The 45,113-nt window shown below is 65.2% G+C and carries 43 protein-coding genes; 26 read left to right on the top strand and 17 right to left on the bottom strand.

Annotated elements, in window-relative coordinates:
* Window positions 1-174: 174 nt before the first annotated feature.
* From paaX to SE92_RS13655, 10 genes are all read left to right on the top strand, one after another.
* A complete protein-coding gene (paaX, locus tag SE92_RS13700; protein WP_063196226.1) occupies window positions 175-1,041 on the top strand; it encodes a phenylacetic acid degradation operon negative regulatory protein PaaX in 867 nt (288 codons plus the stop codon).
* 77 nt (window positions 1,042-1,118) lie between these two features.
* A complete protein-coding gene (paaA, locus tag SE92_RS13695) occupies window positions 1,119-2,111 on the top strand; it encodes a 1,2-phenylacetyl-CoA epoxidase subunit PaaA (protein WP_063196224.1) in 993 nt (330 codons plus the stop codon).
* 9 nt (window positions 2,112-2,120) lie between these two features.
* Entirely contained in the window at window positions 2,121-2,408 is a 288-nt protein-coding gene (paaB, locus tag SE92_RS13690; RefSeq protein WP_063196222.1) for a 1,2-phenylacetyl-CoA epoxidase subunit PaaB, read from the top strand.
* Window positions 2,408-3,184 (top strand): 1,2-phenylacetyl-CoA epoxidase subunit PaaC, encoded by a 777-nt coding sequence (paaC, locus tag SE92_RS13685; RefSeq protein WP_063196220.1) that lies wholly within the window; start codon window positions 2,408-2,410, stop codon window positions 3,182-3,184. Before paaB ends, paaC begins: the two co-directional genes overlap by 1 nt.
* Entirely contained in the window at window positions 3,178-3,681 is a 504-nt protein-coding gene (paaD, locus tag SE92_RS13680; protein WP_063196218.1) for a 1,2-phenylacetyl-CoA epoxidase subunit PaaD, read from the top strand. The genes paaC and paaD overlap by 7 nt, the downstream gene beginning before the upstream one ends.
* A gap of 2 nt (window positions 3,682-3,683) precedes the next feature.
* A complete protein-coding gene (paaE, locus tag SE92_RS13675) occupies window positions 3,684-4,766 on the top strand; it encodes a 1,2-phenylacetyl-CoA epoxidase subunit PaaE (protein WP_063196216.1) in 1,083 nt (360 codons plus the stop codon).
* Between the two features lie 101 nt (window positions 4,767-4,867).
* The gene (gene paaI / locus SE92_RS13670; protein ID WP_063196214.1) at window positions 4,868-5,317 is read left to right on the top strand and encodes a hydroxyphenylacetyl-CoA thioesterase PaaI; all 450 of its coding nucleotides are present in this window, start codon (window positions 4,868-4,870) and stop codon (window positions 5,315-5,317) included.
* A 42-nt stretch (window positions 5,318-5,359) separates the two neighbouring features.
* Window positions 5,360-6,688 carry a phenylacetate--CoA ligase PaaK gene (gene paaK, locus SE92_RS13665; protein WP_063196212.1) on the top strand — a complete coding sequence of 443 codons (1,329 nt, stop codon included), beginning with the start codon at window positions 5,360-5,362 and terminating at the stop codon, window positions 6,686-6,688.
* A gap of 64 nt (window positions 6,689-6,752) precedes the next feature.
* Window positions 6,753-7,757, top strand: coding sequence for a quinone oxidoreductase family protein (locus SE92_RS13660; protein ID WP_063196210.1), 1,005 nt, complete (start codon window positions 6,753-6,755; stop codon window positions 7,755-7,757).
* Between the two features lie 2 nt (window positions 7,758-7,759).
* Window positions 7,760-8,818, top strand: a complete 1,059-nt coding sequence (locus SE92_RS13655) for a YeeE/YedE family protein (protein WP_063196208.1) — start codon at window positions 7,760-7,762, stop codon at window positions 8,816-8,818.
* On the opposite strand, the gene SE92_RS13650 is transcribed toward SE92_RS13655, so the two are convergent.
* The gene (locus SE92_RS13650) at window positions 8,797-9,711 is read right to left on the bottom strand and encodes a DMT family transporter (protein WP_063196206.1); all 915 of its coding nucleotides are present in this window, start codon (window positions 9,709-9,711) and stop codon (window positions 8,797-8,799) included. The two genes, SE92_RS13655 and SE92_RS13650, sit on opposite strands and share 22 nt — an antisense overlap.
* A gap of 101 nt (window positions 9,712-9,812) precedes the next feature.
* Here SE92_RS13650 and pdxR point away from each other — a divergent pair, with 101 nt between their 5' ends.
* On the top strand, window positions 9,813-11,243 hold the full coding sequence (gene pdxR / locus SE92_RS13645) for a MocR-like pyridoxine biosynthesis transcription factor PdxR (RefSeq protein WP_198172633.1): 1,431 nt from the start codon (window positions 9,813-9,815) through the stop codon (window positions 11,241-11,243).
* Window positions 11,244-11,247: 4 nt separating this feature from the next.
* On the opposite strand, the gene SE92_RS13640 is transcribed toward pdxR, so the two are convergent.
* Genes SE92_RS13640 through SE92_RS13620 form a run of 5 tightly spaced genes read right to left on the bottom strand, consistent with a single transcriptional unit; the run spans window position 11,248 to window position 16,006 of the window.
* Window positions 11,248-12,471, bottom strand: coding sequence for a bifunctional alpha/beta hydrolase/OsmC family protein (locus SE92_RS13640; RefSeq protein WP_063196202.1), 1,224 nt, complete (start codon window positions 12,469-12,471; stop codon window positions 11,248-11,250).
* A gap of 27 nt (window positions 12,472-12,498) precedes the next feature.
* The gene (locus tag SE92_RS13635) at window positions 12,499-13,161 is read right to left on the bottom strand and encodes a sulfite oxidase-like oxidoreductase (protein WP_063196200.1); all 663 of its coding nucleotides are present in this window, start codon (window positions 13,159-13,161) and stop codon (window positions 12,499-12,501) included.
* Between the two features lie 3 nt (window positions 13,162-13,164).
* Window positions 13,165-14,487, bottom strand: a complete 1,323-nt coding sequence (locus SE92_RS13630; RefSeq protein WP_063196198.1) for an MFS transporter — start codon at window positions 14,485-14,487, stop codon at window positions 13,165-13,167.
* Between the two features lie 28 nt (window positions 14,488-14,515).
* Window positions 14,516-15,736: a cytochrome P450 gene (locus SE92_RS13625; protein WP_063196196.1), complete on the bottom strand. Its 1,221-nt coding sequence runs from the start codon at window positions 15,734-15,736 to the stop codon at window positions 14,516-14,518.
* A 60-nt stretch (window positions 15,737-15,796) separates the two neighbouring features.
* On the bottom strand, window positions 15,797-16,006 hold the full coding sequence (locus tag SE92_RS13620) for a ferredoxin (RefSeq protein ID WP_063196194.1): 210 nt from the start codon (window positions 16,004-16,006) through the stop codon (window positions 15,797-15,799).
* Window positions 16,007-16,159: 153 nt separating this feature from the next.
* On the opposite strand from SE92_RS13620, the gene SE92_RS13615 reads away from it, so the two are divergent.
* Window positions 16,160-16,807, top strand: coding sequence for a TetR/AcrR family transcriptional regulator (locus SE92_RS13615; RefSeq protein WP_063196192.1), 648 nt, complete (start codon window positions 16,160-16,162; stop codon window positions 16,805-16,807).
* Here the strand turns inward: SE92_RS13615 and SE92_RS13610 are convergent.
* The 4 genes from SE92_RS13610 to SE92_RS13595 form a co-directional block, all read right to left on the bottom strand.
* Complete coding sequence (locus SE92_RS13610) at window positions 16,804-17,454, bottom strand: aspartate/glutamate racemase family protein (protein WP_063196190.1); 651 nt, start codon at window positions 17,452-17,454, stop codon at window positions 16,804-16,806. The genes SE92_RS13615 and SE92_RS13610 overlap by 4 nt on opposite strands.
* 166 nt (window positions 17,455-17,620) lie before the next feature.
* A complete protein-coding gene (locus SE92_RS13605; protein WP_063196188.1) occupies window positions 17,621-18,634 on the bottom strand; it encodes an amino acid ABC transporter substrate-binding protein in 1,014 nt (337 codons plus the stop codon).
* A 12-nt stretch (window positions 18,635-18,646) separates the two neighbouring features.
* The gene (locus SE92_RS13600) at window positions 18,647-19,996 is read right to left on the bottom strand and encodes an aspartate aminotransferase family protein (protein ID WP_063196185.1); all 1,350 of its coding nucleotides are present in this window, start codon (window positions 19,994-19,996) and stop codon (window positions 18,647-18,649) included.
* A 3-nt stretch (window positions 19,997-19,999) separates the two neighbouring features.
* A complete protein-coding gene (locus SE92_RS13595) occupies window positions 20,000-20,872 on the bottom strand; it encodes a MurR/RpiR family transcriptional regulator (RefSeq protein ID WP_063196183.1) in 873 nt (290 codons plus the stop codon).
* Window positions 20,873-20,958: 86 nt separating this feature from the next.
* On the opposite strand from SE92_RS13595, the gene SE92_RS13590 reads away from it, so the two are divergent.
* Window positions 20,959-22,143: an amino acid ABC transporter permease gene (locus SE92_RS13590; protein ID WP_063196181.1), complete on the top strand. Its 1,185-nt coding sequence runs from the start codon at window positions 20,959-20,961 to the stop codon at window positions 22,141-22,143.
* 2 nt (window positions 22,144-22,145) lie between these two features.
* Entirely contained in the window at window positions 22,146-23,252 is a 1,107-nt protein-coding gene (locus SE92_RS13585; protein WP_063196179.1) for an amino acid ABC transporter permease, read from the top strand.
* Window positions 23,253-23,404: 152 nt separating this feature from the next.
* On the opposite strand, the gene SE92_RS13580 is transcribed toward SE92_RS13585, so the two are convergent.
* Window positions 23,405-24,823: an amidase gene (locus SE92_RS13580; protein ID WP_063196177.1), complete on the bottom strand. Its 1,419-nt coding sequence runs from the start codon at window positions 24,821-24,823 to the stop codon at window positions 23,405-23,407.
* Window positions 24,824-24,935: 112 nt separating this feature from the next.
* The gene (locus SE92_RS13575; RefSeq protein ID WP_063196175.1) at window positions 24,936-25,712 is read right to left on the bottom strand and encodes an SDR family oxidoreductase; all 777 of its coding nucleotides are present in this window, start codon (window positions 25,710-25,712) and stop codon (window positions 24,936-24,938) included.
* Between the two features lie 156 nt (window positions 25,713-25,868).
* On the opposite strand from SE92_RS13575, the gene SE92_RS13570 reads away from it, so the two are divergent.
* Entirely contained in the window at window positions 25,869-26,942 is a 1,074-nt protein-coding gene (locus SE92_RS13570) for a tartrate dehydrogenase (RefSeq protein ID WP_063196172.1), read from the top strand.
* Window positions 26,943-27,149: 207 nt separating this feature from the next.
* Here SE92_RS13570 and SE92_RS13565 read toward each other — a convergent pair whose 3' ends face one another.
* The 4 genes from SE92_RS13565 to SE92_RS13550 are packed head-to-tail and all read right to left on the bottom strand — an operon-like array spanning window position 27,150 to window position 31,359.
* On the bottom strand, window positions 27,150-28,223 hold the full coding sequence (locus tag SE92_RS13565; RefSeq protein WP_063196170.1) for a malate/lactate/ureidoglycolate dehydrogenase: 1,074 nt from the start codon (window positions 28,221-28,223) through the stop codon (window positions 27,150-27,152).
* A gap of 11 nt (window positions 28,224-28,234) precedes the next feature.
* Window positions 28,235-29,146, bottom strand: a complete 912-nt coding sequence (locus SE92_RS13560; RefSeq protein WP_063196168.1) for an NAD(P)-dependent oxidoreductase — start codon at window positions 29,144-29,146, stop codon at window positions 28,235-28,237.
* A 12-nt stretch (window positions 29,147-29,158) separates the two neighbouring features.
* Complete coding sequence (locus SE92_RS13555; protein WP_063196166.1) at window positions 29,159-30,409, bottom strand: Zn-dependent hydrolase; 1,251 nt, start codon at window positions 30,407-30,409, stop codon at window positions 29,159-29,161.
* Window positions 30,410-30,441: 32 nt separating this feature from the next.
* Complete coding sequence (locus tag SE92_RS13550) at window positions 30,442-31,359, bottom strand: LysR family transcriptional regulator (protein ID WP_063196164.1); 918 nt, start codon at window positions 31,357-31,359, stop codon at window positions 30,442-30,444.
* 119 nt (window positions 31,360-31,478) lie between these two features.
* On the opposite strand from SE92_RS13550, the gene SE92_RS13545 reads away from it, so the two are divergent.
* The 6 genes from SE92_RS13545 to SE92_RS13520 all read left to right on the top strand — a co-directional run bounded on the left by SE92_RS13545 (window position 31,479) and on the right by SE92_RS13520 (window position 37,080).
* The gene (locus SE92_RS13545) at window positions 31,479-32,294 is read left to right on the top strand and encodes a putative hydro-lyase (protein WP_063196162.1); all 816 of its coding nucleotides are present in this window, start codon (window positions 31,479-31,481) and stop codon (window positions 32,292-32,294) included.
* An 89-nt stretch (window positions 32,295-32,383) separates the two neighbouring features.
* The gene (locus SE92_RS13540; protein ID WP_063203507.1) at window positions 32,384-33,628 is read left to right on the top strand and encodes an ABC transporter substrate-binding protein; all 1,245 of its coding nucleotides are present in this window, start codon (window positions 32,384-32,386) and stop codon (window positions 33,626-33,628) included.
* A gap of 174 nt (window positions 33,629-33,802) precedes the next feature.
* Window positions 33,803-34,681: a branched-chain amino acid ABC transporter permease gene (locus tag SE92_RS13535; RefSeq protein WP_063196160.1), complete on the top strand. Its 879-nt coding sequence runs from the start codon at window positions 33,803-33,805 to the stop codon at window positions 34,679-34,681.
* Window positions 34,681-35,664: a branched-chain amino acid ABC transporter permease gene (locus SE92_RS13530; RefSeq protein ID WP_063196158.1), complete on the top strand. Its 984-nt coding sequence runs from the start codon at window positions 34,681-34,683 to the stop codon at window positions 35,662-35,664. Before SE92_RS13535 ends, SE92_RS13530 begins: the two co-directional genes overlap by 1 nt.
* A complete protein-coding gene (locus SE92_RS13525) occupies window positions 35,661-36,392 on the top strand; it encodes an ABC transporter ATP-binding protein (RefSeq protein WP_063196156.1) in 732 nt (243 codons plus the stop codon). Before SE92_RS13530 ends, SE92_RS13525 begins: the two co-directional genes overlap by 4 nt.
* Window positions 36,376-37,080: an ABC transporter ATP-binding protein gene (locus tag SE92_RS13520; RefSeq protein ID WP_063196154.1), complete on the top strand. Its 705-nt coding sequence runs from the start codon at window positions 36,376-36,378 to the stop codon at window positions 37,078-37,080. The genes SE92_RS13525 and SE92_RS13520 overlap by 17 nt, the downstream gene beginning before the upstream one ends.
* Window positions 37,081-37,231: 151 nt before the next feature.
* On the opposite strand, the gene otnC is transcribed toward SE92_RS13520, so the two are convergent.
* On the bottom strand, window positions 37,232-37,918 hold the full coding sequence (gene otnC, locus SE92_RS13515; RefSeq protein WP_063196152.1) for a 3-oxo-tetronate 4-phosphate decarboxylase: 687 nt from the start codon (window positions 37,916-37,918) through the stop codon (window positions 37,232-37,234).
* 105 nt (window positions 37,919-38,023) lie between these two features.
* Here otnC and ltnD point away from each other — a divergent pair, with 105 nt between their 5' ends.
* The 5 genes from ltnD to SE92_RS13490 all read left to right on the top strand — a co-directional run.
* Window positions 38,024-38,941 carry an L-threonate dehydrogenase gene (ltnD, locus tag SE92_RS13510; RefSeq protein ID WP_063196150.1) on the top strand — a complete coding sequence of 306 codons (918 nt, stop codon included), beginning with the start codon at window positions 38,024-38,026 and terminating at the stop codon, window positions 38,939-38,941.
* A gap of 14 nt (window positions 38,942-38,955) precedes the next feature.
* Window positions 38,956-39,738 (top strand): 2-oxo-tetronate isomerase, encoded by a 783-nt coding sequence (gene otnI, locus SE92_RS13505; RefSeq protein WP_063196148.1) that lies wholly within the window; start codon window positions 38,956-38,958, stop codon window positions 39,736-39,738.
* Complete coding sequence (gene otnK / locus SE92_RS13500; RefSeq protein ID WP_063196146.1) at window positions 39,735-41,021, top strand: 3-oxo-tetronate kinase; 1,287 nt, start codon at window positions 39,735-39,737, stop codon at window positions 41,019-41,021. The genes otnI and otnK overlap by 4 nt, the downstream gene beginning before the upstream one ends.
* 169 nt (window positions 41,022-41,190) lie before the next feature.
* The gene (locus tag SE92_RS13495) at window positions 41,191-42,882 is read left to right on the top strand and encodes a methyl-accepting chemotaxis protein (protein WP_063196145.1); all 1,692 of its coding nucleotides are present in this window, start codon (window positions 41,191-41,193) and stop codon (window positions 42,880-42,882) included.
* Between the two features lie 178 nt (window positions 42,883-43,060).
* The coding region (locus tag SE92_RS13490) for a methyl-accepting chemotaxis protein (RefSeq protein ID WP_084251805.1) at window positions 43,061-45,113 on the top strand (2,053 nt) is incomplete at its 3' end.

Here is a 45,113-nt window from a genome sequence, read left to right as displayed (position 1 = left end):
AATTTGCGAAGAGCAAATTCCGGGTGAGGGGGAGCCTCCACGAGTCCGAGTGCCACCGATCGCGTGGAGACTCCCCCTCATACCAACCTTCTCCCCGCAAGCGGGGAGAAGGAGAAGAGAAAGCGTCGCACCCGTCCATTGTCGCGCCCGCATCAAACGCGCTATGCCTGCCGCATGGCGCATCCGCTCTCCCGCATCATCGACCAGCTCAAGCGCGAGCCGTCGCGCACCGGCTCCATCGTCATCACCGTGTTCGGCGACGCCATCGTGCCGCGCGGTGGCGTGGTGTGGCTTGGCACGCTGCTGGCGTTCTTCGAGAGTCTGGACATCGATGCCGGCGTGGTGCGCACCGCGATGTCGCGGCTTGCGGCCGACGGCTGGTTGACGCGCGAGAAGGTCGGCCGCAACAGCTTCTATCGGCTTGCCGAGAAAGGCCGCGAGACCTTCGAGGCTGCGACGCGGCACATCTACGATCCGCTACCCTCCGACTGGACCGGGCGCTTCGAGCTGCTGCTGATCGGCAACGGGGAGGATCGTGACGCTTCGCGCGAAGCGCTGCGCAATGCCGGCTTCGGCAGTCCGCTGCCGGGCGTGTGGGTCGCGCCGTCGGGCGTGCCGGTGCCGGATCAAGCCGCAGGCGCGATCCGCCTCGAAGTCTCGGCTGAGGACGACAGCGGCCGTCGCCTGCTCAGTGCGAGCTGGCCGCTGGATCGCACCGCGGATGCCTATCTGAAATTCATGAAGACGTTCGAGCCGCTGCGTGCCGCACTTGCGCGTGGCTCGGAGCTGTCCGAGGCCGACGCCTTCACCGCACGCATCCTCTTGATCCACCACTACCGCCGCGTCGTGCTGCGCGATCCGCTGTTGCCCGAAAGCCTGTTGCCGGCGGACTGGCCGGGCAGGGCAGCCCGTGAGCTGTGCGGTGAGATCTATCGCGCGCTGCTTGCCCTCTCGGAACAGTGGCTGGATGGACATGGAACCAACGAGAAAGGGCCATTGCCGCCAGCGCGAAAGCTGCTGGAAAGGAGGTTCGGCACCTGACTCTTATGTTACAGAAATATCTTGCGTGAATTAATTCTTGTTATATATTGCCTCCCAATAAAAGCGGGAGGACGCGCATGTACACCCAGGCGCTCAATACGGCCGAGGCCGACGATCGCGGTCCTGAGGACGCGGCCAAGGCTGCGCAATTCCAGGCCCGGATCGATGCCGAAGAACGGATCGAGCCGAACGACTGGATGCCGTCGGCCTATCGCAAGACGCTCACCCGCCAAATCTCCCAGCACGCCCATTCCGAAGTCGTCGGCATGCTGCCGGAGGGCAACTGGATCACCCGTGCGCCGACCCTGCGCCGCAAGGCCGCGCTGCTCGCCAAGGTGCAGGACGAGTGCGGCCACGGGCTTTATCTCTATGCCGCTGCCGAGACGCTCGGCTCCTCGCGCGAAGAGCTGGTCGACGCGATGCTCGCGGGCAAAGCCAAATATTCCTCGATCTTCAACTATCCGACGCTGACCTGGGCCGACATCGGCACCATCGGCTGGCTGGTCGACGGCGCCGCGATCATGAACCAGATCCCGCTGTGCCGCTGCTCCTACGGCCCCTATGCGCGCGCGATGATCCGGGTCTGCAAGGAGGAATCCTTCCACCAGCGCCAGGGCTACGAGATTATGCTGACGCTATGTCGCGGCTCCGACGAGCAGAAGGCGATGGCGCAGGAATCGCTGAACCGGTGGTGGTGGCCGGTGCTGATGATGTTCGGCCCGCCCGATGCCACGAGCCAGCATAGCGATACGTCCACCAAATGGAAGATCAAGCGCTTCTCCAATGACGAGCTACGCCAGAAATTCGTCGATGCCACCGTGCCGCAAGCGCACTATCTCGGCCTCAGCATTCCCGATCCCGGCATGATTCAGGATGCGGACGGACACTGGCGCTACAGCGAGATCGACTGGACCGAGTTCAAGCAGGTGCTCGCCGGCAACGGCCCCTGCAATCGCGACCGCATGGCCGCGCGCCGCAAGGCTCATGCGGAGGGCGCCTGGGTGCGCGAGGCCGCGGCAGCCTATGCGGCGAAGCGCGCGCAGCGCCAGACCGCACAAGCCGCGGAATAGGAGATCGACATGGCCACGCCGAACACGCCGCTGTGGGAAGTCTTCATTCGCAGCCGCAACGGGCTCGCGCACAAGCATGTGGGATCGCTGCATGCGAGCGACGCCACCATGGCCCTGCAGGCCGCCCGCGACATCTACACCCGCCGCGGCGAAGGCCTGTCGATCTGGGTCGTGCCGTCGAGCGCGATCACCGCCAGCGATCCTGCCGAGAAAGCCATGATGTTCGAGCCGGCGGAATCGAAGATCTACCGGCATCCGACGTTCTACGAGGTGCCCGAGGAAGTGGGGCATATGTGATGGCGACCGCCAACATCCAGGTCTCCGAAACGCCGCTGGTGCTCTACGCGCTGCGCCGTGCCGACGATGCGTTGATCCTCGGTCACAGATTGTCGGAATGGTGCGGGCATGCGCCGATGCTGGAAGAGGACATGGCCCTCTCCAACATCGCGCTCGACCTGATCGGCCAGGCGCGCGAGCTCTATACCTATGCGAGCAAGGTCGAGGGGAAGGACAACGACGAGGACAAGCTCGCTTATCTGCGCGACATCAGGCAGTACCGCAATTTGCTGCTGGTGGAGCAGCCGAATGGCGACTTTGCCCAGACCTTGGTGCGGCAGTTCTTTTATTCGGCTTTCGCCGACCTCTACTGGCGCGCGATGATGAATTCGCGCGATACGACGCTTGCGGCCATTGCCGCCAAATCGGAGAAGGAGAGCGCCTATCATCTGCGCCACGCCTCCGAGTGGCTCATCCGGCTCGGCGACGGCACCGATGAGAGTCATGCCCGCGCGCAAGCCGCGATCGATCACCTCTGGGCCTTCACCGGCGAGATGTTTGCCGTCGATGACGGCGAACGCGCTCTGATCCATGCGGGCATTGCGATCGATCCCGGCACCTTGCGTGGTCGCTGGTTGCAGACGCTTTCCAATGTCGCCAGCGAAGCCACGCTGGTTCTGCCTGAGAATGATTGGATGCAGCAGGGTGGCCGCACCGGCCGGCACAGCGAGCATCTCGGCCATCTCCTGTCCGAGCTGCAATCGATGCAGCGCACCTTTCCGGGGCTGACATGGTGAGCGTGCTCGACCGCGACAGCGAGCTACGCCGGCGCGCTTGGGACGCCGCGGCGAGCGTGGTCGACCCTGAAATTCCCGTGCTGACGATCGCCGATCTCGGTGTGCTCCGCGATGTCGTTTTCGCCGGCGATCATGTCGAGGTCGCGATCACGCCGACCTATTCCGGCTGCCCGGCGATGAACATGATCTCGCTGGAAATCGAGGTCGCGCTGGAGCGCGCCGGTTTTCGGCGGCCAAAAGTCCGCACCGTGCTGTCGCCGGCCTGGACCACCGACTGGATGACCGAGGAGGGCCGCCAAAAGCTGCGCGCCTACGGCATCGCGCCGCCGCAGGCCTCGAGCTCGCGCCGGGCGCTGTTCGGCGAACAGGCCGTGGCCTGCCCGCAATGCGGTTCCGAGAACACCGAGTTGCTGTCGGAATTCGGCTCGACCTCGTGCAAGGCGCTGTGGCGCTGCAAGTCCTGCCGCGAACCCTTCGATTACTTCAAGTGTCATTGAACATGTCAGCCACCGCACCGCGCTTCCATCGCCTGGCCGTCAACGACCTTCGTCGCGAGGCGTCCGACGCCATTTCGATGACCTTCGCCATTCCCGGCGACCTCGCGCGCGATTACGCCTTCACGCCCGGGCAGTATCTGACGCTCCGAACCACGCTGGACGGAGAGGAGGTGCGCCGCTCCTACTCGATCTGCTCCGGCCCCGACGACGGTGAGATCCGTATCGCAGTAAAGAAGATCGATGGCGGTGCGTTTTCCAGCTGGGCGGCCGATGAACTCAAATGCGGCGACGAGCTCGACGTGATGACGCCGACAGGGCGCTTCGGCATGGTCGCGCCGGCCGATACGGGGCGCATCCATGTCGGCTTTGCCGCCGGCTCCGGCATCACGCCGATCTTGTCGATCGTCAAGGGCACGCTGGCGCGGGAGCCGGGCAGCCGCTTCTTCCTGTTCTATGGCAACCGCACCACCGACAACATCATGTTCCTCGAAGCCCTCGAGGAGCTGAAGGATCGCTTCATCGATCGCCTCTCGATCTTCCACGTCATCTCCGGCGAGGAGCAGGACATCCCGATCCTGCATGGCCGGCTCGACGGCGACAAGGTGAGGGTGCTGCTACGCTCGCTGGTGCCGGCGGGAAGCGTCGATCATGTCTATGTTTGTGGTCCCCTCGGCATGAGCGAGGATATCGAGGTCACCTGCCGCGAGCTCGGCATCGCGGAAGACCGCATCCACGTCGAGCGCTTCGTCTCCGAATTCGGTGGCAAGCCGCGGCCGAAGAAAGTGGTTGCGCCGGATGCGCCGCCGAAAGCGATCGCCTCGCTGATCATCGACGGCAAGCGCCGCGACGTTCCGGTGGCCGAGGACGAAGCGATCCTGGATGCCGCGCTGCGCGCCGGCGTAGATCTGCCCTTTGCCTGCAAGGGCGGCATGTGCTCGACCTGTCGCGCCAAGCTGGTCGAGGGCGAAGCGCCGATGGACATCAACTATTCGCTGGAACCCTGGGAGCTGAAGGCCGGGTTCGTCCTGACCTGCCAGGCCAAGCCGTCGTCGGAGCGCGTCGTGGTCGATTATGACCATGTCTGATCGGGCGTATCAGTGGCCGAAAATGCGAATGCGTCGCATTATTTGACAGTCTTGGCCAAGCAGCAGAACATCATGGGCAAACATCTGGCCGGGGGAAGCGCGTGAACATCAAGACGGCTCTGTCGCCTGAGGATATTGCCCGCGCCTGCGCTGAGGCGATGTGGGCGGAGGACGATGCGTCCAAGGGGCTCGGCATGGAGATCGTCGAGATCGGCCCAGGCTTCGCGACGCTGGCGATGACGGTGCGGCCCGACATGGTCAACGGCCAGCGCATCGCCCATGGCGGCTTCATCTTCACGCTCGCCGATTCCGCCTTCGCCTTCGCCTGCAATTCGCACAATGACCGCGTCGTTGCCGCGCAGGGCCAGATCACCTTCATCAAGCCGGGCAAGCTCGGCGATCGCCTCGTTGCCAAGGCGCGCGAGATCACGCGCGGCGGGCGCTCCGGCATCTACGACGTGCGCGTCACCGCGGGCGATGTCGTCATTGCGGAATTCCGCGGACACTCGCGCGTCATTCCCGGCACCTGGCTGCCGACGCGAGACGAATAACCAATCAAGAAAAGAACAAATCAATGTTGTGGGGAAGCGAGGATGGCTTTGACGAGGTTGAAGGAAAGCGGCGGCTACAGCCCTGAGATGGACGCGCATGAGCGCGCCTCGCGCGACGAGATCATGGCGCTGCAGAAGCGGCGGCTGGCCTGGTCGCTGAAGCATGCCTATGACAATGTCGCGCATTATCGCAAGGCCTTCGACAAGGCCGGCGTGCATCCGTCCGACTTTCGCGAGCTGTCGGATCTCGCGAAATTCCCGTTCACCGTGAAGACGGATCTGCGCGACAACTACCCGTTCAACATGTTCGCCGTGCCGCGAGAGAAGCTGGTGCGCGTGCACGCCTCTTCCGGCACGACCGGCAAGCCGATCGTCGTGGGGTACACGCAAGCCGATATCGACACCTGGTCGGACGTGATGGCGCGATCGATCCGCGCCGCCGGCGGCCGCACCGGCATGATCATCCACAATGCCTATGGCTATGGTCTCTTCACCGGCGGATTAGGGGTGCACTACGGTGCGGAGAAGCTCGGCTGCACCGTGGTGCCGATCTCCGGCGGCATGACCGAGCGGCAGGTGCAGCTCATCAACGATTTCAAGCCCGATATCATCACGGTGACGCCGAGCTACATGCTGGCGATCCTCGACGAGTTCAAGCGGCAGCGGCTCGACCCGCGCCAATGCTCGCTCAAGGTCGGCATCTTCGGTGCCGAGCCCTGGACCAATGCGATGCGCGGCGAGATCGAGGACGCCTTCGACATGGATGCGACCGACATCTACGGCCTCTCCGAAGTGATCGGCCCCGGCGTCGCGCAGGAATGCATCGAGACCAAGGACGGCCTGCACATCTGGGAGGACCATTTCTACCCCGAAGTGATCGACCCCGAGACCGGTGCGGTTCTGCCTGATGGCGAAAAGGGCGAGCTGGTGTTCACCTCGCTGACCAAGGAAGCCTTTCCCGTGATCCGCTATCGCACCCGCGACCTGACGCGGCTGTTGCCGGGCACGGCGCGGCCGGGCATGCGGCGCATGGAGAAGGTGACCGGGCGCTCCGACGACATGATCATCCTGCGCGGTGTCAATCTGTTCCCGACCCAGATCGAGGAGGTGCTGCTCGCGACCGATTGGTGCGGCGGCCATTTCATCCTGGAGCTGACCCGCGAAGGCCGCATGGACGAGCTCACCATCATCGCCGAGGCGCGGTCCGAAAGCTGGGACGGACGAGGCCTCGTCGACCATGCCGACCGGATCTCGACCCACATCAAGAACACCATCGGGATCAGTTCGAAGGTTCAGATCGTGCCCCCTGACACGCTGGAACGCTCGCTCGGCAAGGCCAGGCGGCTGTACGACAAGCGGCCCAAAGACTGACCTAACCGATTGACTTGACCGGCCCCAGAGGCGACAAGGCCCGCGAGAAATCCCGGGTCTTTTCATGTCGCCAGCCGATGCCAAAACCGTCGAAGCGCGCTGCGTGCGCCTCAATGCCAAAGCCGAGAACGCCGCCGCGCTTGCGCCGGTGGTAGAGCATCAGACGATCACGCGCGGTCCGAACGATCTCCTGATCGAGGTGAAGGCCGCGGCCGTCAATCCGTCCGACGTCAAGGCCGCGACCGGGCTGATGCCCTATGCCGTGTTCCCGCGCACCCCAGGGCGCGACTATGCCGGCGTGGTCATCGACGGGCCGGCCGGCACGATCGGCCGCGAAGTGTTCGGCTCGTCCGGCGATCTCGGCATCCGCCGCGACGGCACCCATGCCAGCCATCTCGTGGTCGAGGCCGTGGCGGTCGTCGAGAAGCCGAAGACGGTGTCCTGGGAGGAGGCCGCCGGCATCGGCGTGCCCTTCGTCACCGCCATGGAAGGCTTTCGTCGCGCCGGCGTGCCGAAGAGCGGCGAGACCGTGTTGGTATTCGGCGTCAACGGCAAGGTTGGCCAGGCCGCGGTGCAGATTGCGACCTGGCGGGGCGCGCGCGTCATCGGCGTGGTGCGCAAGGCGGAGGCCTATGAGGGCCACGCCAACGCGCCGATCGAGGTGATCGACGCGTCCGCGACGGACGTTGCCATCCGCGTGCGCGAATTGACCGGCGGCAAGGGCGCCGACATCGTTTTCAACACGGTGGGCGATCCCTATTTCCAGGCCGCGCACAAATCGCTCGCCTTGCGCGGACGCCAGATCCTGATCGCCGCGATCGACCGCATCGTGCAGTTCAACATCCTCGAATTCTACCGGGGACAGCACACCTATGTCGGCATCGACACGCTCGGCCTGTCCTCGGCGGCAACCGGCGCGGTGCTGCGTGATCTCGGCCCCGGCTTTGCCGGCGGCCAGCTAAAGCCGTTCCCGATCAAGGCGAGCGCCGTCTATCCGCTCGAGCGCGCCAAGGACGCCTATGTTGCCGTCGCCGGCTCGTCGCGCGACCGGGTGATCCTGAAGCCGTGACGATGGAAACGTCCGCACAGCTCGTCATCCTTGCCGGCCTCGCCATTGGTCTTGTCTACGGCGCCGTAGGTCTGCTCAGCGGCTTCTGCCTGATGAGCAGCATGCGCGGCTGGCTGGCCGAGGGCGACGGGCGATTGGTGCGGACCTATGCGCTGGCGATCGCGGTTGCGATCGCCGCGAGCCAGCTCCTCGCCGGCAAGGGCGCGATCGATCTCGGCAAGACGATCTATCTCCAGCCGTCATTCTCGGTGCCGGTGCTGTTCCTCGGCGGCCTGCTGTTCGGTTACGGCATGGTGCTGTCGAACGGCTGCGGCTCGCGCGCGCTGGTGCTGCTCGGCCGCGGCAATCTCCGCTCCTTCGTCGTCGTGATCGTGCTCGCCATCGCCGCGCAGATGACGCTCAAGGGCCTGATCGCGCCGGCGCGCATCGCGCTGGTTCAGGCCTCGCAGACCACGGTCAACGCGAATTCGCTGCCGTCCTTGCTGGCGACGCTCGGTCTCACGGAAGCGCTTTCGCGCGCGCTCGCAACCGTCACGATCGTCGTCGCGTTGATGCTGTTTGCCTTCGCGCATCCGGCGTTCCGTCGTTCGCCCGGCCAGATCGTCGCGGGCATCATCGTGGGCCTCCTCGTTGCCGGCGGCTGGTACGTGACCGGCTGGCTCGGTGCCGACGACTTCAATCCCATCCCGGTGACCTCGCTCACCTTCATCGCGCCGATCGCGGACGCGCTGCAATACGCCATGCTCTCGACCGGCCTGACGCTGAACTTCGGCATCGCGACGGTGGCCGGCGTTTTTGCCGGCAGCCTGGCGACGGCGCTCGCCACCGGCCGCTTCAAGCTCGAAGGCTATTCCTCGCCGCGCCACATGCTGCGCTCAGGCAGCGGCGCCGCGTTGATGGGTATCGGCGGCGTGATGGCGTTCGGGTGCTCGATCGGGCAGGGGCTCACCGGCGTGTCGACGCTCGCGCTGGGCTCGTTCGTCGCGTTCGCCGGCATTCTGCTCGGAACCACGGCGGGCTTGCGCGGAAGCTTGAGCGTTCAGCCCCTCGTAGCAGGCTGACCGCGCTGCAGCCGGTCTCCCAATGTTGCAAGGCCGATGCCGGTGACGATCAGCGCCGCGGCGATGGCAAGGCTCATGTCGATGGGCTCCCCGAGCAGGATCGCAGCGCTCGCAATGCCGACGAGCGGCGTACCCGTGGTGCCGAGCGACGTCGTCAGCGCCGAGATGCTCTTGTTGACCATCGACATGGCCCAATAGGCCAACCCGGTTCCGATCAGGCCGGAATACAGGAACAGCAATATTAGCCGCGACGACCACTCCGCGTGAGGCGGGCCCTCGACGAGGAGCGCGCCGACGGTCAGCACGATCGTTGCCACGAGCAACTGCCACAGCAGGAGCTGGAGCGGCGAGGCGATCCAGCGATGCGCGCGGAGATAGATGATGTTCGCCGCCCAGGAGATCGCGGCCAGGATGACCATACCGGCGCCGAGCACGACGTTGGTGTTGGCCCAGTCGATCGAGGTGGGGTTCAGGATCACGGCAAGCCCGACCAACCCGAGCAGGGCGCCGGCAAGCTTTGGTGCCGTCAGCGCTTCCTTCCCGAGCAGCGGTGCTGCGATCGCGACCCAGAGCGGCGTGGTGTAGCCGAGCACGATGGCCTTGCTCGCCGGCAGGAAGCGCACGCCGGCCGCGACCAGGACCGAGAATATCGTCATGTGGAGCAGCGCCACGCTGAGGATCACCGGAATGTCGCGCCGCTCCGGAATCACCAGATTGTTGCTCAGTCCGAGGATCACGAACAATCCGGCCAGCGCGATCCAGCTCCGGATCGCCGAGGTCCATAGCGGCGGCAGAAACTGGACAAGCTGCTTCGTCACCGACCAGTTTACGCCCCAGGCCAGCACGACGATCAGGAACAGGCCGACGGCCGCGCGGGGAGAGAGGGCGTTCATCGCGGGAATCCTTGAAGCAGTGCGGTCCGCGAGATAGCATCCCGGCTGGCCCCTGAAAAAGTGCCAGATTGGAAAGGAATAAGGTGCCAGTTTTGGATGGCATGATCTCCGCGCTGATCGATCTGAACCGGAGCGACGACGAGGGATTAGTGCCTCAGCTGACGAGCCAGCTCCGAAGCCTGATCGCGACCGGCCGACTCGGCAAAGGCCACGTGCTGCCGTCAAGCCGCCGGCTTGCAATCGACCTTGGCGTCTCGCGCAACACTGTCACCTATGCGTTCGAGCAGCTTGCGGCAGAAGGATATCTCGCGGCATCGGCTGGTCGACGCCCGGTGGTGATGGTCGACGGCGGCGCGCACGGTGACGGCGTGGAGGCGGTCGTATCCGGCGCGCGCCCCGCAAGGCCGACGCTCTCCCCCTGGGCTATGAAGCTCAAGCAGGCTGACTGGCCGCTATCCTATCAGGCGCCGCTCAAGCCGTTGCGTCCGGGACATGGCGATGCACGAGAGTTTCCAAACGAAGTCTGGGCACGCTGCCTGCGCCGTAACGCGGTGCTTGCGGCCCGGCGCGAGATTGGTCCGGTCAACCGTCCACGCCTTTGCGAAGCGCTGGCACACTACCTCGCGACCAGCAGAGGCGTTCGCGCCACGGCCGATCAGGTCCTCATCTTGCCCAGTGCACAAGCCGCGCTGACATTGATCGCGGCCGTGCTTATCGCGCCCGGCGACGAGGTCCGGGTCGAGGATCCCGGTTATCCCGGCGCGGCAGCCGCGTTCCATGCATCCGGTGCGCGCGTGACGGGCATGAGGCTGGACGAGCAGGGCATGCGGTGGACATCAGGATCGGCCGCGCCAAAGCTCATCTTCATGACGCCATCACATCAGCACCCGACGGGACGATTGATGTCGCTGGCGCGCCGCGACGAGTTTCTCAGGGCAAGCCGTCCCGGCAAGACCTGGATCGTCGAAGACGATTACGACGGCGAATTCCACTATGACAGCCGGCCCGTGCCGGCCCTGCAGGGCTTGGACAGCCATGGACGCGTGTTTTACGTCGGGACATTTTCGAAGGCGATGACCTCGGATATCCGCCTCGGCTATCTCGTCGTACCGGCGGCGCTGGTCAAGACGTTTGAGATCGCGCAGCGGCACATCGGACTGATCGCTTCCAGCCACATCCAGGAGGCGCTGGCCGAATTCATCGCCGACGGGCATTTCCTCGCGCATCTGCGCCGGGTGCGCCGGCTCTATCATGCGCGCCGCGATCATCTCGTGGAGGGACTGCAGCGCCACCTCGGTGAGGTGCTCACGGCCGAAGTGCCTTCAGGCGGCATCCAGCTCGTGGCACGCCTCAAGCGCGGCCGCGCCGATCGAGCGGCGGTCGAGCGGCTCATCGAGGCGGGGGTTGTGACGCGTGCCCTGTCGAGCCTGGCGCTGGGCAAGCCACGAGATCACGGCCTGCTGCTCGGCTTTGCCGCATGGCGCGAGAGCGAGATCAGCGCCGCGCTGCGGACCATGGCATCGTGCTTCTAGCCTGCTAGTCGACCGCCTTGGTCACGATGCGGATCTCCGACGTCAATGTCCGGTGCACCGGGCACTTGTCTGCGATCTCCATCAGCTTCTTGCGTTGCTCGGCATCGAGCGCGCCGTCGATCGTGATGTCGCGCTCGATCTGGTCGAGCATGCCCTCGCGGGTCTCGCACTCTGCGCAGTCCTTGGCGTAGATCTTGGAGTGCTTCAGCGTGACCGTGACGCGGTCGAGCGGCAGCGACTTGCGGTCGGCATAGAGACGCATGGTCATGGAGGTGCAGGCCCCGAGGCTAGCAAGCAGGAAATCGTAGGGTCCGGGGCCCGCGTCCTCGCCACCGGCGGCGACCGGTTCGTCTGCCACCAGTCGATGCGGGCCGACGGTGATGATCTGGTTGAACTTGCTCTTGCGGGTCTCCTGCACCACGACCTGACGCGGCGCCTCAGGCAGATCCATCGCCTTTGCTGGCTTGGCGGTCTCGATGTAGCGGCTGGCCCAGGCCGCGATCACGTCGGCCGCGTAGAGCGCATCGGCCGGCTTGCTCAGCAGATGGTCGGCGTGGTCGAGCGAGACGAAGCTTTTGGGATGCTTCGCGGCGACGAAGATCTTGGTCGCATTGTCGATGCCGACGGTGTCGTCGACCGGAGAGTGCATCACCAGCAGCGCCTTGTGCAGACCGGCGATGTCCCTCATCAGCTCGTGCTCGGCGATGTCCTCGAGGAATTCGCGCTTGATCCGGAACGGGCGTCCCGCGAGCGACACCTCGACCTCGCCCTGCGCGCGGATATTGTCGAGATGCTCCCTAAAGAGGCCGGTCACATGCGCCGAATCGGATGGGGCCGCGACGGTGACGACCGCCTTGGCCTCGGGAATCTTTCCAGCGGCAGCGAGGATCGCAGCGCCGCCGAGGCTGTGGCCGATCAGGAGCGACGGCGCCTTGCGGGTGTCGCGCAGATGGTCGGCCGCGCGGACGAGATCGGCGACGTTGGAGGAGAATGTCGAATTGGCGAAATCGCCTTCGCTCGAGCCGAGCCCCGTGAAGTCGAAGCGCAGCACCGCAATGCCCCTGGCGGCGAGCGCAACCGAGATGCGCTTGGCCGCGAGCGTATCCTTGCCGCAAGTGAAGCAGTGCGCAAACAGCGCGTAGGCCGCGGGCTCGCCGTCCGGCAACTCCAGCGCGGCCGCGAGCTGATGGCCGCCTTCGCCCGTGAATTGAAAGCGTTCCGTCGGCATGGGCGTCCCCTCGTTCCTGCTTGAGTTCTAGTCGTCGGAATAGCGCTGCTCGGCCCAGGGATCACCGCGGTTATGATAGCCGCGGACTTCCCAGAAGCCCGGCGCGTCCTCGGTCAGGAATTCGATGGCCTGGAGCCATTTCGCGCTCTTCCAGAAATACAGATGCGGCACGACCAGCCGCACCGGGCCGCCATGCTCCTCCGTCAGCGGCTGGCCGGACCAGCTATGGGCGAACAGCGCATCCTCGGCGGCGAAGTCGTCCAGCGAAAGGTTGGTGGTGTAGCCGTCATAGGAATGCAGCGTGACAAAGCGCGCATCCTCGCGCGGTTGGCACGCCGCGAGCAGCTCGCGCGTGGCGAGACCTTCCCACTCATTGTCGTAGCGCGACCAAGTCGTGACGCAATGGATGTCGGAAGTGAACTTTGCTTGCTTCTGGGCGGCGAATTCCGCAAAGGTCCAGAACACGGGCGTCTCGATCGCGCCGTAGACGTCGAGTCGCCAGCGCTCGCGCGACACCGGCGGCATGACCCCGAGATCGAGCACCGGCCAGTCCTTGGTGAGGTGCTGGCCGGGCGGCAGGCGCTGGTCTTCCGGACGCGTGATCTTGCCGGTCAGGAAGCGACCCTCGCGCGCCCATTTCTCCTTGGTGCGGGTCAGCTTGCTGTCGGGCGGCTCGGTGTCATCGGACATGGGCTACTCGTGGCGATGCATGGCGGAGGCGTGTTTGGTGTCGCGCATGGTGGAATAGATGATCAGCGACAGACAGATGATGCCGCTGAGATAGAAATAGAACCAGTCCTCGTGCCCGCTGCTCTTGAAATAGAGCGCGATCGCCGGCGCCGTGCCGCCGAAGAGCGAGACCGTGATCGCATAGGGCAGGCCGACGCCGAGCGCGCGGACATTGGTCGGGAACAGCTCGGCCTTCACCACGGCGTTGATCGAGGTGTAGCCGGCGACGAACAGCCAGGCGCAGCAGATCAGGATGAAGGCGACGAAGGGCGACTTGGTCTCCTTCAGCGTCATCAGCAGTGGCACGGTCGCAAGCGTGCCGGCGACACCGAAGAAGATCAGGAGCGGCTTGCGTCCGATCTTGTCGGAGATCGCGCCATAGATCGGCTGCAGGATGGTCGCGAAGATCAGGGTGCCGAAGATCACCAATGTGGTCTGATCCTCGGTCAGCCCGACCGAAAGCTTGACGAAGGTCTGCATGTAGGTGGTGAAGGTGTAGAACGCCGCCGTGCCGCCGGCAGTGAGGCCGACGACCAGCAGCAGCTCGCGCGGATAACGCAGCAAATTGGTGATCGAACCGGTCGGCTTCACCACCTTCTTGGCTTCCTCGAACGCCTCCGTCTCGTGCAGGCCGCGCCGCATCACCGCGGCAAAGATCGCGAGCGCCGCGCCGATCGCGAAGGGGATACGCCAACCCCAGGCCTTGAGCTCCTCAGGAGTGAGGAAGACCTTTTGCAGGAGTAGCAGCACGATGATCGCGGTGAGCTGGCCGCCGATCAGGGTGACGTACTGGAAGCTGGAATAGAAGCCGCGGTGCTTGGGATCGGCAACCTCGCTGAGATAGGTGGCGCTGGCGCCATATTCGCCGCCGAGGCTAAGGCCCTCGATGACACGGGCGAGCGCCAGGATCACCGGCGCGGCGAACCCGATCGTGGCATAAGTCGGCGTCAGCGCGATGATCAGCGAGCCGAAGCACATGAAGACGACCGACAGGGTCAGCGAGATGCGGCGGCCGAAATGATCGGCGAGATAGCCGAAGAACCAGCCGCCAAGGGGCCGCATCAGGAAGGTTGCCGCGAAAACGACGGCGACGTTCAATTGCTGCACGACGGGGTCGTTGCCGGGGAAAAAGGCCGGCGCGAAATAGAGCGCGAACGCCGTGTAGGCGTAGAAGTCGTACCACTCGACGAGATTGCCGATCGAGCCGATGAAGATCGCCTTGATCCGCCGCCTGGCGTCGGCGAGGTCGATGTGGTCAGAGGCCGGTTGGGTTGCTTGCTCAGTCACGTCCGGCCTCTCCACGATCTGGAAAGCCCTACATCGCCTTTCCCAGCAAAAATGGCAACTGGCGCGGGCCCCGCACCGTGCCCTGCGACCAGGTCACGGTGCCTGCCGGATCGAGGCGGAAATCCGGAACGCGCTTCAGCCATTCCTCCAGCGCAACCTGCATCTCCATGCGCGCCAGATTGGAACCGACGCAGCGGTGGATGCCGAGGCCGAACGCGGCGTGGCGATTTTCGCGGCGGTCGATCACGACTTTGTCAGCATCCGGAAACATCGTGGGATCGCGATTTGCCGCGGGGAACGACAGCAGCACCATGTTGCCCGCTCTGACCGGGCAGCCCGAGACCGTCGTCTCCTTGACCACCTCGCGGGCCATCGTCACCGGCGAATAGGCGCGCAGCAGTTCCTCCACCGCGGTTGGGATCAATGCGGGCTCGGCGATCAGCCGCTCGCGATCGGCCGGCGTCTTCGCCAGATGCCACAGTGAAGATCCGATCGCGCTCCAGGTGGTGTCGATGCCGGCGATCAGAAGCAGGCGCAGCGAGCCCAGCACGTGGGACTCTTCCAGCGGCTGGCCCTCCTTGTCCCTGGCATTCATCAGGTAGGAGATGAGATCGTCGGTCGGCCTCGATTTGCGCTCTTCGATATGGGTCCTGAAATAGGCGCTCATCTCCTGCACGGCCTGGAGCAGCTTGCTCTCGTCCCTGATGCCGAGTTCCAGGATCATGTGGATCCAGTTGATGAAGAGATCGCTGTCGCTCTCGGGAATGCCGAGCATGTGTGCGATGGCCCGAACCGGGATGTATTTGCTGTAGCGCGCGGCGGCGTCGACCTTGCCGTCGGCGATGAAGCCGTCGATCAGCTCGTTGCAGATCGCGCGCATGCGCGGTTCCAGCTTCTTCATCGCATCCGGGGTGAAGGGCGGCAGCAGCAACTGCTTGGCCGGCTTGTGCACGGGCGGATCGGAGGTGATCGGCGGGGCAGCGTTCCTGGCGACCTCCGGACGAACGTCGCGGACGATGATGCGGCGCGAGGAGAAATGCTCGGTGTCGTTGGCGATCTCACGCACGGCCTCGTAGGTCGTCGGCATGTAGCAGCCGAGAAAGCGCTTGGTGTGCACGACCGGGCTTGCGGCGCGCAGCTCGTCCCAGATCGGGAACGGGTCTTCCGTCCACTGCGGGTCGGTGTGGTCGAAATCGTTGACCCAGTCGGTGACGGGCGGATGGGCGACAGGCTGGCTGACGTCGGACATGTCAGGGGAATCCTCGAGCTGGTGATCGAATCGCGCAGGTGGGAACTCAGGAAGCCCGCGCTACTCCTCGATCACGTCGATTGCGATTTCCGGGCAATTGGATTTGGCAAGCCAGGCTTTGTCTTCGAGGCCTGGCGGAACAATGCCATCGCCGGCTTCGTGCGCGTTGCCGTATTCGTCGAGTTCGAACAGCTCGGGCGCCAGAGCCTTGCAGCGCGCGTGGCCCTGGCATTTGTCGGGATCGACGCGAACCCTCAATCGCTCTGTCATGGCGGCTTCCTCGGTCGTATGCGCGCGGCGCGAGGCGGCGCGTTCCTCGTGTCAATGGTGGCGGCGGCATTTGCCGCTCATTCTAAGTTATATGATATTACATTCGCGGCGGGCTTCCCCTGTCAAGCGCAAACTTATAGGCTTGCCCACGACATGCGCCCCCAACTCGCTCGCAAGCCCGAGAACAGCTACCACCATGGCGATCTTCGCGGCGCCCTGATCAAGGCCGCGCTGCGCGAGGCGGAGCGGGGCGGCGCCGAGGCGATCAGCATCAAGGCGCTTGCCAAGCAGCTCGGCGTCTCTCAGCCGGCGCCGTATCGGCACTTTGCCGATCGCGAGGCGCTGCTTGCGGCGGTGACGGCGGAGGCGTTCCGGCAGCTCAGCGCGATCATGCGCAAGGCGATGGCCGAGACGTCGAAGCAATCGAAGCTGTCGCGGTTGGCGCAGGTGACCCTCGATTTCGGTCTGCGCCGCAACGGCATCTACCGCCTGATGTTTGCGTCGCGCATCGTCTCATGCGCGGCCAAGGGCAGCGAGCTGCACGAGGCCACGCGCGAGACGTTTTCGCTGGTGATCGAAGCCCTCGAAGCACCTGCGGTCGGCTATTTGCGCGAGCGGCAAGCGCTCAAGATCTGGGCGGCGTTGCACGGCGTGGTGATGCTGGCCGAGCAGGGGCTGTTCACCGGCGAGGCCGCACAGACCACGCGCGAGGAACTGGTCGAGGATTTTGTCAACGAAACGAAGACAGCGCTCGCCTTGGCGATCAAGGACGCCCGGCGCCGAAAGAAAGCCGGCGCTTAAGCCTTCGCATCCAGCAGCTTCATCAGCTTGTCGACCGCGCTGTCGGGCGTGGTCACGACCGGGCGGCCGGTGGCTTCCGCGACCAGCGGTGCCGTCGCTGCGATGCTGAACTGCGCCAGCGCGATGACGTCGCAATCGCCGAGGTCCCTGGATGCTTCGACGATCAACCGGTCGTGCGTGGCGCGGTCACCGCGGTCGAGCGCCGCAAGCGCCCCTTCGGCAAGCTTCGGCACGAGCTGGACCGAGGCGGGGAACTCCGGCGGCATCGAGGCCAGCGTCGGCGGGAAGGTCGAGAGCAGGCCGATGCGCCTGCCCATCGTCACCGCGCGCTCGATCATCGCTTCGTTCGGCTTCAGCACCGGCATCGGCGCATGCGCGCGCGCGACCGCCTCGATGCAGGGGCCGAAGGCCGAGCAGGTGAACAGGATCCCGTTCGCGCCGGTTGCCGCCGCATAGTCGCCGAGCGCCAGGAAGCGATCGGTCATGGCATCGGTGAGCATGCCGTCGCGGGCCAGATCCGCCGACAGACTGTCGTCGAGCAGGTTCGTCAGCCGGGCCGCCGGCCAGGCCTGCGTAAACGCCGCTTCGATCGGGGCGATGGAATGCTTGAGGGCGTGGATCAGGGCGATGCGTGGGGGCGTCGTCATTGCGCGTGACTATCTCGGTCTCGTGCCCCGGACGCGGCGCAATGCGAAGTATTGCGCTGCAGAGCCGGGGCCTATTCTTTTGGAGAGTCAGAAGCCGTGGCGTCCTGGGTCCCGGCTCTGCGCAGCGGCGTTGCACGCCGCAGCGCGTCCGGGACAATGGAGACGTTTACTTGAACGGCACCGCGTACATCAAGCCGCCCTTGCTCCAGAGGCCGTTGAGGCCGCGGTCGAGCTTGAGCGGGCTCGCCTTGCCGACGTTGCGCTCGTAGATCTCGCCGTAATTGCCGGTGGCCTTGATCGCGGTCACCAGCCATTTGTTGTCGAGCCCGAGCCGGGAGCCGAGATCGCCGGAGGCACCGAGCAGGCGCTGGATCGCCGGTGTCTGCGATTTGGCCATCTCGTCGACATTCCCCTGGGTGACGCCGAGCTCCTCGGCCTCGATCAGGCCGTAATGCAGCCAGGTGATGATGTCGCTCCAGACCTCGTCGCCGTTGCGGGTGAAGGGGCCGAGCGGCTCCTTGCTGATGGTCTGCGGCAGCACGACGTAGTCGGGAGGGTTCGGCGCGGCCGTGGTCACGGCGCCGGCGAGGGCGGAGGCGTCCTGGGTCATGGCATCGCAGCGGCCGCCGAAGAAGGTCTGGTACATGGTGTCGACGCGGTCGAACACCAGCGGCTTCCAGTCGATGCCGTTGGCACGGCCGTAATCGCCGAGCGTCACTTCGTGCGTGGTGCCTTGGGCGACGCAGACGGTGGCGCCTTTGAGGTCCTTGATCTCCTTGACGCCGAGATCCTTCTTCACGACAAAACCCTGGCCGTCGTAGAAGTTGACCGGTCCCTGGCGCAGGCCCAGCGTCACGCCGCGCAAATACGTCTGCGTCGAGTTGCGGTAGAGCACGTCGATCTCGCCCGATTGCAGGGCGGTGAAGCGGTTCTGCGCGGTCAGCGAGACGTACCGCACCTTGCTGGCGTCACCGAGCACGCCGGCCGCGAGCGCGCGGCAATAGTCGACGTCGAGACCCCGGTAATTGCCTTGTGAGTCCGGCGCGGAGAAACCGGCAAAGCCGGCGCTGACGCCGCACACAAGCGTGCCGCGGCTCTTCACCGTGTCGAGCGTCGCGGCGGATGCGACAATTGTCGATGCCGCAAGCACGTTTGCGACGATAGCCACTTTCTTCATCATGCTACTCTCCCCTCACTGATTGACACTGCGCAACACGTTGTCGACGGCCGTGCCGAGCTTGTCGACGATCAGGTCGATCTCGTCCGCGGAGGCGATATAGGGCGGCGCCAGCAGCACATGGTCGCCGCGCACGCCGTCCACGGTGCCGCCGCCAGGATAGCAGCCAAGGCCGTTCGCAAAGGCTTCCGCCTTGATCTTCTGGTTGAGCTTGAGCGCGGGATCGAACGAGGCGCGGCTGGCGCGATCTTCGACCAGCTCGATCGCCCAGAACAGGCCGCGGCCCCTGATGTCGCCGACATGGCGGTGATTGCCGAAGCGCTCGGTCAGCCGCTGTTCGAGTTGCTTGCCGCGCTCCTTCACGCGGTCGAGCAGGCGGTCCTCGCGGATCACCTCCTGCACCGCGAGCGCCGCCGCGCAGGCGAGCGGGTGTGCGAGATAAGTATGGCCGTGCTGGAACGCGCCTGAGCCGGCACGGATGGTGTCGATGATCTTGCCGCTGGCGAGCATGGCCCCGATCGGCTGATAGCCGCCGCCGAGCCCCTTTGCGATGGCCTGGATGTCGGGCGCGATGCCCTCCTGCTCCCAGGCGTGTGTGGTGCCGGTGCGGCCCATGCCGCACATGACCTCGTCGAGAATGAGCAGCGCGCCGTGGCGGTCGCAAATCTCGCGCATGGCCTTGAAGTAGCCGTCGGGCGCCGTCACCGCTCCGGCGGTGGCGCCGACGACGGGCTCGGCGAGGAATGCCGCGACGGTGTCAGGTCCGAGTCGCTGAAACTCAGCCTCGAGCTCCGCCGCCAGGCGCGCCACGAACTGCACATCGGATTCGCCGTCGTGCTTCTCATGATAAGAAAAGGCCGGCGTCACGTGGCTGAAGGCGGCCGAGAGCAGGGGTGCGTAGGGCGCGCGGCGCCAGGCATTGCCGCCGGCGGCGAGCGCACCGAGTGTGTTGCCGTGGTAGCTCTGCCGCCGCGCGATGAAATGCTGCCGCTGCGGCTCGCCGCGCTCGATGAAATACTGCCGTGCGAGCTTGATGCTGGCTTCGATCGCCTCCGATCCGCCGCTGACGAAATAGGCATAGGCGAGGCCACCCGGCTCGTGCCCGACCAGCGTCTCGGCGAGAGCCTCGGCCGGCTCGGACGAGAAGAAGGCGGTGTGGGCATAGGCCAGCGTCGAAGCCTGCTTCGCCATCGCCGCGATCACGCGGGGATGCTGGTGGCCGAGGCACGAGACGGCCGCGCCGCCGGAGGCGTCGATGACGCGGCGCCCGTCCTCGGCGAAGAGATAGACGCCCTCGCCGCCGATCGCCTTGGGCGGCGTTTCTCGGAGCGAACGGTGCAGCACGCGGCTGGTGCGGGCGGCCATGGGTCAACCTTTCTCTGAAACATAGACGGAGGCGGCGGCAAGCCGCGCCTCGGTGGTCTCCAGGCGCTTCTTCGCGGCGGTGCCGCCGAGCGAGAACGTCACGGCAGCCAGCGCCTGTGCAATTGCGATTGCGCCGGTGAGGCTCGGGAAGAAGCCGGGCGAGGAGGCAGCCTCGAACAGCAGCAAATGGTCGGCGCCCTCGGCCATCGGCGCCGAAAGACTGTCCGTGATCGCGATCAGGGTTGCGCCGCTGCGATGGGCGGCCTGCGCGACGCGGACGCTTGCATGCGTGTAAGGCAGGAAGCCGACGACAATGACGGCTTCGCCAGGACGGAACGCGCCGAGGTCGAGATCGTCCGGACCGGATGTGCCGACGATCTGCACCTGCTCGGGACGAAACAGTCGGAGCTCGTAGTTCAGAAGTTCCGCGACGCTGCGGCAGCTGCGATAGCCCGCGATCCAGATCCGCTTGGCATCGTGCAGCGCGCGGGCGGCTTCCGCAATCGGTTGGGCCGGAATGCGCGGAAGGCCGGCGGCTTCGGCTTCGAGCTTGTCGGTGACGAGCGCGACGTCGGCATTGGGACCATGACGCCGGCTCTTCGCCCGGCCGGAGAACGGAGAGGTCTGCGACGGTCGCCGCGCTTCCGTCAATGCGGCGCGCAACTCGTCCCAGCCCGAATAGCCGATCGCCTTGGCGAGGCGCGTGAACGCGGTGGGATCGGCGCCGGCTTCCGCGGCGAGATCGCGCATCGAGCGGGTGGTGGCGTCGTAGTCGTTGGCGGCGACGAAGCGTCCGACCTCCTGCAGCCGCGTCGGGAGCGACGGCAAGGCGATGCGCAGTTCGCTCAGCGGCGAGGATTTCGCAAGCTCGACCATGAAACATTTGTTGCACGAAACAAAGTTTGGTGCAACAGTTGACGTGCGCTGCCGGAAATCGCTGCCTTGAGAAGGATTTTTGTGCCGTGACCGCCGATCATCCCAGACCGCCGCCGCGCCGCCGCTTGTTCGCGCCCGGGCGCAACGAATTGATGGGTCTGTTCTGGCAGCTCCTGGTGGTCGGGATCGCGGTCGGCGTGATCGCCTTCCTCTGGTCCAATACCGTCACCAACCTTTCGGCCCGCCGCATCACCACCGGCTTTGCCTTCCTCGGCCGAGAGGCCGGCATGCCCATCGCCGACGGCCTGCTGGCCTATAATCCGAGAGACACGTATTTCTGGGCGTTCGTCGTCGGCGTCGGCAATACGCTTCGCGTCGCCGTGATCGGGATCGTGCTCGCGACCATCCTGGGCACGGTGATCGGCATCTCGCGCTTGTCGGCGAACTGGCTGCTGTCGCGGCTCGCCGCGGTCTATGTCGAAACGCTCCGTGACATCCCGCTGCTGCTTCAGCTCCTGTTCTGGTACGTGCTGATGCAGGCGCTGCCGGCCGCGCGCGCGGCATGGCGGCCGGTCGAGGGCGTGTTCCTGTCCAATCGCGGCCTGATCCTGCCGGCCATTCCGCTCGGCCCGCTGCAGCTCTCGGTGCTCGCCACCGCCCTGCTCGGGTTCGCCGCGTTCTATCTCGTCCGGAGGCAGCTCATCGTGCAGCAGCTGCGCGACGGCAAGCCGCGACCGGCCTGGCCGTTCGCGCTCGGCCTGATCGTCGCGTTGCCTGCGATGGTGTCCGTGCTGCTCGGTGTGTCCTGGACGATCGAATGGCCGCAGTTGCGCGGCTTCAACTTCGTCGGGGGGCTGACGCTCGCCCCCGAATATTTCGCGCTGCTGATCGCGCTGGTGACTTACACCTCGGCCTTCATCGCCGAGATCGTGCGCAGCGGCATCCAGTCCGTGCCGCGCGGGCAGTGGGATGCCGCCAATGCGCTTGGTATGCGCCGCAGCTTCATGTTGCGACAGATCATCCTGCCGCAGGCGTTGCGGGTGATCGTGCCGCCGATGACGAGCCAGTATCTGAACCTGACCAAGAACTCCTCGCTCGCGGTCGCGATCGGCTATCAGGACGTGGTCTCGATTGCCAACACCACGCTGAACCAGACCGGCCAGGCCATCGAGGCGATTGCACTGATCATGGCGGTGTTCCTGACCATCAGCCTCTCCATCAGCTTCTTCATGAACTGGTACAATGCGCGTATCGCGCTGGTGGAGCGCTGAGCATGACGGTGATCGCCGATATCCCCGATGCGCCGCGTCGCGCCCGCCGTCCGCAGATTGGAAATCCCGTGCTGCGCTGGCTTCGCGCCAATCTGTTCTCGTCGATCCCGAACGGCATTTTGTCGGTCGTGCTGCTGGCAATTCTTGCCAAGGGCGTTTTCAGCTTTGTGCAGTGGGGCGTCGCGAACGCCGTGTGGCTGACGCCGGCGAACGATTCCAGCGCCTGCCGCGCGGTGCGTGGCGTCGGCGCCTGCTGGGCGATCATTCCCGAAAAATACCGCTTCATCCTGTTCGGCACCTATCCGTTCGACGAGCAGTGGCGGCCGGCATTGTCGGTGCTGCTGTTCATCGCGCTGTACTATCTGTCGACCCGCCGCGCGTTGTGGCGGCGCGAACTCGTCTTCCTCTGGATCGGTGCGCTCGCGCTGATCAGCGTACTGATGTGGGGCGGGGTGCTCGGTCTGTCCTTCGTCTCGCAGGACCGCTGGGGTGGCCTTCCCGTGACGCTGATCCTGGCGACGTTTGGCCTCGCATTCGGCTTTCCGCTCGGCATCCTCGTCGCGCTCGGCCGGCGCTCGAAGCTGCCGGCGATCCGCTCGCTCAGCGTGCTCTACGTCGAACTCATCCGCGGCGTGCCGCTGGTGAGCCTGTTGTTCATGGCGAGCGTGATGTTTCCACTGTTCATGCCCGCTGGATTCAACATCGACAAGCTGTTGCGCGCGCAGGTGGCGATCATCCTGTTCGCGGGCGCCTATCTCGCCGAGGTCATCCGCGGCGGCCTTCAGGCCGTGCCGCGCGGGCAATACGAGGCCGCGGATGCGCTTGGGCTGTCCTACTGGCGCAAGCACCGGCTGATCGTGCTGCCGCAGGCGATCCGCCACGTCATCCCGCCGCTGGTCAACACCTTCATCGCCTTCTTCAAGGACACCAGCCTCGTCCTCATCATCGGCATCTTCGACCTGCTGACGACAGCCAAGACCGCGATCATCGATCCCGCCTGGCAGCAATTCTCGGTCGAGATCTACATCTTCGTCGCCGCGATCTATTTCATCTTCTGCTTTGCGATGTCGCGCTACAGCCGCAGCCTGGAGGCGGCGAGGGGAGGGTGACGGTCCCGTGTCCCGGACAAGGTGCGGCGCCCTAGCGCTGCACCGCAGAGCCGGGACCCAGAGCCGCAAGCGAAGTCGTGGAGGGATGGGCCCCGGCTCTGCAGCGCACCGCCGAAGGGGCGCTGCGCCGCGTCCGGGGCACGAGAGGGGAGTTATTGCTTCACCTTCGGATCGATCGGCGTCGTGCCGCGCAGGCCCAAAATATCCTCCAGCACCTTCGCCCCGGCAATCACCTGCGCGTCCGCGCGCGGTGCGCCGACGACCTGCACGCCGACCGGCAGGCCTGATGCCGTGAAGCCGCACGGCAGCGACAGCGAGGGGCAGCATGCAAGTGTGATGGCATAGACGATGCCGAGCCACTCGACGTAATTGTCGAACCTCTTGCCGGCGCATTCGGCGACATAGCGGTGCTCGATCGGGAAGGGCGGCACGATCGTAGTCGGTGTCAGCAAGAGATCGTAGGTCTTGAAGAACTCGACCGCCCGGGCCGTCATGTCGACACGCTGCGCCTGGGCACGCGCGAGCTGCTCCACCGTGAGCTTGAGGCCTTCCTCGATGTTCCAGATCACCTCGGGCTTGAGCAGGTCGCGCTTCGTGCGCAGCAGATTGGCCTTGGTGATCGCGAAATCGAAGGCGCGCAGAACGTGGAAGCATTCATGCGCCTCACGCCAGTCCGGATGCGCCTCCTCGACGATGACACCGGCCTCGGCAAAGCGTTGGGCAGCCTTGCGCGTGATGGCCTTCACTTCGGGATCGACCGGGGTGATGCCGAGATCCGGTGAATAGGCGATGCGCTTCGGCTTCCTGCCCGCTTGGGCCGCCGACAGGAACGAGGTCGCCGGCGCCGGCAGCGACAGCGGATCGTCGGCGTAATCGCCGCTCATGGCGTCCAGCAGCAGCGCGAGGTCCTCGACGTTGCGCGCCATCGGGCCGACCACGCCGAGATTACGATCGATACCGGATTTCGGGGTATGGGCGACGCGGCCGATGCTCGGCCGCATGCCGACGACACCGCAGAACGCGGCGGGGCTGCGCAAGGAGCCGCCCATGTCGGAGCCCTGCGCCAGCCAGGCCATGCCGGTGGCCAGCGCCACCGCAGCGCCACCGGAAGAACCCGCCGCGGATTTCGTCGTGTCCCAGGGGTTGAGCGTCGCGCCGAACACTTCGTTGAACGTGTTGGCGCCCGCGCCGAATTCCGGCGTGTTGGACTTGGCGTAGACCACCGCGCCGTTGGCTTCGAGATTCTCGACCATGAGGTCGGACTTGGCGGGAATGTTGTCTTTGAAGATCGGCGAGCCCTGCGTGTTCAAGACGCCCGCAACATCGGTCAGATCCTTGATCGGCACCGGCAGGCCCGCAAGCAGCCCGCGCGCGCCGGCGGGTTTTCGCATCAAGGCCTTGGCGCTGTCCCGCGCGCGGTCAAAACAAAGCGTCGGCAGGGCGTTGACCTTGCCATCGACCTCTCTCACGCGCTTCTCGACCACATCGAGCAGCTCGAGCGGCGAGATGTCGCCGGACCGCAGCTTGTCGACGACGGCGCATGCGGTTTCGCGGATCAGGTCTTGAGACAATTATTTTACTCCTGTGCCTATTCTTGGTTCGTCATTGCGAGGAGCGAAGCGACGAAGCAATCCAGACTGGTTGCTACAGAGGCTCGCGGCGCTCGCAATGACGAGGATAAAGTTAACCCCAGCCGGCGCTGATGCCGCCGTCCACCGTGTAGATCACGCCCGACGTATAGCCGGCGCGATCCGACGCCAGGAACGCCATGAGGTCGCCGATCTCACGCGCATGCGCGGGACGGCCGAGCGGCAGGCTCTTCTGGAATTCCTTGTAGCGGCTCTCGTCGCCGAACTGGTGCTTGGCCCGCGTCTTGAGCAGCGTGACGTGGCGATCGGTGCCGACCGGGCCGGGATTGATGCCGACCACGCGGATGTTGTCGGCGAGGCTCTTGCCGCCGAGCGCGCGGGTGAAGGCCATCAGCGCGGCATTGCCGGCGCTGCCGCAGATGTAATTCGCGTCGAACTTCTCGCCGGCGGCGCCGATGTCGTTGACGATGACCCCGCCGCCTCTGGCCTTCATCTGCGCGTAGATATGCCGCGTCAGGTTGATGTACCCGAACACTTTCAATTCCCAGGCGTGGCGCCAGGTCGCTTCGTCGATCTTGTCGATCGAGCCACCGGGGATGTCGCCGGCATTGTTGACGAGCACGTCGATGTCGGCGGCTTCTTTCGCCAGCCGCGCGACGTCCTCTTCCTTGCGCAGATCGACGATGCTCGTTGCGGCATCGATCTGGTGCGCGGAACGCAATCGGTCGGCCAGCACCTTCAGCTGGTCGCCGCTACGGGCGGCAAGCAGGAGATGCGCGCCTTCCTCGGCGAACGCCTCGGCGGCGGCCGCGCCAATGCCCTTGGACGCGCCCGTGATCAGGACGCGCTTGCCACGCAGATGCAGATCCATGAGAGATACTCGCAGGTAGGAACAGGATCAAACCAGTAGGCGCCTCACCGCGCCACGGTCAACATTGCAGTGCAGCGTTGCACTGCCGACGCGTTTGGTCCATTGCAGTGCGGTCAAAAAAGGCGGCGGCTGCCGGACCAAAAAGGGACGTTCTCGATGAGCAAGAAACAATACCGGATCGCAGTCATTCCCGGCGACGGCATCGGCAAGGAAGTGATGCCCGAGGGCCTGCGCGTCCTGGAGGCTGCGGCGAAGAAGCACGGCGTCGCCCTGCATTTCGACCATTTCGACTTCTCGTCCTGGGACTATTACGAGAAGCACGGCCAGATGATGCCGGACGACTGGAAGGAGAAGATCGGCAAGCACGATGCGATCTATTTCGGCGCGGTCGGCTGGCCGGCCAAGATTCCGGACCACGTTTCGCTCTGGGGCTCGCTGATCAAATTTCGCAGGGAGTTCGATCAGTACGTGAACCTCCGTCCGGTACGGCTGATGCCCGGCGTGCCGTGCCCCCTAGCCAATCGCAAGCCCGGCGACATCGATTTCTGGGTGGTGCGCGAGAACACCGAAGGCGAATATTCCTCCGTCGGCGGCCGCATGTTCCCCGACACCGACCGCGAGTTCGTGACGCAGCAGACGGTGATGACCCGCACCGGCGTCGACCGCATCCTGAAGTTCGCCTTCGAGCTCGCGCAGTCGCGGCCGAAGAAGCATTTGACTTCGGCGACCAAGTCGAACGGCATCTCCATCACCATGCCCTATTGGGACGAGCGCGTGGAGGCGATGGCCAAGAAGTTTCCCGGCGTGAAGTGGGACAAGTATCACATCGACATCCTCACCGCGAACTTCGTGTTGCACCCGGATTGGTTCGACGTCGTGGTCGGCTCCAATTTGTTCGGCGACATCCTGTCGGACCTCGGCCCGGCCTGCACCGGAACGATCGGCATCGCGCCGTCAGGCAATATCAATCCCGAGGGCGATTTCCCCTCGGTGTTCGAGCCGGTGCACGGCTCGGCGCCCGATATCGCCGGCCAGGGCATTGCCAACCCGATCGGCGCGATCTGGTCGGGCGCGATGATGCTTGAGCATCTCGGCGAGAAGGAAGCCGGCAAGTCTATCGTCGAGGCGATCGAGCGTACGCTCGCCGAGCGCACGCTGCGGACCAAAGACCTCGGCGGCAATGCGGACACAACGGCATGCGGCAAGGCGGTCGCGGATATGGTGGATTGAGGCCGAGTTCTTGCCCTCTCCCCTTGTGGGCCCCTTGTGGGGGAGGGCGGCTCGCCGCGGAGCGGCGAGACAAGTGAGGGGCCTGTCTCCGCAGGCACCGACCTCTGCCCAACCAGCGTTGCTCGCGGTGAGAACCCCTCATTCGGCGCTTCGCGCCACCTTCTCTCACAAGGGGAGAAGGAAGGCGCGCGTTGAGCGTTGAGCCGTTCAGCCTGCGATCTTCTCGATCGCCGCCGGATCGAGCCCGAACTTCTTTCCGGCCTCCAGAATCTCCCGCCAAGTGGTCGGGTCGACCGGAATGCCTTCGGCGAGGCGCTTTGTCTTGGTCTCGCGCTCGGGCTCGCCTGCAATCTTCACCTTGTCGACGCCGGGGCCGGGCGGCGAGCCGGTGTGCCAGGCGACGAAGCTCTCGACCTCGCGCGCAAGGTTCTCGCCGGTGCCGAGCTTGGCGGGATCGATGACGATCGAGAGCATGCCGTTGAGGACGTTGTGCTTGCCGTCGGACGGGCCCTTGACGACCTGTCCGCCGGAGAGCGCGCCGCCGAGGATTTCGCACACCAGCGCAAGCCCCGAGCCCTTGTGCTCGCCGAAGGGAAGGATGGCGCCGTAGGGCGGGATCACGGAGTAGCGCGGATTGACGGTCGGGTTGCCCTCATTGTCGATGATGGTGCCGGGCTCGAGCTCGACGCCCTTGTTGTGGGCGACGCGCGTCTTTCCTTGCGCGATTTTGCTGGTGGCGAAGTCGAGCACGATCGGGTCCTTACCCCTGCGCGGAATGCCGACGCAGAACGGGTTGGTGCCGTGGCGCGCATCGCTGCCGCCCCAGGGTGCCACGATCGGGCGCGAGATCACGTTGACGAAGTGGATCGAGACCAGACCGTGGTCGATGCACTGCTCGGCCCAGTGGCCGATGCGGCCGATGTGATGCGAATTGGAAAGGCCGACGAGGCACACGCCGCTCTTCTTGGCACGCTCGGCTGCGAGCTCCATCGCCTCATGGCCGATCACCTGGCCGTAACCGGTGAGGCCGTCGAGGGTGAGCAGCGGACCGGTGTCGAGCACGGTCTTGACGTGCGCGTTCACGGCGAGGCCGCCATTGGTGACGCTCTGGACATAGCGCGGGATCATGCCGACGCCGTGCGAGTCGTGCCCCTTGAGGTTGGCCTCGACGAGATTGGTGGACACGAGCTCGGCCTCGCGGTCGGAAGAGCCGCCGGCCTTGACGATGGCATGGATGGCCTTGGTGAGCGGGTCTGCCTTGATGATGCGATAGTCGGCCATTGTTGTTGCTCTTATCCTTTCACGATCCGGCGGCAATGAACCAATGCCGCTTCGATCAGGTTCTCGCTGGCCTCGGGCGTGCGGAACGCCGAATGCGCCGACAGCGTCACGTTCGGAATCTTCGTCAGCGGATGATCGCCGGGCAGGGGCTCGGTGTTGAACACGTCGAGGCCGGCATGGCGGATGTGGCCGGACTTCAACGCGTCGATCATCGCCGCTTCGTCGACGATCGCGGCGCGGGCGGTGTTGACGAAGATGACGCCCGGCTTCATCTTGCCGATCTTCTCGCGCGTGATCATGCCGCGCGTCTCGTCGTTGAGCAGCAGGTGCAGCGACACCACGTCGCTCTTCGCCAGCAGTGTGTCGAGATCGGTGAACTCGACGCCCGGATGGCTCTTCGGTGACCTGTTCCAGGCGATCACCTTCATGCCGCTGCCCGAGGCAATGCGCGCGACCTCCGCGGCGATGCCGCCGAAGCCGATCAGCCCGAGCGTCTTGCCGGTGAGCTGCATGCCGTCCTCGCGCAGCCAGTTGCCGGCGCGCATCTCGCGGTCCATCATCGCGATGACGCGGGCCGAGGCCCACATCAGCGCGATCGCGGATTCCGCCACGGCCGTGTCGCCGTAACCCTTGATCAGATGCACGGAGATGCCGAGATCGGCGAGTTCTTCCGGATTCATGTAGCTGCGCGCGCCGGTGCCGAGGAACACGACGTGCTTGAGGCCGGTGCACTTCTTTGCGATTTCGGTCGGCAGTGCCGTGTGGTCGACGATCGCGATTTCGGCGCCATCGAGGATCTCAGGGTATTGCTCGGGCTTGATATCGGGATTCCTGTGGATCCGCACCCCGGGATCACCCGGCTTCGTCAACCGCTCCATGATCACGGCCAAGGTTTCGTTGGCGTCGACGAATACTCCGCGCATGGCTCTCTCCGGTCAGGACGCGACGCCGGCGATCGCCAGCACGGTGTGCATGAGAACGTTGGTGCCCGCGGCGCAGTCGGCCTGTGTTGCGTCTTCCAGCTCGTTGTGGCTGATGCCGTCCTTGCAGGGCACGAACACCATCGCCGCCGGCATCTTGGTGTTGAGGTTGCACGCGTCGTGGCCGGCGCCGGAGGTGATGCGCCGCGAGGAATAGCCGAGCGTCTTTGCGGCGTTCTCGACGGCTGCGATCAGCTTGGGATCGAAATGCGTCGGCGGCTTGCGCCAGACCAGATCAATCTTGACCTCGACCTTGCGGCGCGCGGAGATCTCGGCAATGGCAGCGCGCAGATCGCGATCCAGCGCATCCATGATCGTGCCGTCCGCGCTGCGGCAGTCCACGGTGAAGGCGATCTCGCCGGGAATGACGTTGCGCGAGGGGTTGGCGATCACGGCCTCGCCGATGGTGCCGACCGCGTTCGGCCCGTGCTTCCTGGCGATCGCCTCCATCGCCAGCACGATCTCCGACAGCGTAGCCAGTGCATCGCGGCGCAGCGGCATCGGGGTCGAGCCGGCATGGCTCTCGAAGCCGGAGATCTTGCCGTCGTACCACAAGACACCCTGTCCGGAATCGACGACGCCAATGGTCTTGCCTTCCGCTTCCAGAATCGGGCCCTGCTCGATGTGCAATTCGACGAAGCAGCCGAGCTTCTGGAAACCGACCGGCTTGTCGCCGCGATAGCCGATGCTGTCGAGCGCCTGGCCGACGGTCGTGCCATCAATATCCTTGCGCGACAAAATGTCGTCGGTAGTGAAGTCGCCGACATAAGCCGCGGAGGCCATCATCGCCGGTGCGAAGCGCGAGCCCTCTTCGTTGGTCCAGTTGACCACGCAGATCGGCGCCTCGGTCTCGATGCCGGCATCGTTCAGCGTGCGGATGACTTCCAGCGCGCCGAGCGTCCCCAAAATGCCGTCATACTTGCCGCCGGTCGGCTGGGTGTCGAGATGCGAGCCGATACCGACCGGGAGCTTCGACATGTCGCGCCCCTTGCGCAGGCCGAACTGGGAGCCGAGCGCATCGGTGTGCACCTCGAGGCCGGCGTCCTCGCAGGCCTTGCGGAACCAGTCGCGCACCTGCTTATCCTCGGCACTCAATGTCAGCCGCCGCACGCCGCCCTTGGCCGTCGCGCCGAATTGCGCGGTCTCGTGGATGGAGCCCCAGAGGCGGGCGGAATCGATTTGCAAATTGGTGGCGGCTCGGCTCATGCGTTCGTTCTCTCGATTGTCCGGCGCCTTTTTCAATGACCCGCCAGCGCGGGCGCGTCAACCGCGAGGCTGCTCTGCGCAATCTGCCGAGCCAGCTCGGCGACGCGCTCCACGGCGACGACGTCGGGAGAGGCGAGCCAGCTTGCGGTGAAGGTCAGCGGCGCGATGGCAAGATCGGTGTCGAGCAGTTGCAGCCGCCCGTCGGCGAGCTCGTTCTCGACGATGGCGTCGGGGATCACGGCAACGCCGAGCCCTTCCACCGCCATGTGGATGACCGTCGCCAGCGAAGCGGACGCGTGCAGGCGGATCGGCGGCAGCTCCGGCCGGTCGAACACCTCGCGTACGACCTCGTAGGGCTTGGTCTTGCGCGGGAAGGTGATGATCGGAAATCGCGCGAGATCCGCCGGCGTCACCGGGCCGTTGCCGAGGCCGAGCGAGGGGCTTGCGAGAAAGCCGATCGGATAATCGGCGAGCACGCGGTTGTGCACGCCGGAGGCGGACAGCGGGCCGACGACGAACGCAAGCTCGATCTCCTGTGCGAGCAGGCGCGCGGTGAGGTTCGGCGTGATGTCGACCTCGATCTCCAGCGACAGGTTCGGATACACCTGATTCACGCTCTTTACGAGGCGCGGCAGCCAGGTGTGCACGATGGTCTCGGCGACGCCGAGCCGCATCACCCCGCGCATCGCCGACCGGTCGCCGATCTCCGCCATCATCTGAGCGCGCAGGCCGATCAGCTTCTCCGCATAGACCATCATCTGCCGGCCGCTCGGCGTCGGCGAGGCGACGCGATGATCGCGGTTGAGCAGCTTCACGCCCATCTCCCGCTCGAGCTGGGCGATGCGCTGGGAGATCGCCGGCTGGGTCGTGTTGAGCCTTTGCGCAGCGCCGCGGAAGCTGCCGAGCTTAACAACCCAGAGGAATGTCTCGATCGACCTGAAGTCCAGCATTGGAAGGATTTCCCAATCGATAAATTAGATTTATCGAGATTGATTAGAAACGACGATTAGACTTTATAGCACGCTTGGTGTTGGCTTGTCCTTGTCGAGTTTATAGGCAGGTCGAATACATGACTGTTTTGGTGGCAGCGCAGCAAACTGAAACGCCCGACGCCCTCCCGAGCCGCACGGCCCGGCTCGCCTACCGCGAGGGGCTGGTCGCCTCCACCGCCGGCGTCGCCCCCGGTTTCGTGCAGGGCAATCTGGCGATCCTGCCGGCGGAATATGCCGGCGCCTTTCACCGCTTCTGCCAGCTCAATCCGAAGCCGTGCCCGATCATCGGCATGTCCGACGTCGGCAGTCCCTTCATCCCCTCGCTCGGTGCCGATCTCGACATCCGCACCGACGTGCCGCGCTACCGGGTCTGGCGCGACGGTGAGGTCGTGGACGAGCCGACCGACGTCACCAAACATTGGCGCGACGATCTCGTCACCTTCGTGCTCGGCTGCTCGTTCTCGTTCGAAGAGGCGCTGCTCGACGAGGGTATGCCGATCCGCCACATCGAGAAGAACGTGCGCGTGCCGATGTACCGCACCAACATCGCCTGCGGCGAGGCGGGGCCGTTCGCAGGTCCCATGGTGGTGTCGATGCGCCCGTTCAAGCCGGCGGATGCGATCCGCGCGGTGCAGATCACCTCGCGCTATCCCGCCGTGCACGGCGCGCCCGTGCATCTCGGCCATCCGCATCTGATCGGCATCAAGGATATCGCCAAGCCCGACTACGGCGATCCGGTGCCCGTCGCCGACGACGAGATCCCGGTGTTCTGGGCCTGTGGGGTTACGCCGCAATCGGTGATCAACGCCGCGAAGCTTCCGTTCGCGATCACGCATTCGCCCGGCCTGATGCTGGTGACGGATCTCAAGAACAGGACCATGGCCGTGATTTAGTGGGCAGCATTTGCTGCTTCTTCGAGCTTTACCGCATCCATCAATCGCTTCATTCGATCAACCGAAATTCAGTCACAGAGGACTCTGCCATGACGATCACTCGCCGCGACGTATTGTTAGGTGCCACCGCCACCGCTGCGCTGGTGCCGCTCGCTGCACGCGCACAGACTTCGGAAGTCGTGATCGGCGTGATCTATCCGTTCTCCGGCGGCAGCGCCCAGCAGGGCGTCGACGCGCAGAAGGCCTATGAGACCGCGCTCGAGGTCATCAACAAGGACACCGATTTCGACCTGCCGTTGGCGAAGGGCGAGGGCCTGCCGGGCCTCGGCGGCGCAAAGATCCGCCTCGTGTTCGCCGACCACCAGGCCGATCCGCAGAAGGGCCGCGCCGAGGCCGAGCGCCTGATCACGCAGGAGAAGGTCAGCGCCATCATCGGTACCTATCAGAGCGCCGTCGCCGTCACCGTCAGCCAGATCTGCGAGCGCTATCAGGTCCCGTTCGTTTCCGCCGACAATTCCTCGCCGAGCCTGCATCGCCGCGGCCTCAAATATTACTTCCGCGCCGCGCCGCATGACGAGATGTACTCGGCCGCCATGTTCGACTTCTTCGATGCCATGAAGAAGAAGGGCACCAAGATCGAGACGCTGTCGCTGTTCCACGAGGACACCATCTTCGGCACCGACTCCGGCAACGCCCAGGCCAAGATCGCCGGCGAACGTGCCTATAAGATCGTCACCGACATCAAGTATCGCGCCAACTCGCCCTCGCTCTCGGCCGAGGTGCAGCAGCTCAAGTCCGCCAACGCCGACGTGCTGATGCCCTCGAGCTACACCACCGACGGCATCCTGCTGGTCAAGACCATGGCCGAGCTCGGTTACAAGCCGAACGCGATCGTGGCGCAGGACGCCGGCTTCTCCGAGAAGGCGCTCTATGATGCCGTCGGCGACAAGCTCGAAGGCGTGATCTCGCGCGGCACCTTCTCGCTCGACCTCGCGCAGAAGCGCCCGATGGTCGGCAAGATCAACGAGATGTTCAAGTCGCGCTCGGGCAAGGACTTCAACGATCTGACCTCGCGCCAGTTCATGGGCCTGATCATCCTTGCCGACGCCATCAGCCGCGCCAAGTCGACCGACGGCGAGAAGATCCGCGATGCGCTGGCGGCGACCGACATCCCGGGCGAGCAGACCATCATGCCCTGGAAGCGCGTCAAGTTCGACGAGATGGGCCAGAACAACGACGCCGACCCGGTGCTGCTGCAATATGTCGGCGGCAAGTTCGTCACCATCTTCCCGCCGCAGGCCGCGATCGCCGAGGCGATCTGGCCGATGAAGTAAGCGCTGCGGGGACAGCGGAGCAGGCGCTGTGGGAAGCAAGCTGCTCCCACATCGTCATTGCGAGGAGCGAAGCGACGAAGCAATCCAGACTGCTTCCTCGGAAACATTTCTGGATTGCTTCGCTTCGCTCGCAATGACGAAACCTGTTGTGACGTTTCGAACGGGGGACGACTTTTGACAGCCCAAGCCATTATCCAAAGTCTCGCAAGCGGCCTGCTCATGGGCCTGCTATACGGACTGATCGCCGTCGGCCTCGCGCTGATCTTCGGCCTGATGGACGTCACGAACTTCGCCCATGGCGAGTTCCTGATGATCGCGATGTACCTGTCCTTCTTCCTGTTCGCGTTCTTCGCCATCGACCCCTTGCTGTCGGCGCCGCTGGTCGCCGCGGCGCTCTTCATCTTCGGAGCGGTTGTCTACCTGCTCATTGTACGCTTCGCCATGCGGGCCAAGGCCAATGCCGGCATGGTGCAGATCTTCACGACCTTCGGCCTTGCCATCGTCATGCGCGGCCTCGCGCAGTTCTTCTTCACGCCGGACTATCGCAGCATTCCCCATTCCTGGCTCGGCGGTAAGACCATCTCGATTGCCGGCATCTTCCTGCCGGAGCCGCAGCTGGTTGGCGCGCTGGTCTCGATCCTCGCCTTTGCCGGCCTCTATTTCTTCATCCACCGCACCGATTTCGGCCGCGCACTGGAAGCCACGCGCGAAGATCCCGGTGCGGTCGCGCTGGTCGGCATCGACAAGAACCGCGTGTTTGCGTTCGGCTGGGGCCTTGGCGCCGCGCTGGTTGGTCTCGCCGGCGCGATCATGGCGAGCTTCTTCTACATCTACCCTGATGTCGGTGCGTCCTTTGCCCTGATCGCCTATGTCACGGTGGCGCTCGGCGGCTTCGGCAGCGTGTTCGGCGCCTTTGCCGGCGGCATCATCGTCGGCCTCGTCGAAGCCACCACCGCCCTGGTGCTGCCGCCTTCGCTGAAATCGGTCGGCATCTACGCGGTCTATCTGCTGGTCGTCTTCATCCGGCCGCGCGGCCTGTTCGGATCGATCTGATGGACAAGGAATTTGCAGCGCGGCGCCGCCGCGACCTCATCATCGCCGCGGTGCTCGCCGCGATTGCCGCAGCGACGCCATTGTTCGTGAAGGACGTCGTCGTCCAGAACATCCTGATCCTGACCTTGATGTATGCGGGACTGTCGCAAAGCTGGAACATCCTGTCCGGCTATTGCGGGCAGATCTCGCTCGGGCACGCGCTGTATTTCGGCCTCGGGGCCTACACCACCGAGCTGCTGTTCACGAAGTTCGGCGTGCTGCCCTGGTTCGGCATGCTGGCCGGCGGCGTGGTGTCGGCGCTGATCGCGATGGGGCTCGGCTATCCCTTCTTCCGCCTGCGCGGCCACTACTTCGTGATCGCCACCATCGTCATCGCCGAAATCGGCCTGCTGCTGTTCCACAATTGGGAATGGGCGGGCGCTGCGATGGGCATCACCATTCCGATCCGCGGCGACAGCTGGCTGAAATTCCAGTTCCTGCGCACCAAGCTGCCGTATTTCTATTTCGCGCTGGCGCTGTGCTGCATCGCCTGGTTCGTCACCTGGTGGCTGGAAAACTCCAAATGGGGCTTCTGGTGGCGCGCGGTGAAGGACAATCCGGACGCGGCCGAGAGCCTCGGTGTCGACGTGTTCAATTCCAAAATGGGTGCAGCGGCAGTCTCCGCTTTCCTGGTCGCCATCGGCGGCAGCTTCTACGCCCAGTTCGTCTCCTACATCGATCCAGAAAGCGTCATGGGCTTCCAGTTTTCGCTGCTGATGGCGTTGCCCGCGGTGCTCGGCGGTATCGGCACCTTGTGGGGGCCGGTGTTGGGGGCCGCCATCCTGATCCCGCTGACGGAGCTGACGCGCTTCAAGTTCGGCGGCTCGGGGCGTGGTGTCGACCTCATCGTCTATGGCACGCTGATCGTGCTGATTTCACTGGCCTTGCCGCGGGGCCTCCTCAGCCTGTTCTCACGCCCGAAGAAGACGGGAGCCACACGATGACCCCGCTTCTCGAAACCCGCGGCGTCTGGCAGCGCTTCGGCGGCCTCGTCGCCAACAGCGACGTCTCGATCTCGGTCGGCCGCGGCGAGATCGTCGGCCTGATCGGCCCGAACGGCGCCGGCAAGTCGACGCTGTTCAATCTCATCGCCGGCGTCTTGCCGCCGACGCAAGGCTCGATCCTGTTCGACGGCGAGGACGTCACCCGCATGCCGGCGGCCGAGCGCTGCCAGCGCGGCGTCGGGCGCACCTTCCAGGTGGTCAAGAGCTTCGAGACCATGACCGTCATCGACAACGTCATCGTCGGTGCGCTGGTGCGCAACACGGTGATGCGCGAGGCGCGCCGCAAGGCGCTTGAAGTGCTGGAGTTCACCGGCCTTGCAGCCCGCGCCCACGTGCTCGCCAGCGACCTCGTGCCGGCCGAGAAGCGCCGCCTTGAAGTCGCGCGCGCGCTCGCGACCGAGCCAAAATTGCTGCTGCTCGACGAAGTCCTCACCGGCCTGACGCCGACCGAGGCGCAGACCGGCGTGGCGCTGGTGCGCAAGGTGCGTGATGCCGGCATCACTGTGCTGATGGTCGAGCACGTCATGGAGATCGTGATGCCGCTGGTCGACCGCGCTATCGTGCTCGACCTCGGCAAGGTGCTGGTCGAGGGCAAGCCAAACGATGTCGTCCGCGATCCCAAGGTGATCAAGGCATATCTGGGAGATCGTCATGCTGTCGGTGCGTGAAGTCACGACCGCCTATCAGGGTCTGGTCGCGATCTCCGCGGTCAGTATCGAGGTCACCAAGGGCGAGATCGTCTGCGTCGCTGGCGCCAACGGCGCGGGCAAGTCGACGCTGCTGAAGTCGATCGCCGGTGCCGAGCGACCGCGTTCGGGCAGCGTCACCTTCGACGGCAAGCGCCTCGACGGCATGGCGCAGCATCACATCACCGCCACCGGCATCGCCTATGTGCCGGAGAACCGCCGCCTGTTTCCGCGCCTGTCGGTGCGCGACAATCTACGCCTCGGCAGCTATCTCTACCGCGGCGAAGCCGACCGCGAGGGACCGCTCGATCTCGTCTTCCAGCTGTTCCCGCGGCTCGCCGAGCGCCTCGATCAGCGCGCCGAAACGCTCAGCGGCGGAGAGCAGCAGATGCTCGCCATCGGCCGCGCGCTGATGACGCGTCCGCGGCTGTTGATGCTGGACGAGCCCTCGCAAGGCATCATGCCGAAACTGGTCGACGAGATCTTCCAGGCGGTGCTGCGCATCCGCGATGCCGGCATGACCGTGCTGATCGTCGAGCAGCGCATGGCCGAGTGCCTGGAGATAGCCGACCGCGCCTACATCCTGCAAACCGGCCGCGTGCTGATGCAGGGCCCGGCGGCTGAGATCAGGGGCAATCCGGACGTGCGCAAGGCGTATCTGGGACTGTAGCGGTAGAGTGTTAGGCCCGCTCGCGCAACATACTCGCTGTCATCGCCCGCGAAGGCGGGCGATCCAGTGCTCCGAGACGCCAACGAGATACGGATAAGCCGCAGCGTACTGGATTCCCCGCCTTCGCGGGGAATGACAGTGGTGGACGAGTTCAATGTTCGTGCCCATGCTCCGGCAGTGTCACCCCGAACACCTTCACCAGATCGGTCACCTGCTCCGGCGAGAGATACCGCGGGTTCATCCCGCGCAGCAGCAGGTACAGCTTCGCGGTCTCCTCCAACTCCTCGGTCGCGAACACCGCCGCTTCCAGCGTGTCACCTGCGACGACAGGGCCGTGATTGGCGAGCAGCACGGATGAGTATTTTCCCGCCAATCCCTTGATCGCATCGGCCACCGCGGGATCGCCGGGCCGATAATACGGCACGAGCGCGGTGGCGCCGCATTTCATTAGGTAATAGGCCGTCATCGGCGGCAGCGCTGCGCGCGGGTCGATCTCGGGCAGCATCGACAGCGCGACCGAATGGGTGGAGTGCAGATGCACGATCGCCTTCGCGCTGCCGCGTGTGTCGTAAAGCGCGGTGTGCAGCGGAACTTCCTTGGTCGGCGCATCGCCTGAAACCAGCCGGCCCTGATCGTCCAGGCGCGACAGCCGCGCCGGATCGAGGAAACCGAGCGAGGCGTTGGTCGGCGTCACCAGCCAGCCGCCGCCGTCCAGCCTGACGCTGATATTGCCGGAGGAGCCCGGCGTCAGCCCACGCTCGAACAGGGACCGTCCGAAGCGGCAGATGTCTTCGCGCAGCCTCGTTTCGTTGCTCGTCTCGTTCCTCATGGCCGTCATGCCCCTTTGTCTCACGCTTTGGCAGCGCGACCAAGCCGTGTTATCGGTTCGTCGAGCCCGCCGCAAAGGCCGGCCGTCCAGGAAACGTTCGCAAGGGTTAGTTGCATGTCCGCCTCCACGCCACAAAATCAGCGCATCGCCGTCATCGGGCTCGGCTCGATGGGGTACGGCATGGCGACCTCGCTGAAGCGCGCCGGCCACGCGGTCACCGGTTGCGATGTTTCGGCTGACGTCGTGGCGCGTTTCGTGAAGGAGGGCGGGGCGGGAGCAAAGACGCCCGCCGAGGCAGCCAAGGACGCCGACATCGTCGTCAGCGTCGTCGTCAATGCCGCGCAGACCGAGACGATCCTGTTCGGCAAGGACGGCGCCGCCGAGACCATGCCGAAGGGCAGTGTGTTCGTCTCCTCCGCCACCATGGACCCCGATGTGGCGCGACGTCTCGCCAAGCAGCTCGAGGCGACCGGCCGGCATTATCTCGATGCGCCGATCTCCGGCGGTGCACAGCGCGCCGCGCAAGGCGAGCTGACGATTCTGGCCTCCGGCAGTGCCGCGGCCTTTGCGAAAGCACGGCCCGCGCTCGATGCCATGGCCGCAAAGCTCTACGAGCTGGGTGATGCCGCCGGCCAAGGCGCCGCCTTCAAGATGATCAACCAGCTGCTGGCCGGCGTGCATATCGCCGCCGCGTCGGAGGCGATGGCGTTTGCCGCCAAGCAGGGCCTCGACATCCGCAAGGTCTATGAGGTGATCACCGCGTCCGCCGGCAATTCGTGGATGTTCGAGAACCGCATGCCGCACGTGCTGGACGGCGATTACACGCCGCGTAGCGCCGTCGAGATTTTCGTCAAGGACCTCGGCATCATCCAGGACATGGCGCGCAGCGCCCGATTCCCCGTGCCGGTCTCCGCCGCCGCGCTCCAGATGTTCCTGATGACATCAGCAGCCGGCATGGGCCGCGACGACGACGCGTCGGTGGCGCGGATGTATGCGCAGGTCACCGGCGTGAAGCTGCCCGGCGACAAGTAAGCAAGAGGACTCCCATGCCGCGTTTTGCCGCCAATCTCTCGATGATGTTCACCGAGGTGCCGTTCCTCGATCGCTTCGATGCCGCCGCTGCAGCCGGCTTCACCGCGGTTGAGTTTCTCTTTCCGTACGATCATCCCGCCGAGGCGGTCGGCGAGCGGCTCAAGCGCAACGGCCTGACCCAGGCGCTGTTCAACCTGCCGCCGGGCGACTGGAATGCCGGCGAGAAGGGCTTTGCGGCGCTGCCCGCGCGCTTCAATGATCTCAAGGCGAGCCTCGAGACGGCGCTGCCCTACGCCAAGGCGACCGGCGTCAAGCGCCTGCATTTGATGGCAGGCATCGCCAACCGCGGCGAGCGCGTCGCGATCGAGGCGTTCTACAAGTCGGTGGCATGGGCCGCGGAATTCTTCGCACCGCACGGCATCGACATCGTGATCGAGCCGATCAACGCCCGCAACGTGCCCGGCTACTTCCTCAACGATTTCGGCTTCGCGCGCGACCTGATCCAGGAGCTGAGGCTTGCGAACCTCAAGCTCCAGTTCGACATCTATCACTGCCAGATCATCCATGGCGACGTCACCATGCGGCTGCGCGAGATGATGCCGATCATCGGCCATATCCAGATCGCCAGCATCCCCTCGCGCAACGAGCCCGACGGCGAGGAGCTGAACTACCCGTTCCTGTTCGCTGAACTCGATCGTCTCGGCTATGCCGGCTTCGTCGGCTGCGAGTACAATCCGCGCGGCAAGACCACCGACGGCCTTGCCTGGTTCAAGCCCTACGCTGGAGTGAAGCCGTGACACTTGCAGCGAACATTGCTCTTGGCTGCATCGCCGACGACTACACCGGCGCATCCGATCTCGCCAACACGCTGACGCGCGCGGGCCTGCGCACCGTGCAGACCATCGGCGTGCCGCCGGACGATCTCGCGCTGCCCGAGGTCGATGCCGTCGTGGTGTCGCTGAAGAGCCGCTCGATCGAGGCCGGCCTTGCCGTCACGCGTTCGCGCGCGGCGGACAAATGGCTGCGCAGCCGCGGCGCGAGTCATGTGCTGTTCAAGATCTGCTCGACCTTCGATTCCACCGATGCGGGCAATATCGGCCCCGTCATGGACGCGCTCCGCGCCGATTGCGGTGAGGCGAACGTGCTGGTGACGCCGGCCTTTCCGGAGACCGGCCGCACCGTGTACCAGGGCAATTTGTTCGTCGGCGCCGTGCCGCTCAACGAGAGCCCGCTGAAGGATCATCCGCTCAACCCGATGCATGATTCCAATCTGGTGCGCGTGCTCGCGCGCCAGAGCGGGACGCAAATCGGTCTCATCGACCTCGCCACCGTGACGCGCGGAGCCGATGCCGTGCGGGCGCGGCTGGCCGAGCTCGCCAGCAAGGGCGTCGGCGCGGCCATCATCGACGCCGTGTTCGACCGCGACCTCGAGACCATCGGCCTTGTGGCCAGCGAACATCGTCTGTCGGTCGGCGCCTCCGGCATCGGCCTCGGGCTTGCGCGCGCGCTGGTGTCGACGGGGAAAGTCAAAGCAGCCAAGGCGAGCGGCGAGACCGGCGCCGCCGTCGGCGGACCGGCGGCTTGCCTCGCCGGCAGTTGCTCCCAGGCCACGCTTCAGCAGATCGCCAACGCCGAACGGGTCATGCCGGTGTTACACCTCGATCCGGACGGTATCATTACGGGGGGCGGCGAAGCACAGCGCGCGCTGGAGTGGGCGAGGTCGCGGCTTGCGGAGGGCCCCGTGCTCATTGCCTCAAGTGCCACGCCCGACCAGGTTGCCGCATTGCAGGCGCGCCACGGCCGTGACGCGGCCGGCCACGCGATCGAGCAGGCCATGGCCGATATTGCAGAAAACCTCGTAAAATCAGGCGTCCAGCGGCTGGTCGTCGCCGGCGGGGAGACGTCCGGTGCCGTGGTGGATCGGTTGAAGATCCCCGGATTTCTCGTGGGAGTCGAGATCGCGGCAGGCGTCCCGGTGCTTCATTCGGTGGGCGGCAAAGCCGACATGCTGCTCGCCTTGAAGTCCGGAAACTTCGGCGGCGCCGAGTTTTTCTCCGACGCGCTGAGGCTCATGCGCTGAACGCAGGGCATTTTTAGCTGCCTGTTCACATATTTCGGGTTTCCGTACTCATACGGAGTCGTAGTTAACGTCTGCTCAGGTGCTCTGGTGTTGGATGTCGGTGCTGCTCCCTTTGGTTGATTCGTAACTTCAGCATGCGCGTGCCGCGCCAGCACAAAGAGACCCGATTATGCTCGCCACCATTTCCATCCGCGCCAAGATCATCAGTGTCGTGGCGTTCCTGCTGGTCGCGATGGCCGGTATGGGCCTGCTCGCCATCACGAAGATGCGGTCGATGAATGCCAACACCGTCGACATCACCACGAACTGGATGCCCAGCGTGCGGGTGCTCGGCGAACTTCGGGCGAGCGTCATCACCTACCGCAATGTGGTCCGCCAGCACATGCTTTCGGAAACGCTGGACGAGAAACTCGCCAACGAAAAGACGGCTGTGACAGTGATCGAGGCGCTTGCCAAGATCCGCACTCGTTACGAGGCGATGATCAGCTCCCCGGAGGAGCGTGCGCTCTACAACGAGTGGTCAAAACTCTGGAACGACTACAAGAAGGGCACCGAGGAGGTGATGTCGCTCTCGCGCAAGGAGGCCGGCAAGGTTCCGCACGAGGCGCAGGAGCTGAACACCAAGACGGTCAACAAGATCGGTCTTGCGTCGGATGAGGTCCTGACGAAGGACATCGAGCTCAACAACAAGGGCGGCGATCAGGCGGCGCAGGATGCCGCGGACAGCTACGCCTTTGCCTTCATGCTGGTCTCGGTCATTCTCGGCGTCGCCGTCGTCATCGGCATGGGCGTCGGCTTCTATCTCGTCCAGGACGTCTCGAAGGGCATCAACTCGATCATCGAGCCGATGCAGGCGCTGGGCAACGGCGACCTCTCCGCCGAGGTCCCGCATCGCGGCGAGAAGACGGAGATCGGCGCCATGGCCGACGTGCTCCAGATCTTCAAGGAGGCGCTGATCGCCAAGAAGGCCGCGGACGAGGCTGCGGCCGCGGATGCCGAAGCCAAGATCGAGCGCGGCCGCCGCGTCGACAACATCACCCGCGACTTCGAAACCATGATCGGCGAGATCGTCCAGACCGTGTCGTCGGCGTCGACCCAGTTGGAGGCCTCCGCCTCGACGCTGACCTCGACCGCCGACCGCTCCCAGAGGCTGGCGACGACGGTTGCCAGCGCTTCGGAGGAAGCCTCGACCAACGTGCAGTCGGTGGCCTCGGCGACCGAGGAAATGGCCTCGTCGGTCGGCGAGATCAGCCGTCAGGTGCAGGAATCGGCGCGGATGGCGGGCGATGCCGTCGGCCAGGCGCGCGTCACCACCGAGCGCGTCAGCGAACTGTCCAAGGCCGCCGCCCGCATCGGCGACGTCGTCGAGCTGATCAACACCATCGCCGGCCAAACCAACCTGCTCGCGCTGAACGCAACCATCGAGGCCGCCCGTGCCGGTGAGGCCGGCCGCGGCTTCGCGGTGGTGGCGTCCGAGGTGAAGGCGCTGGCCGAGCAGACCGCGAAGGCGACCGGCGAGATCGGTCAGCAGATCTCCGGCATCCAGGCCGCGACCAACGATTCGGTCGGCGCCATCAAGGAGATCTCCTCGACCATCGAGCGCCTCTCGGAGATCTCCTCGGCGATCGCAGCGGCGGTGGAAGAGCAGGGCGCGGCGACGCAGGAGATCGCCCGCAACGTGCAGCAGGCGGCGCAGGGCACCCAGCAGGTTTCCTCCAACATCACCGACGTGCAGCGTGGCGCGACCGAGACCGGCACGGCTTCTTCGCAAGTGCTATCGGCGGCCCAGATGCTGTCCAACGATTCCGGCCGGTTGAAGAACGAGGTCAGCAAGTTCCTGACCAACGTCCGCGCGGCCTGACCTTCTGCGACGGGTATCGGACTACGCGAGAGCGGCGCCATCGGCGCCGCTCTTTTGCTTTAGGCGCCGCTATCGGCCTCTCATGAGATATTTTTCACGTGGGTCGTACGGTTCCAAATCTTTACGGGTTCCGAACTCCGGGAACCTTAACTCGGCGCAGTTTTTCGGAGGCTCAATCGTGCAGCTGCTTTCATTTTCCGCCATTCGTTCCATCCAATTGAAGATCGCCCTGATCGCCGGCCTCTGCCTCGCGGTCACCTGCGTTGTGCTGATCGGCTACGGGGTTTTCTCGGCGCAGAGCATGAACCAGTACGTGACCCAGGAGGTCATGCAGCTGGTCGACCGCCAGACCAAGGAGAGCCTGATGAACCGGGCCTCCGCCGAAGCCAACGCGATCAAGGCCGAGCTCGAGGTGGGCTTTGATGCTGCGCGCACCACAGCGCATGCCTTCGCGACCCTGGCCGACGAGAAGACCGGTACCCCGGTCGCGGCCCGGCGCGCCCAGTTCAACGCGCTCCTGCGTCACGTGCTCGAACTCAACCCCGCCTTCAACGGCACCTACTCGGCCTGGGAGCCGGGCGCGCTGGATGGCGATGACGCGGCGTTCAAGGGGCGCAAGGAGGTCGGATCGGACAACACCGGCCGCTTCTTGCCGTATTGGACGCGCAACGCCAACGGCGATATCGCGGTCCAGCCGCTGGTCGAGTACGACAGCAGCGAGCGGCATCCCAACGGCTTGGTGAAGGGCGCTTGGTACATCAATCCGAATACCACGGGTAAGGAGAACATCCTGGGCCCGCTGCCCTACATCGTTCAGGGCAAGGCGGTGTTCCTGGCGACCATGTCGGTGCCGGTCGTGATCGGCGGCAAGTTCCGCGGCGTCGCCGGCGCCGACTACAATCTCGACTTCGTGCAGAAGCTCGCCCTCAAGATCAACGGCTCGCTGTTCGAGGGCAAGGGCAAGGTCGCGATCCTCAACGACACCGGCCTGATCGTTGCCAACAGCGCAAACCAGGAGGTGATCGGCAAGAACGCGTCGGAAGCCGATCCGCGCTGGAGCGAGAGCCTCGCCATCGTCAAGGCCGGCAAGAGCACGGTGCAGGACGATCCGAAGTTCGCCAATATCGACATCTATGCGCCGATCCGCTTCGGGCTCACCGAGAACGCGTGGTCGGTCGTGATCTCGATCCCGCGCGACGTCGTGCTGGCCTCCGCACGGCAATTGGATGCCTCGCTCAGCGCCCGTGCGACATCCAGCACGTTCTGGCAGCTCGGTGTCGGCCTCGTCATCGTGCTGGCGGCGATCTTCCTGATCTCGTTCGCCGCACGCAAGATCGCGCGGCCGATCCAGGATTGCGCCAATTTCGCCGACGGTATCGCCAAGGGCGATTTCAACCAACAGCTCGAGATCGATCAGGCCGACGAGGTCGGCAGGCTCGCGACGTCGCTGAGTTCGATGCAGGGTGACATCAAGCGCAGCATCGAGCAGCGCGCTCAGGACCAGGCCACTGCCGATCGCGAGCGCAAGCGCAGCATGAACGAGCTGGCCGACAGCTTCGAGGCACAGGTGGGCGGCATCGTGGAGACGGTCTCGGCCGCATCCGGCGCGCTGGAGAGCTCGGCGGGATCGCTGAGCTCGACCGCCGAGCGGGCGCAACAGCTCGCCTCCGTCGTCGCTGCCGCGTCCGACCAGGCTTCGGGCAACGTGCAATCGGTCGCTTCGGCGACCGAGGAGATGGCCTCGTCGGTGGGGGAGATCAGCCGCCAGGTGCAGGAATCGGCGCGGATGGCGAACGATGCCGTCGGCCAGGCGCGCGCCACCACCGAGCGTGTCAGCGAGCTGTCGAAGGCCGCCGCCCGCATCGGCGACGTCGTCGAACTGATCAACACCATCGCCGGCCAGACCAATTTGCTGGCCTTGAACGCCACCATCGAGGCGGCGCGTGCGGGCGAAGCCGGCCGTGGCTTCGCGGTGGTCGCTTCCGAGGTGAAGGCCCTCGCCGAGCAGACCGCGCGGGCAACCGGGGAGATCGGCCAGCAGATTTCCGGCATCCAGGTGGCGACCAACGATTCGGTCGGCGCCATCAAGGAGATCTCCTCGACCATCGAGCGTCTGTCGGAAATCTCATCGACAATTGCGGCGGCGGTGGAAGAGCAGGGCGCGGCGACCCAGGAGATCGCCCGTAACGTGCAGCAGGCGGCGCAGGGAACTCAGCAGGTTTCCTCCAATA

Source organism: Bradyrhizobium sp. AT1 (assembly GCF_001590795.1).
GTDB lineage: Bacteria > Pseudomonadota > Alphaproteobacteria > Rhizobiales > Xanthobacteraceae > Bradyrhizobium.
This window is presented reverse-complemented; position numbering and strand designations above follow the sequence as displayed.

Excerpts from the sequence above, each read along its gene's own strand:
- paaX (WP_063196226.1), top strand. The coding sequence starts at position 175 with ATGGCGCATCCGCTCTCCCGCATCATCGACCAGCTCAAGCGCGAGCCG.
- paaA (WP_063196224.1), top strand. The coding sequence starts at position 1,119 with ATGTACACCCAGGCGCTCAATACGGCCGAGGCCGACGATCGCGGTCCT.
- paaB (WP_063196222.1), top strand. The coding sequence starts at position 2,121 with ATGGCCACGCCGAACACGCCGCTGTGGGAAGTCTTCATTCGCAGCCGC.
- paaC (WP_063196220.1), top strand. The coding sequence starts at position 2,408 with ATGGCGACCGCCAACATCCAGGTCTCCGAAACGCCGCTGGTGCTCTAC.
- paaD (WP_063196218.1), top strand. The coding sequence starts at position 3,178 with ATGGTGAGCGTGCTCGACCGCGACAGCGAGCTACGCCGGCGCGCTTGG.
- paaE (WP_063196216.1), top strand. The coding sequence starts at position 3,684 with ATGTCAGCCACCGCACCGCGCTTCCATCGCCTGGCCGTCAACGACCTT.
- paaK (WP_063196212.1), top strand. The coding sequence starts at position 5,360 with ATGGCTTTGACGAGGTTGAAGGAAAGCGGCGGCTACAGCCCTGAGATG.
- SE92_RS13660 (WP_063196210.1), top strand. The coding sequence starts at position 6,753 with ATGTCGCCAGCCGATGCCAAAACCGTCGAAGCGCGCTGCGTGCGCCTC.
- SE92_RS13655 (WP_063196208.1), top strand. The coding sequence starts at position 7,760 with ATGGAAACGTCCGCACAGCTCGTCATCCTTGCCGGCCTCGCCATTGGT.
- SE92_RS13650 (WP_063196206.1), bottom strand. The coding sequence starts at position 9,711 with ATGAACGCCCTCTCTCCCCGCGCGGCCGTCGGCCTGTTCCTGATCGTC.
- pdxR (WP_198172633.1), top strand. The coding sequence starts at position 9,813 with ATGATCTCCGCGCTGATCGATCTGAACCGGAGCGACGACGAGGGATTA.
- SE92_RS13640 (WP_063196202.1), bottom strand. The coding sequence starts at position 12,471 with ATGCCGACGGAACGCTTTCAATTCACGGGCGAAGGCGGCCATCAGCTC.
- SE92_RS13635 (WP_063196200.1), bottom strand. The coding sequence starts at position 13,161 with ATGTCCGATGACACCGAGCCGCCCGACAGCAAGCTGACCCGCACCAAG.
- SE92_RS13625 (WP_063196196.1), bottom strand. The coding sequence starts at position 15,736 with ATGTCCGACGTCAGCCAGCCTGTCGCCCATCCGCCCGTCACCGACTGG.
- SE92_RS13620 (WP_063196194.1), bottom strand. The coding sequence starts at position 16,006 with ATGACAGAGCGATTGAGGGTTCGCGTCGATCCCGACAAATGCCAGGGC.
- SE92_RS13615 (WP_063196192.1), top strand. The coding sequence starts at position 16,160 with ATGCGCCCCCAACTCGCTCGCAAGCCCGAGAACAGCTACCACCATGGC.
- SE92_RS13610 (WP_063196190.1), bottom strand. The coding sequence starts at position 17,454 with ATGACGACGCCCCCACGCATCGCCCTGATCCACGCCCTCAAGCATTCC.
- SE92_RS13605 (WP_063196188.1), bottom strand. The coding sequence starts at position 18,634 with ATGATGAAGAAAGTGGCTATCGTCGCAAACGTGCTTGCGGCATCGACA.
- SE92_RS13600 (WP_063196185.1), bottom strand. The coding sequence starts at position 19,996 with ATGGCCGCCCGCACCAGCCGCGTGCTGCACCGTTCGCTCCGAGAAACG.
- SE92_RS13595 (WP_063196183.1), bottom strand. The coding sequence starts at position 20,872 with ATGGTCGAGCTTGCGAAATCCTCGCCGCTGAGCGAACTGCGCATCGCC.
- SE92_RS13585 (WP_063196179.1), top strand. The coding sequence starts at position 22,146 with ATGACGGTGATCGCCGATATCCCCGATGCGCCGCGTCGCGCCCGCCGT.
- SE92_RS13575 (WP_063196175.1), bottom strand. The coding sequence starts at position 25,712 with ATGGATCTGCATCTGCGTGGCAAGCGCGTCCTGATCACGGGCGCGTCC.
- SE92_RS13570 (WP_063196172.1), top strand. The coding sequence starts at position 25,869 with ATGAGCAAGAAACAATACCGGATCGCAGTCATTCCCGGCGACGGCATC.
- SE92_RS13565 (WP_063196170.1), bottom strand. The coding sequence starts at position 28,223 with ATGGCCGACTATCGCATCATCAAGGCAGACCCGCTCACCAAGGCCATC.
- SE92_RS13560 (WP_063196168.1), bottom strand. The coding sequence starts at position 29,146 with ATGCGCGGAGTATTCGTCGACGCCAACGAAACCTTGGCCGTGATCATG.
- SE92_RS13555 (WP_063196166.1), bottom strand. The coding sequence starts at position 30,409 with ATGAGCCGAGCCGCCACCAATTTGCAAATCGATTCCGCCCGCCTCTGG.
- SE92_RS13550 (WP_063196164.1), bottom strand. The coding sequence starts at position 31,359 with ATGCTGGACTTCAGGTCGATCGAGACATTCCTCTGGGTTGTTAAGCTC.
- SE92_RS13545 (WP_063196162.1), top strand. The coding sequence starts at position 31,479 with ATGACTGTTTTGGTGGCAGCGCAGCAAACTGAAACGCCCGACGCCCTC.
- SE92_RS13540 (WP_063203507.1), top strand. The coding sequence starts at position 32,384 with ATGACGATCACTCGCCGCGACGTATTGTTAGGTGCCACCGCCACCGCT.
- SE92_RS13530 (WP_063196158.1), top strand. The coding sequence starts at position 34,681 with ATGGACAAGGAATTTGCAGCGCGGCGCCGCCGCGACCTCATCATCGCC.
- SE92_RS13525 (WP_063196156.1), top strand. The coding sequence starts at position 35,661 with ATGACCCCGCTTCTCGAAACCCGCGGCGTCTGGCAGCGCTTCGGCGGC.
- SE92_RS13520 (WP_063196154.1), top strand. The coding sequence starts at position 36,376 with ATGCTGTCGGTGCGTGAAGTCACGACCGCCTATCAGGGTCTGGTCGCG.
- otnC (WP_063196152.1), bottom strand. The coding sequence starts at position 37,918 with ATGACGGCCATGAGGAACGAGACGAGCAACGAAACGAGGCTGCGCGAA.
- ltnD (WP_063196150.1), top strand. The coding sequence starts at position 38,024 with ATGTCCGCCTCCACGCCACAAAATCAGCGCATCGCCGTCATCGGGCTC.
- otnI (WP_063196148.1), top strand. The coding sequence starts at position 38,956 with ATGCCGCGTTTTGCCGCCAATCTCTCGATGATGTTCACCGAGGTGCCG.
- SE92_RS13495 (WP_063196145.1), top strand. The coding sequence starts at position 41,191 with ATGCTCGCCACCATTTCCATCCGCGCCAAGATCATCAGTGTCGTGGCG.